Origin of the sequence: Halobacillus seohaensis, assembly GCF_042663045.1 — a bacterium.
In the GTDB taxonomy this organism is placed as follows: Bacteria; Bacillota; Bacilli; order Bacillales; family Halobacillaceae; genus Halobacillus_A; species Halobacillus_A seohaensis.
The window spans coordinates 56842-112081 of the sequence record NZ_JBHSZV010000062.1; the positions used below are offsets into that span (position 1 = coordinate 56842).

General features: G+C 38.0%; 71 protein-coding genes, 3 pseudogenes and 3 riboswitches (2 of these 77 running past the window's edge). Of the genes and pseudogenes, 18 read left to right on the forward strand and 56 right to left on the reverse strand.

All coding sequences use genetic code 11. From position 1 onward, the window contains the following. The 6 genes from ACFQIC_RS19530 to ACFQIC_RS19555 all read right to left on the reverse strand — a co-directional run. Nucleotides 1–392: the 5' portion of a hypothetical protein gene (locus ACFQIC_RS19530; protein ID WP_204708410.1), read on the reverse strand. The gene continues 547 nt to the left of window position 1, outside the view; only the first 392 of its 939 coding nucleotides appear in the window; its start codon is at nt 390–392; its stop codon lies beyond the left edge, outside the window. Between the two features lie 388 nt (nt 393–780). Further along, entirely contained in the window at nt 781–1008 is a 228-nt protein-coding gene (locus tag ACFQIC_RS19535; protein ID WP_204708409.1) for a helix-turn-helix domain-containing protein, read from the reverse strand. 790 nt (nt 1009–1798) lie between these two features. Continuing rightward, entirely contained in the window at nt 1799–2182 is a 384-nt protein-coding gene (locus tag ACFQIC_RS19540) for a hypothetical protein (protein ID WP_204708408.1), read from the reverse strand. Next, complete coding sequence (locus tag ACFQIC_RS19545; protein WP_204708407.1) at nt 2183–2458, reverse strand: hypothetical protein; 276 nt, start codon at nt 2456–2458, stop codon at nt 2183–2185. It abuts the gene before it with no gap. Further along, nucleotides 2458–2805 (reverse strand): hypothetical protein, encoded by a 348-nt coding sequence (locus tag ACFQIC_RS19550; protein ID WP_204708406.1) that lies wholly within the window; start codon nt 2803–2805, stop codon nt 2458–2460. Before ACFQIC_RS19550 ends, ACFQIC_RS19545 begins: the two co-directional genes overlap by 1 nt. Next, nucleotides 2805–3011 carry a hypothetical protein gene (locus ACFQIC_RS19555; protein ID WP_204708405.1) on the reverse strand — a complete coding sequence of 69 codons (207 nt, stop codon included), beginning with the start codon at nt 3009–3011 and terminating at the stop codon, nt 2805–2807. The genes ACFQIC_RS19550 and ACFQIC_RS19555 overlap by 1 nt, the downstream gene beginning before the upstream one ends. 149 nt (nt 3012–3160) lie before the next feature. Here ACFQIC_RS19555 and ACFQIC_RS19560 point away from each other — a divergent pair, with 149 nt between their 5' ends. Together ACFQIC_RS19560 and ACFQIC_RS19565 are read left to right on the forward strand one after the other, a co-directional pair. Continuing rightward, entirely contained in the window at nt 3161–3379 is a 219-nt protein-coding gene (locus ACFQIC_RS19560; RefSeq protein WP_204708404.1) for a helix-turn-helix domain-containing protein, read from the forward strand. A gap of 62 nt (nt 3380–3441) precedes the next feature. Continuing rightward, the gene (locus tag ACFQIC_RS19565) at nt 3442–3981 is read left to right on the forward strand and encodes a tyrosine-type recombinase/integrase (RefSeq protein WP_204708403.1); all 540 of its coding nucleotides are present in this window, start codon (nt 3442–3444) and stop codon (nt 3979–3981) included. Nucleotides 3982–4450: 469 nt separating this feature from the next. On the opposite strand, the gene ACFQIC_RS19570 is transcribed toward ACFQIC_RS19565, so the two are convergent. From ACFQIC_RS19570 to ACFQIC_RS19595, 6 genes are all read right to left on the reverse strand, one after another. After that, nucleotides 4451–4882, reverse strand: a complete 432-nt coding sequence (locus ACFQIC_RS19570; RefSeq protein WP_204708402.1) for an endonuclease domain-containing protein — start codon at nt 4880–4882, stop codon at nt 4451–4453. Nucleotides 4883–4922: 40 nt separating this feature from the next. Continuing rightward, nucleotides 4923–5564, reverse strand: coding sequence for a hypothetical protein (locus tag ACFQIC_RS19575; RefSeq protein ID WP_204708401.1), 642 nt, complete (start codon nt 5562–5564; stop codon nt 4923–4925). 268 nt (nt 5565–5832) lie between these two features. Next, on the reverse strand, nt 5833–6861 hold the full coding sequence (locus tag ACFQIC_RS19580; RefSeq protein ID WP_390217798.1) for a tyrosine-type recombinase/integrase: 1029 nt from the start codon (nt 6859–6861) through the stop codon (nt 5833–5835). 217 nt (nt 6862–7078) lie between these two features. Further along, complete coding sequence (locus ACFQIC_RS19585; RefSeq protein WP_204708400.1) at nt 7079–7441, reverse strand: HesB/IscA family protein; 363 nt, start codon at nt 7439–7441, stop codon at nt 7079–7081. 365 nt (nt 7442–7806) lie between these two features. After that, on the reverse strand, nt 7807–8043 hold the full coding sequence (locus ACFQIC_RS19590) for a YuzB family protein (protein WP_390217800.1): 237 nt from the start codon (nt 8041–8043) through the stop codon (nt 7807–7809). 85 nt (nt 8044–8128) lie between these two features. Then, nucleotides 8129–8470: a YuzD family protein gene (locus ACFQIC_RS19595; RefSeq protein ID WP_204708475.1), complete on the reverse strand. Its 342-nt coding sequence runs from the start codon at nt 8468–8470 to the stop codon at nt 8129–8131. Between the two features lie 167 nt (nt 8471–8637). Between ACFQIC_RS19595 and ACFQIC_RS19600 the strand changes: the two genes are divergently transcribed. Beyond that, nucleotides 8638–8859, forward strand: a complete 222-nt coding sequence (locus tag ACFQIC_RS19600) for a NifU family protein (protein WP_204708398.1) — start codon at nt 8638–8640, stop codon at nt 8857–8859. Nucleotides 8860–8951: 92 nt separating this feature from the next. Here the strand turns inward: ACFQIC_RS19600 and ACFQIC_RS19605 are convergent, their stop codons facing one another. After that, nucleotides 8952–9917 carry a 2-hydroxyacid dehydrogenase gene (locus ACFQIC_RS19605; RefSeq protein ID WP_204708397.1) on the reverse strand — a complete coding sequence of 322 codons (966 nt, stop codon included), beginning with the start codon at nt 9915–9917 and terminating at the stop codon, nt 8952–8954. Nucleotides 9918–10068: 151 nt separating this feature from the next. Here ACFQIC_RS19605 and ACFQIC_RS19610 point away from each other — a divergent pair, with 151 nt between their 5' ends. Continuing rightward, on the forward strand, nt 10069–10575 hold the full coding sequence (locus ACFQIC_RS19610; RefSeq protein WP_204708396.1) for a phosphatidylglycerophosphatase A family protein: 507 nt from the start codon (nt 10069–10071) through the stop codon (nt 10573–10575). A gap of 119 nt (nt 10576–10694) precedes the next feature. Next, nucleotides 10695–12269, forward strand: coding sequence for a hypothetical protein (locus tag ACFQIC_RS19615; RefSeq protein WP_204708395.1), 1575 nt, complete (start codon nt 10695–10697; stop codon nt 12267–12269). Between the two features lie 1085 nt (nt 12270–13354). Here the strand turns inward: ACFQIC_RS19615 and ACFQIC_RS19620 are convergent. From ACFQIC_RS19620 to ACFQIC_RS19630, 3 genes are all read right to left on the reverse strand, one after another. Continuing rightward, nucleotides 13355–13543 carry a hypothetical protein gene (locus ACFQIC_RS19620; RefSeq protein ID WP_204708394.1) on the reverse strand — a complete coding sequence of 63 codons (189 nt, stop codon included), beginning with the start codon at nt 13541–13543 and terminating at the stop codon, nt 13355–13357. Between the two features lie 341 nt (nt 13544–13884). Continuing rightward, a complete protein-coding gene (locus ACFQIC_RS19625; RefSeq protein ID WP_204708393.1) occupies nt 13885–14649 on the reverse strand; it encodes a TIGR01457 family HAD-type hydrolase in 765 nt (254 codons plus the stop codon). Further along, nucleotides 14636–15100, reverse strand: a complete 465-nt coding sequence (locus ACFQIC_RS19630) for a DUF86 domain-containing protein (protein ID WP_204708392.1) — start codon at nt 15098–15100, stop codon at nt 14636–14638. Before ACFQIC_RS19630 ends, ACFQIC_RS19625 begins: the two co-directional genes overlap by 14 nt. Before the next feature lie 105 nt (nt 15101–15205). On the opposite strand from ACFQIC_RS19630, the gene ACFQIC_RS19635 reads away from it, so the two are divergent. Next, on the forward strand, nt 15206–15472 hold the full coding sequence (locus ACFQIC_RS19635; RefSeq protein ID WP_204708391.1) for an SAV0927 family protein: 267 nt from the start codon (nt 15206–15208) through the stop codon (nt 15470–15472). 84 nt (nt 15473–15556) lie between these two features. On the opposite strand, the gene ACFQIC_RS19640 is transcribed toward ACFQIC_RS19635, so the two are convergent. Then, nucleotides 15557–15829 carry a YutD family protein gene (locus ACFQIC_RS19640; protein ID WP_390217802.1) on the reverse strand — a complete coding sequence of 91 codons (273 nt, stop codon included), beginning with the start codon at nt 15827–15829 and terminating at the stop codon, nt 15557–15559. Between the two features lie 135 nt (nt 15830–15964). On the opposite strand from ACFQIC_RS19640, the gene ACFQIC_RS19645 reads away from it, so the two are divergent. After that, a complete protein-coding gene (locus ACFQIC_RS19645) occupies nt 15965–16564 on the forward strand; it encodes a YhcN/YlaJ family sporulation lipoprotein (protein WP_204708389.1) in 600 nt (199 codons plus the stop codon). Nucleotides 16565–16601: 37 nt separating this feature from the next. Then, complete coding sequence (locus ACFQIC_RS19650) at nt 16602–17540, forward strand: M23 family metallopeptidase (protein WP_390217732.1); 939 nt, start codon at nt 16602–16604, stop codon at nt 17538–17540. Between the two features lie 48 nt (nt 17541–17588). Here the strand turns inward: ACFQIC_RS19650 and ACFQIC_RS19655 are convergent, their stop codons facing one another. From ACFQIC_RS19655 to ACFQIC_RS19700, 10 genes are all read right to left on the reverse strand, one after another. Then, complete coding sequence (locus ACFQIC_RS19655; protein ID WP_204708388.1) at nt 17589–17684, reverse strand: MetS family NSS transporter small subunit; 96 nt, start codon at nt 17682–17684, stop codon at nt 17589–17591. Further along, nucleotides 17684–19213 (reverse strand): sodium-dependent transporter, encoded by a 1530-nt coding sequence (locus ACFQIC_RS19660; protein WP_204708387.1) that lies wholly within the window; start codon nt 19211–19213, stop codon nt 17684–17686. The genes ACFQIC_RS19655 and ACFQIC_RS19660 overlap by 1 nt, the downstream gene beginning before the upstream one ends. 223 nt (nt 19214–19436) lie before the next feature. Further along, on the reverse strand, nt 19437–20996 hold the full coding sequence (locus ACFQIC_RS19665; RefSeq protein WP_204708386.1) for a Na+/H+ antiporter NhaC family protein: 1560 nt from the start codon (nt 20994–20996) through the stop codon (nt 19437–19439). A gap of 191 nt (nt 20997–21187) precedes the next feature. Next, nucleotides 21188–21369, reverse strand: a riboswitch (Lysine riboswitch). Between the two features lie 54 nt (nt 21370–21423). Further along, nucleotides 21424–22212 carry a sporulation protein YunB gene (yunB, locus tag ACFQIC_RS19670; protein ID WP_204708385.1) on the reverse strand — a complete coding sequence of 263 codons (789 nt, stop codon included), beginning with the start codon at nt 22210–22212 and terminating at the stop codon, nt 21424–21426. A 51-nt stretch (nt 22213–22263) separates the two neighbouring features. Next, entirely contained in the window at nt 22264–23349 is a 1086-nt protein-coding gene (locus tag ACFQIC_RS19675; protein ID WP_204708384.1) for an HD-GYP domain-containing protein, read from the reverse strand. Between the two features lie 122 nt (nt 23350–23471). Further along, entirely contained in the window at nt 23472–24863 is a 1392-nt protein-coding gene (locus ACFQIC_RS19680; RefSeq protein WP_204708383.1) for a bifunctional metallophosphatase/5'-nucleotidase, read from the reverse strand. 11 nt (nt 24864–24874) lie between these two features. Then, nucleotides 24875–25690: a sulfite exporter TauE/SafE family protein gene (locus tag ACFQIC_RS19685; protein WP_204708382.1), complete on the reverse strand. Its 816-nt coding sequence runs from the start codon at nt 25688–25690 to the stop codon at nt 24875–24877. 565 nt (nt 25691–26255) lie between these two features. Beyond that, nucleotides 26256–26873 (reverse strand): hypothetical protein, encoded by a 618-nt coding sequence (locus ACFQIC_RS19690; RefSeq protein WP_204708381.1) that lies wholly within the window; start codon nt 26871–26873, stop codon nt 26256–26258. Nucleotides 26874–27048: 175 nt separating this feature from the next. After that, nucleotides 27049–27186 (reverse strand): hypothetical protein, encoded by a 138-nt coding sequence (locus ACFQIC_RS19695; RefSeq protein ID WP_204708380.1) that lies wholly within the window; start codon nt 27184–27186, stop codon nt 27049–27051. A gap of 240 nt (nt 27187–27426) precedes the next feature. Further along, nucleotides 27427–27555, reverse strand: a complete 129-nt coding sequence (locus tag ACFQIC_RS19700; RefSeq protein ID WP_390217736.1) for a hypothetical protein — start codon at nt 27553–27555, stop codon at nt 27427–27429. Between the two features lie 114 nt (nt 27556–27669). On the opposite strand from ACFQIC_RS19700, the gene ACFQIC_RS19705 reads away from it, so the two are divergent. Next, entirely contained in the window at nt 27670–27885 is a 216-nt protein-coding gene (locus ACFQIC_RS19705) for a hypothetical protein (RefSeq protein WP_204708379.1), read from the forward strand. 40 nt (nt 27886–27925) lie between these two features. Here ACFQIC_RS19705 and ACFQIC_RS19710 read toward each other — a convergent pair whose 3' ends face one another. From ACFQIC_RS19710 to ACFQIC_RS19750, 9 genes and pseudogenes are all read right to left on the reverse strand, one after another. Further along, nucleotides 27926–28336, reverse strand: coding sequence for a hypothetical protein (locus ACFQIC_RS19710; protein WP_204708378.1), 411 nt, complete (start codon nt 28334–28336; stop codon nt 27926–27928). Nucleotides 28337–28524: 188 nt separating this feature from the next. Next, entirely contained in the window at nt 28525–29316 is a 792-nt protein-coding gene (locus tag ACFQIC_RS19715) for a hypothetical protein (RefSeq protein WP_204708377.1), read from the reverse strand. Next, nucleotides 29313–29594, reverse strand: a complete 282-nt coding sequence (locus ACFQIC_RS19720; protein ID WP_390217738.1) for a hypothetical protein — start codon at nt 29592–29594, stop codon at nt 29313–29315. Before ACFQIC_RS19720 ends, ACFQIC_RS19715 begins: the two co-directional genes overlap by 4 nt. Continuing rightward, the gene (locus tag ACFQIC_RS19725; RefSeq protein ID WP_204708375.1) at nt 29581–30849 is read right to left on the reverse strand and encodes a hypothetical protein; all 1269 of its coding nucleotides are present in this window, start codon (nt 30847–30849) and stop codon (nt 29581–29583) included. Before ACFQIC_RS19725 ends, ACFQIC_RS19720 begins: the two co-directional genes overlap by 14 nt. Nucleotides 30850–31117: 268 nt before the next feature. Beyond that, a complete protein-coding gene (locus ACFQIC_RS19730) occupies nt 31118–31633 on the reverse strand; it encodes a tyrosine-type recombinase/integrase (RefSeq protein WP_390217740.1) in 516 nt (171 codons plus the stop codon). 794 nt (nt 31634–32427) lie between these two features. Beyond that, nucleotides 32428–32598 carry a hypothetical protein gene (locus ACFQIC_RS19735; protein WP_204708374.1) on the reverse strand — a complete coding sequence of 57 codons (171 nt, stop codon included), beginning with the start codon at nt 32596–32598 and terminating at the stop codon, nt 32428–32430. An 89-nt stretch (nt 32599–32687) separates the two neighbouring features. Continuing rightward, complete coding sequence (locus ACFQIC_RS19740; protein ID WP_204708373.1) at nt 32688–33224, reverse strand: hypothetical protein; 537 nt, start codon at nt 33222–33224, stop codon at nt 32688–32690. Then, a pseudogene (locus ACFQIC_RS19745) lies at nt 33221–33426 on the reverse strand (XtrA/YqaO family protein). Before ACFQIC_RS19745 ends, ACFQIC_RS19740 begins: the two are co-directional and overlap by 4 nt. A gap of 287 nt (nt 33427–33713) precedes the next feature. Further along, the gene (locus tag ACFQIC_RS19750; RefSeq protein ID WP_204708372.1) at nt 33714–33935 is read right to left on the reverse strand and encodes a hypothetical protein; all 222 of its coding nucleotides are present in this window, start codon (nt 33933–33935) and stop codon (nt 33714–33716) included. Nucleotides 33936–34149: 214 nt separating this feature from the next. Between ACFQIC_RS19750 and ACFQIC_RS19755 the strand changes: the two are divergent. Continuing rightward, a pseudogene (locus ACFQIC_RS19755) lies at nt 34150–34227 on the forward strand (16S rRNA (guanine(527)-N(7))-methyltransferase RsmG); the annotation flags it as partial. 32 nt (nt 34228–34259) lie between these two features. Here the strand turns inward: ACFQIC_RS19755 and ACFQIC_RS19760 are convergent. Then, nucleotides 34260–34427 (reverse strand): annotated as a pseudogene (locus ACFQIC_RS19760) (RsmG family class I SAM-dependent methyltransferase); the annotation flags it as partial. 38 nt (nt 34428–34465) lie between these two features. Between ACFQIC_RS19760 and ACFQIC_RS19765 the strand changes: the two are divergent. The 5 genes from ACFQIC_RS19765 to ACFQIC_RS19785 all read left to right on the forward strand — a co-directional run bounded on the left by ACFQIC_RS19765 (nt 34466) and on the right by ACFQIC_RS19785 (nt 35908). Next, nucleotides 34466–34594: a hypothetical protein gene (locus ACFQIC_RS19765; protein ID WP_390217743.1), complete on the forward strand. Its 129-nt coding sequence runs from the start codon at nt 34466–34468 to the stop codon at nt 34592–34594. 211 nt (nt 34595–34805) lie between these two features. Continuing rightward, nucleotides 34806–35255, forward strand: a complete 450-nt coding sequence (locus tag ACFQIC_RS19770; protein ID WP_204708371.1) for an ImmA/IrrE family metallo-endopeptidase — start codon at nt 34806–34808, stop codon at nt 35253–35255. Nucleotides 35256–35298: 43 nt separating this feature from the next. Further along, nucleotides 35299–35538, forward strand: a complete 240-nt coding sequence (locus tag ACFQIC_RS19775; RefSeq protein ID WP_204708370.1) for a hypothetical protein — start codon at nt 35299–35301, stop codon at nt 35536–35538. A 12-nt stretch (nt 35539–35550) separates the two neighbouring features. Further along, nucleotides 35551–35712 (forward strand): tyrosine-type recombinase/integrase, encoded by a 162-nt coding sequence (locus ACFQIC_RS19780; RefSeq protein WP_204708369.1) that lies wholly within the window; start codon nt 35551–35553, stop codon nt 35710–35712. Continuing rightward, the gene (locus ACFQIC_RS19785) at nt 35636–35908 is read left to right on the forward strand and encodes a tyrosine-type recombinase/integrase (RefSeq protein WP_204708368.1); all 273 of its coding nucleotides are present in this window, start codon (nt 35636–35638) and stop codon (nt 35906–35908) included. Before ACFQIC_RS19780 ends, ACFQIC_RS19785 begins: the two co-directional genes overlap by 77 nt. An 85-nt stretch (nt 35909–35993) precedes the next feature. Here the strand turns inward: ACFQIC_RS19785 and sufB are convergent, their stop codons facing one another. The 10 genes from sufB to ACFQIC_RS19835 form a co-directional block, all read right to left on the reverse strand. Beyond that, nucleotides 35994–37391 (reverse strand): Fe-S cluster assembly protein SufB, encoded by a 1398-nt coding sequence (sufB, locus tag ACFQIC_RS19790; protein ID WP_204708367.1) that lies wholly within the window; start codon nt 37389–37391, stop codon nt 35994–35996. A 33-nt stretch (nt 37392–37424) separates the two neighbouring features. Continuing rightward, nucleotides 37425–37865 (reverse strand): Fe-S cluster assembly sulfur transfer protein SufU, encoded by a 441-nt coding sequence (gene sufU, locus ACFQIC_RS19795; protein WP_204708366.1) that lies wholly within the window; start codon nt 37863–37865, stop codon nt 37425–37427. Next, nucleotides 37855–39075: a cysteine desulfurase gene (locus ACFQIC_RS19800; RefSeq protein ID WP_204708365.1), complete on the reverse strand. Its 1221-nt coding sequence runs from the start codon at nt 39073–39075 to the stop codon at nt 37855–37857. Before ACFQIC_RS19800 ends, sufU begins: the two co-directional genes overlap by 11 nt. Further along, nucleotides 39075–40382 (reverse strand): Fe-S cluster assembly protein SufD, encoded by a 1308-nt coding sequence (sufD, locus tag ACFQIC_RS19805; protein ID WP_204708364.1) that lies wholly within the window; start codon nt 40380–40382, stop codon nt 39075–39077. Before sufD ends, ACFQIC_RS19800 begins: the two co-directional genes overlap by 1 nt. Nucleotides 40383–40401: 19 nt before the next feature. Continuing rightward, nucleotides 40402–41187, reverse strand: coding sequence for a Fe-S cluster assembly ATPase SufC (gene sufC, locus ACFQIC_RS19810; protein WP_204708363.1), 786 nt, complete (start codon nt 41185–41187; stop codon nt 40402–40404). 249 nt (nt 41188–41436) lie between these two features. Then, nucleotides 41437–41607, reverse strand: coding sequence for a hypothetical protein (locus tag ACFQIC_RS19815; protein WP_204708479.1), 171 nt, complete (start codon nt 41605–41607; stop codon nt 41437–41439). 197 nt (nt 41608–41804) lie between these two features. Then, a complete protein-coding gene (locus tag ACFQIC_RS19820; protein ID WP_204708362.1) occupies nt 41805–42164 on the reverse strand; it encodes a carboxymuconolactone decarboxylase family protein in 360 nt (119 codons plus the stop codon). A gap of 74 nt (nt 42165–42238) precedes the next feature. Next, a complete protein-coding gene (locus ACFQIC_RS19825; RefSeq protein ID WP_204708361.1) occupies nt 42239–43087 on the reverse strand; it encodes a MetQ/NlpA family ABC transporter substrate-binding protein in 849 nt (282 codons plus the stop codon). Nucleotides 43088–43109: 22 nt separating this feature from the next. Then, nucleotides 43110–43778, reverse strand: a complete 669-nt coding sequence (locus tag ACFQIC_RS19830; RefSeq protein ID WP_204708360.1) for a methionine ABC transporter permease — start codon at nt 43776–43778, stop codon at nt 43110–43112. After that, nucleotides 43771–44796 carry a methionine ABC transporter ATP-binding protein gene (locus ACFQIC_RS19835; RefSeq protein ID WP_204708359.1) on the reverse strand — a complete coding sequence of 342 codons (1026 nt, stop codon included), beginning with the start codon at nt 44794–44796 and terminating at the stop codon, nt 43771–43773. The genes ACFQIC_RS19830 and ACFQIC_RS19835 overlap by 8 nt, the downstream gene beginning before the upstream one ends. Before the next feature lie 68 nt (nt 44797–44864). Continuing rightward, nucleotides 44865–44976: riboswitch (SAM riboswitch) on the reverse strand. Between the two features lie 147 nt (nt 44977–45123). Then, nucleotides 45124–45227: riboswitch (SAM riboswitch) on the reverse strand. A gap of 48 nt (nt 45228–45275) precedes the next feature. Between ACFQIC_RS19835 and ACFQIC_RS19840 the strand changes: the two genes are divergently transcribed. Further along, a complete protein-coding gene (locus tag ACFQIC_RS19840; protein WP_390217748.1) occupies nt 45276–45722 on the forward strand; it encodes a TlpA family protein disulfide reductase in 447 nt (148 codons plus the stop codon). On the opposite strand, the gene ACFQIC_RS19845 is transcribed toward ACFQIC_RS19840, so the two are convergent. From ACFQIC_RS19845 to ACFQIC_RS19885, 9 genes are all read right to left on the reverse strand, one after another. Continuing rightward, on the reverse strand, nt 45715–46032 hold the full coding sequence (locus ACFQIC_RS19845) for a hypothetical protein (RefSeq protein ID WP_204708357.1): 318 nt from the start codon (nt 46030–46032) through the stop codon (nt 45715–45717). The genes ACFQIC_RS19840 and ACFQIC_RS19845 overlap by 8 nt on opposite strands. Before the next feature lie 103 nt (nt 46033–46135). Beyond that, nucleotides 46136–46447 carry a thioredoxin family protein gene (locus ACFQIC_RS19850; RefSeq protein ID WP_390217750.1) on the reverse strand — a complete coding sequence of 104 codons (312 nt, stop codon included), beginning with the start codon at nt 46445–46447 and terminating at the stop codon, nt 46136–46138. A gap of 17 nt (nt 46448–46464) precedes the next feature. Continuing rightward, complete coding sequence (locus tag ACFQIC_RS19855; protein WP_390217752.1) at nt 46465–46809, reverse strand: topoisomerase; 345 nt, start codon at nt 46807–46809, stop codon at nt 46465–46467. Between the two features lie 128 nt (nt 46810–46937). Next, nucleotides 46938–47321, reverse strand: a complete 384-nt coding sequence (gene gcvH, locus ACFQIC_RS19860; RefSeq protein WP_204708355.1) for a glycine cleavage system protein GcvH — start codon at nt 47319–47321, stop codon at nt 46938–46940. Between the two features lie 80 nt (nt 47322–47401). Next, the gene (locus ACFQIC_RS19865; protein ID WP_204708354.1) at nt 47402–47761 is read right to left on the reverse strand and encodes an arsenate reductase family protein; all 360 of its coding nucleotides are present in this window, start codon (nt 47759–47761) and stop codon (nt 47402–47404) included. Between the two features lie 138 nt (nt 47762–47899). Next, on the reverse strand, nt 47900–49681 hold the full coding sequence (locus ACFQIC_RS19870; RefSeq protein ID WP_204708353.1) for an acyl-CoA dehydrogenase family protein: 1782 nt from the start codon (nt 49679–49681) through the stop codon (nt 47900–47902). An 18-nt stretch (nt 49682–49699) separates the two neighbouring features. Continuing rightward, the gene (locus ACFQIC_RS19875) at nt 49700–50875 is read right to left on the reverse strand and encodes an acetyl-CoA C-acetyltransferase (RefSeq protein ID WP_204708352.1); all 1176 of its coding nucleotides are present in this window, start codon (nt 50873–50875) and stop codon (nt 49700–49702) included. 22 nt (nt 50876–50897) lie between these two features. Beyond that, the gene (locus tag ACFQIC_RS19880; protein ID WP_204708351.1) at nt 50898–53297 is read right to left on the reverse strand and encodes a 3-hydroxyacyl-CoA dehydrogenase/enoyl-CoA hydratase family protein; all 2400 of its coding nucleotides are present in this window, start codon (nt 53295–53297) and stop codon (nt 50898–50900) included. A 192-nt stretch (nt 53298–53489) separates the two neighbouring features. Then, nucleotides 53490–54407 (reverse strand): proline dehydrogenase family protein, encoded by a 918-nt coding sequence (locus ACFQIC_RS19885; RefSeq protein WP_204708350.1) that lies wholly within the window; start codon nt 54405–54407, stop codon nt 53490–53492. Nucleotides 54408–54642: 235 nt separating this feature from the next. Here ACFQIC_RS19885 and ACFQIC_RS19890 point away from each other — a divergent pair, with 235 nt between their 5' ends. Together ACFQIC_RS19890 and ACFQIC_RS19895 are read left to right on the forward strand one after the other, a co-directional pair. Further along, a complete protein-coding gene (locus ACFQIC_RS19890; protein ID WP_204708349.1) occupies nt 54643–54909 on the forward strand; it encodes a hypothetical protein in 267 nt (88 codons plus the stop codon). Nucleotides 54910–54921: 12 nt separating this feature from the next. Further along, nucleotides 54922–55240 carry the 5' portion of a spore coat protein gene (locus ACFQIC_RS19895; protein WP_204708348.1) on the forward strand. Its footprint extends 23 nt past the window's final position, so 319 of the gene's 342 nt are visible here — the first part of the coding sequence; the start codon lies at nt 54922–54924; its stop codon lies off the right edge, out of view.

Sequence of the window (55240 nt, forward strand, 5' to 3'; positions counted from 1 at the left end):
TTCTTCTTACGGATAATGTGCTTACCGCTTTGTAGGCGATTAGTTTCCCAGGCGACGTATGTGCCGATGAACATTAGACGCGCCGTGTCCTGTGCGGATAGTGACGGGAATCTCTCCTCCATCATGCGAGCCTGCTCGAAAAAGGCGAATACGAATTTTCCGTTCTCTATTTGGTGCTCCGTTAAGGTATCGACCGATTTTAGCGCCCTTACTTGATCGTCTGTTGTTTTCGATACCACTTCTACCATGTGATCGACGTCAGTTCCGTTTGCGCTTGTCGCTTTACCGTCCTCGAAAGTTACGTTTTCCTTAACCGCCATAATACCTCGCTTAACTTTCGGGTTAAGGTCTTGCCACATTTGCTGTTCTTCTAATCTTTTTGCGTTTCCCATTCCCATCCACTCCTCGTAATAAAATATTACACTGCTTTGACGTCCGTTTTTTCATCGAATACACTGCTTTGACGTCCTTATTACTTTTGGCTATTTCCCTCCTAAAACCCCGTCATATCGCCGTTTAACTCCTATTTTCTAGGTTTTTGGTTATTCCTCAATATCTCTTCAGTCATCATCTTTTAGCACATCTGCGTAAATACAACTACAAATAAGGGCTAGTGATTTAAGTTTCATTCGCCTTGAATACAAACCATTCAAGTCGCCACCAACTCCTACTACGCATAGTTCTTTCGTAAAGGAGATAACGTGATTAAGGATAGATAGCAATGAGGGCGGTTTTCCCGAGTTGCCCGGGCGCTCTATGCCCGGAATATATTGAACTTAACTACTCCGCTTGTAATCGTTTCTCTATTTCCGTTAGCATCCGTAGCTCCGCGTCTTTAATCGGTAAAGCGTCTCGGATAGCCTGCGCCTTGCTTTCCGGAATATCTCGATAGCCCGCCTCGATTAGTGAGATGAACGACGGATGTACTCCGACCTCTTTAGCTAGTTTTCCTTGCGGCCAGCCGCACGCCTTACGTGCCATTCGGATAGTTTCGCCAGTTAATTTCATAAGTGCGTTCCCCTTTCGTATTAATATTTGCTTACTATGTCGCCAATTTAAAAACGCCCGCCGCCGATTGAGCGCGAGCTATGTAAAAAAGTTCCTTCCCCTTATAGCCGCCATACAGGGGGTAAAATGTGACGTTTTTATTTAAAAAAGTTCCTTCCCCTTATAGCCGCCATACAGGGGCAAATGTCCACGTTTTCACTCTCCCCTTATTACGCTTTTTATAAGGCAAAATATCACGTTTTCGTAAAAAGTTTTCCTCATTCTTTAGTACCCAACGTTTTAGGGGTAATTGCAGGGTACATGAAATAATTTCTCTAACCTACTAGTGAGTTCCAAGGCGAATTGTCACGTTGGCCGGGCGGTCTTTGCCCGATATGTTTTGAACTTAATTAGTAAATCCGTAACTTGCGGTATAATCGGAATCACTCAACCGCGCGGGCGATTCAATTACCTTTTACGCAGGAAATATTTTACGCCCCTTCACCCAAGAAGAGGGGCTAAGATTTTGCGGAGTAAAAGTAATTGAAGAGCATTGAATAGAGAGAGTTTACGAATGGTTTGTATAAGTAAACCTCATTTACAGATTTGATTCCTACTGTGTTATAGTCACGCCAACTTACGACTGTGCCAGCAAACGCAAAAAATCGTTTTTATTTATTCGTGATATATAGTAAGATATAAAAAAGAGGCTCAGGCGTTGTCGCGCCCGAACCTCTCTTACTTTCCGACTTATTGCAGTAAGTCGCACATAATACTCCCTATGGACCTGACGTTGCCGCGTCGGGTCTTTTTATAGCTTAATACCATCCGCCATAACCTCTTCAATGGACATCGTAGCGTTCAAACTTTGTTTTAATTGATCGCCTTTCTCCGATCTCTTACGATAATCCTCGACCACTTGGCCGTAATTTTTTTGGAGCAGGCAATACATCGGCTGCAAGCGTACCAACTCGTCTTTAACTATTCGGCGGCGGTTAAGTATCGTTTTAATTCGTTTAGACATTTCGTACCCATCAGCCGTTGAGTAATCGTCATCGCGCCTCTCTAACTCGTGATATTCGCGTGCCAACGCTTTGTCTAGTTCCGACTGAGCCGCGTTTAATTGCTCAAAACGAGTTACAACTTTTTCGTGGATTTTAGTGAACTCTTCAAAGTAAAATTGCGCATCAGACATTTAAACTACCTCCATATGTTCGTATAGTTGGTCCGCTACAGAGCCGCCGAACAGCTCGGATATCTCCGTCAGGTAAATCTCGTCGGCTTTTATCGTAAATAACCTTGAAGTCTCCGGATATAACTCGAAGAAGTGGTTGGTTGATAGTAGACGCTCAGCAAATACATTCCCGGCGACAAACAACCTTGTGGAAATATTTCCCGCCTTCTCTCGTTTAAATACGACTTGAAACTCGATGGTTTCGGCTGGACTTGGCGTTAAGTATACGAAGCTCATTAAACCGTCCCTCCTTCGGAATTATCGTGCGCCTGTTCGTTTAATTGAATAGCTGCGCGGATCCACGAAACTACGTCCGTTCCTTCACGGATGAGGTCGGTGATTCTCGACTGGACCGATTCATTCCCGAAGTTATAACCGATGCTGATTAGCGCGTGGTTGTCCGAGAAAACTTCGACTGTATCGCCTGTACGAGAGTTATACTGAAACACGTCAAATCCGTCATTGTCCGCAGCAAGTACGAGCCCATCGCCTATTACCCGTCCTTTACCGGAGATGATTTGCGGCTTACCTTCGTCTCCTTTGATGTGATAATTAACGTTTACTTCGATTGATTCGCTTCTCATTATTTCATCCCCTTTTCGGATTCTATTTTTGGATTACAAAACGCTTGGGCTAGTTCCATAGCCCTTTCGCCGGATTCTCCGTCTTCTTTCCCGGAATACGTGCTTAACGCCATTACGATGGTCGCCGCCTGTGCATAAGACATATGGGCGCTGATCCTATGTGCCTCCGGATTGATGCGTACATCCATTTCCTTTGTCCAAGTCATGTGATAACCTCCTTTGATTACGTTTACCGTAACCTTAACTATATAATAATTCCGTTTAACGTAATTGTCAACAGAAACATTACATTAAACGTAATAAATTTTTATATATGGTAAAATATAAATAAGTACTTATAGAGGGGACGGCGACCATGGAGAAGATTATAGAAATAAAATTAAGGTCTCTATTGAAGGAAAAACAAATGGGGCAAAAAGAACTGGCAAATAAAACAAATTTAACCGAACGTACTATAAGTGAGTTAGCAAACGGTAAAACCAGACGACTACCTAAAGAAGCATTAGAAAAAATAGCCAGTGTATTAGAATTGGAGAGCATAAACGAATTACTTACTTTAAAAGATAAAGAATAATCGCTTTACAAATTACGTTAAACGTAATAATATAGTTATATAAACTATTCGGAGGCGATAATATGACGGTTCAACCGATTAAATTAAAATCCGATCGAGACAAGATGAAAAAGGCTCTTCACGGTAGAAATCAACTTCTATTTACGTTGGGTATCTCATTCGGTTTGAGAGTAAGCGATTTATTAACGATTAGAGTTGGAGACGTAAGAGGTAAGCACCTATTAAAGTTAAGAGAAGGAAAAACCGGCAAGACGAAAGAAATCCGAATCAACTCGCACCTACAAAAGCAGCTCTCGAAAGTTAAAGGCTTCGACGATGATTACCTTTTCGCATCACGTAAAGGCGATAACAAGCCGATTACCAGGACTCAGTCGTACAGAATTTTAAACGAAGCCGCTGAACGCGCAGGCATTAAAGAACGCATCGGATCCGTCGGATGCCATAGCCTTCGCAAATCGCACGGCTGGATGTTATACGAACAAGGCCTCGATATCACGCGTATTATGAGAGCGTTAAACCATTCGAGCCAGGACGTTACATTATCGTATATAGGCGTTGAACAGGACGAAATAGACGAAGCAATCGAAGCCATCGTGGTTTAATCCGCGGTGGTTTTTTCGTGCTTAGGCGAAGGAAATCCGAAGGTGACACGAACCCTCGAGGTTGCGAAAAATATTCCGCTATTTTTTACCCCTGAGGTCGTTTCATAATTCGCTCATTGTTCAGGCACGCGGCGGGCCAGTTCTCGATCGCAGGTACCCCCCGCCGTATGCATATACCGCATAAGTATACGTAATAACGCATATTCAACGCAACAAATGTACGTTCTGATACGTTCAACCACGAATTAAATCGTTTATATGACGGCATTCATTGTCCGTTTCGGATGATTACGGAGATACTTCCGTTTATGCATCGCCTCAACCCGCATTCCTACGTTGCCAAACCGTAATGATCCGTGCATACAGACGTGTATATTTCCGGGGGTGTGTTCGCCTGAGCCCTCGAGGTTCACCGGTGCGCGTGCGGTGGGTGCCTGCGCCTGGTTTATTCGCCACCTGTCACGTACAGTTACGTACCCTCATCGGACAGCTCATCGCTTATTCTCCGGACCACACTCGGCAAATTACGGTGTATTCTCGACCCACTAAAGCGCAGCACCGTCCATCCTTTACTACGTAAATAACGGTCCTTTTTGCGATCGTGGGCCTTCTGAGCTGGCGTAGAGTGGTACGCCTTGCCGTCGGCTTCTATCGCGATCATCCGACCTGGGAACGCAAGGTCGATGCGGTATCTCCTGCCTGCCGGCCATTGCGTACGCGGTTGCAAGCCATACGAAACTAAGCCGTTGTATAAACGACGCTCAATAGGCGACTCACACTTATTATATTCGATAAGCTCAACCGATTGAACCTCTTCCTCTGCCGGCTTGTAGCGAAGCACACATACGCCAGTGAACGCCAGCAAGCCGAAGAACACGCCGTACTCTATATACTCTTTCATTCATAGCACCGTCCTTTTAACGGTACTATTATCGCCAACTTTATACGTACATATCCTCGGCCATCTGACGCCAGTATATACCTCGACTGACCTTACGCCAAGATGCGTATAGATACCCGGATAAACTGCGTACTTTCCCCGTCTTAAATCGACGCACACAAGCAAGGAATGCATCAATATACTCCGGATGATCTTCCGCCCTGATCGATTTATTTATACTTGCCTTCGCCCTATATAACGTACCGATGACCTCGTATAATTCTTTTACGTTAAAGAACGGAGAGAGTTTATCGTAAAGCTCAGCGGGAATGGATCCGCGCAAGGCAGCCGTCTCTAGTATGTGCTCTTGATCTTCACGCTTATGTAATGTTTCCTCCGGTGAATTATCGGGCTTATCGCTTGCTGTACGTGCCTTCTCCGTAACCTCACGCTCTGACAAACGGGCGGTCATAACGTCAGTCGTAAAGGGTAATATACGCACAATATTAGCGCCTGAGCCGCCGGACTTCTTACGGGTTGTATTGATACGCTCGATGATTCCGAAGCCTTCTAACGTGCTCATAACACGCCTAACCGTACGGTCTGTTTTACCAATACCCTCCGCAATCGTTGCCGTCTTTAAGTGAGACGCGCCACTATACTTAACTGAATAACGTGCTATGAATCGGAGTACCTGGCGCATGGTTACGGTTAGTTCCTCCGCGTTGGCTTGTTCGTGCTGCTTAACGTGTTTATTTAGTTCCTGCGTACTATCGAACGTTGTGTATTCCGATAAATAAATAGTCATCGTTTACCCTCCGATTGAGGACGTAACCACACGAACGTATGTTCCAATTAAAGGGCAGACTTATCCAATATTGACAACCCTCTATTTTTTGCGATATACTGAACTTGGTGTAGGGCGTATATCACTTCGGTGGTTGCGTTCTCTTTTTTTGTGTACAATTTGTTTACAATCGTTTTCTTCCGAACCTCATAACTGGCGAATAGTTATCGTGACTCTCACGCATCTCTCGAAGGTCCATCTGTATATACCTCCGCATGGTCCGAATGTCAGCCCAACCACCTATTTTTTGAAGTGTAAAAGGATCGCAACCATTTAAAATCATACTCTTCGCCCATGTATGCCGGTAAATGTGCGCAGTAACTTTAGGCTTGTCTACGCCAGCTTTATCAGCGTAATACTTGAGGCGCTTATTAAAATGATTCGCGCCTAACGGCTCTCCGTAGCTCGATAAGAATATCCGATCGGTCTTGAAGTGTTCTTGATTCTCTCCGATTAATTGAAGTAGTAACTTTGATACGTGCGTTGACATCGGTACAATCCGTTGGTGTCTGTTCTTGCTCTTTTCGGAAGCTATCGTAATGAACCGCGTTTTAAAGTCAATGTCCGTTGCTCGCAATGAAAGTAATTCCTGTATTCTACAGCCGCAATCACTTAATAAGTTCATCCCCACAAAATCACGGAACCCCACGTAATCTCTTTTATTCGGCTGAGCTAGGATCGCCTTCAACTCATCATCCGTAAACGCGTCGGCCATATCAATATCCTGACGAATAGGTTTGACGTTGGCTACCGGGTTTACCTCGATCAGCCCTTCGCGGTCAAGGAAGTTAAGTAATGACCGGATTGTGCGAATATTTATATTTATCGTTGTATCCGATAACCCTACGCCCTGCTTTTCCGAGTCTATAAAGGCGTGGCCGTCGTACTTCTTTTTGTCGTATTTCATGTAGTTAATGTAATTACGAAACACTTCCGGCGTTAAATCGCTTATATAGTCAACCTCGTAATTTTCGACTAGCCAATCCGTAAAGTATCTCCACATTTTCACGTAATCCCTTAACGTCCGATCTCTTAATCCTTCTGCACGTTTACCGGAGATAACGAAGTCCACCGCCTCTTGTAGCGTTAGTTTCGGATACTCTCTTTTCTCCGAGGTGACACTTGTAACCCTTCGCCTCTTTTTTAGCACAATAAAAAACGACCTCCCTAACGAAAAATGAATTTCGCTAAAGAGGCCGTTAATAACCGTCATCCACAACCCTAAGACAGGCAATTGCGGATTGTTTTTATTCAATTGAACGATTGTTATTCGCCGATTTTATAATACAATCCGTCACCCCTTCCGCATATGTTACCGGATAGGTTATCGGATTATTTACGTGGAAGAAAACGATGTAAACCGCGTCACATTAACAGTTCGGGTCAGGTGTACCCGCATTCGTCGCCGTTTTGAAAGAAGATCCACAGCCACAGGAAACGATTGCATTCGGGTTATCGATCGTAAAACCTCCACCCATCATATTTTGCTTAAAGTCTATTTTAGTTCCTTCGACTATCGGAATATCTTGTGTTCGGATAGCTACAGGAATTCCTTCATATTGCTCTATGGTATCAAGTTCTTCATTAAATTCTTCTTCAAAACCCATTGAATACGACAACCCACTACAGCCTCCACCTTTTATACCAAAACGAAGGAATACCTCATTTGATTCCTCATCTTTCATCATTTCATTTATCTGGTGATTCGCTGCTTCTGTGATATTAAGAATCATCTATGGACTCTCCTTTCTTATCGTTATTTTCAGTATACTAACTACGACACATTTTATCAAACAAAGTATTTTAAAAACAAATACTCATTTCCATTTATGATCACCCATTCACTGTTGATTTATTAAGCAAAGATTTTTAGTAGGAACGCCTTCAGGTGATGAATCGTTTATCAACAATGTACGAGCTCCCTTCAAACAGAGGAGTTAGCAACTTTAGGGGATCAAAAGAGAGAATGGAGTGCATTTTTTAATTCTCCTGAGTCCTTGATGTACATTATAGAGCTTGAAATCATAAAGTAGGAATCAAAAAAAGCCTTTGCAACTTTCATCGCAAAGGCTTTATCTATAAGCTTGACACGGTATTATTAAAACAGGGGATTCTCTTCTAGGTGTTGATATATATTGGATACCAGTTCTTCCGCAGTGTCAGCCATAACACGCTCACCATTAACTAAAGCAAACAACCCTTGAGAGCATATGCCACAATGGCTGAGACAACCATATTCTACAACATCTAGATCCGGATCTTTCTCCAATTCTTCCATTGCTTCATCAGATCCGCTAATTAAATTATTAACACAAAACTCGATCATTGAATTCATCATCAGTCTCACCTCTTTGACCTAGATGAAACCCCAGTACAACCCTATCTTATCACATTTAACAAAAAAATAATATTGCAAATTCTTAAACATTAGAGTCTTCTTTTAGTTCTATCCCCTCGTTCTCCAATGCTTTATATATAGCTTTTAATCTAGGGTTGCCTTCTCCGGCAATTTCTTCATTAACTAACACTAGAGGATAAAAAAGTTCATCATTCATTATTTGATTAATGTATTCCTGATCCTTTTCGTTATCAATTGTATCATATATATCTACATACCGAAAACTCAGAAATTCAACATGATACTTTCTTGAAATAGCGGCCTGTAGCCACTCATATGTTTCCTTTGAACCGGGTGCATTCACGCAACTGGCACACCGTACTTCTGCTCCATAAACTGTTAACAACACATGCTTTTCTGGCATTGTGATTCCCCCCATTTGCTTTAATACATCTAATAATAACATTTTACAAAACCTCTTATAGAAGGTAGAATGAAAATGGTTCTCAATTTATTATCTTAATGAGACAAGAATAGATTTTTTTATGATTTCGTTTTATAATAAGAAGTAACGAAAGGGGAAGATTGAACATGGAAGCTCAAGTTCAAGAAGTACTTAATAAACTTCGCCCATTTTTACTGCGTGACGGAGGCGACGTGGAATTAGTAGACGTAGATGAAGGTATTGTCCGCTTACGTTTGATGGGTGCATGCGGAAACTGCCCTAGTTCTACAATCACTCTCAAAGCAGGAATTGAACGTGCCTTAGCTCAAGAAATACCTGGAATTTATGAAGTAGAGCAAGTTTTTTAGTTAAATGAATGGCATAACAAGAGGGGGATTTCCCCACTAAATTATAATCCGTACACAAATTGTGTACGGATTATTTTGTCATCTTTTTCGTCTTAATTAATTGGAGTAATAGCAGAGTCTCCATGCAATACACGAGATAAATTATCTAGGCTTAGCTGGATCATTTTTTGTCTGGTTTCTATACTTGCTGATCCAATATGAGGTAAACAAATCACTTGTTCTAAGGATAGTAAAGGGTGGGAAGAAGAAATCGGCTCCTTTTCAAAAACATCTAGACCAGCACCTTTAATTTCTTTAGATATTAATGCTTCATACAAAGCATGCTCATCTACAGTGGCTCCCCGAGACACGTTTATAAAAGTGGCACTTTTTTTCATTTTTTTAAAAGATTCTTCATTAAATAAATGTTTCGTCTCTTTAGTCAATGGTACAAGGCACATTATGAAATCAGATGATCTAAGAAGGTCATCTAAGTTTTCATATTGAATAGATAATTCTTTTTCAACATCCTTTTTTCTTGATCGATTATGGTAACTCACTTCCATATCGAACCCTTGCGCTCGCTTAGCTACTGCTTCTCCTATTCTTCCCATTCCAACAATCCCAAGTTTCTTATGATGGATATCTGAACCCGCAAGCAAGAAAGGCGACCACTGCCCCCACTCTCCTTCTTTAATAAAATCTGCAGCTTCAACTATACGCCTTGCTGTCGCCATTAAAAGACCAAACGCTAAATCAGCCGTAGTATCTGTAAGTACATCAGGAGTGTTCGTTACGATCACCTTATGTTTTTTCGCATTTTCTACATCAATATTATCAAACCCAACAGCCATATTCGCTACTATTCTTAAATGAGCTGCGTCAATTAATAATTCTTCATCAACCTGATCAGTAAGCATCGTAAGTAATCCATTTGCCTGTTTGGCTTCTTTTTTCAACAAATTGCGGTCTACAGGTTCAAATTCACTCTCCCACATCCTGATATTCAACTGTTCTCTAAATGGGGCAACTACTTCCTCTGGTAGTTTCCTCGTTATAAATACATATGGTTTTTCCATACTAATCACCTCTTCATCAATTATAATAGAAATGAAACCGCATATCATTTTTTTCGGTAACTTATACCATCTTCTGATATAATATAGCTATCGTTATTTTTATTATCTCACTAAACAAGAACTAAGCATCTATGTACTGGAGGTCATTAATTTGAAAGATGAAAACAGAAAAATATCTTCATTGGAAAAAACAGCCAGAGATTGGCTTACCGATCGAGGGGTGACCATTGATGATATGGCAGACCTTGTTTATTATTTACAGTCCAATTATCACACAGATTTAACCATGGATGAGTGTCGTTATAACGTTCATCAAGTTCTTAAAAAAAGAGAAGTGCACAACGCCATTATAACTGGAATCCAGCTTGATAAGCTAGCTGAGAAAAATATGCTTGAGGAACCATTACAATCAACCATTGAAGTTGATGAGGGATTATATGGAGTCGATGAAATTATTGCCTTATCTATTGTGAACGTCTATGGTTCTATCGGTTTCACCAATTATGGGTACATTGATAAACAAAAGCCAGGTATCCTCAAGAAGTTAAATGATAAATCCTCTGGAGATTGTCATACGTTTTTAGATGATATTGTAGGAGCGATTGCTGCAGCTGCATCAAGTCGACTTGCTCATAGTGCCGAAGGTGATGAATACTAAAATGTAAAAAAAGTCACGCAGTTCTTGCGTGGCTTTTTTTACATTAATGAAACTTTTTTCTCGTTAAACCGTATAAAATCACATAGAATTTATAAATATTTGGAAAGGTTAGGTAATTTATGGACCGACTAATCAAAAAGTTTATATGGATTCTTCCTACTGTAGTCATTCTCATAGGAATAAGTGTTTTATTTTATGAAAATCATCAAAAAGTTACAGAACCCCCAAACGAAAATTGGAGTCGTGAGGTAGAACTAGGTTTGACCTCGTCAACATTAGAACCGATAGTTAACGAGAGAGAGAATGGCCATCTTGATGTTTCTTATTTAATGGAAACTGGTGTTAAACAAATTTCTTTAAATGAATCCTTAGAAATCACGAACGAAAATACATACGACATCCCCTATGATAAGTGGACGCAATTTTTCCTAAAGGGAGATCACCTTATCTATTCAGATTATTATGCTATGTATGATGGAAAAACAGATGAAAAAATATCCGAAATCTCTAAATTTATTCCTCTACAAGATCAAATATTGTATCAAAATGAAGTAGAAATTATGCGTTTAAACCCCGAGACCCAAGAGCCTTCTATACTTTTAACATTAGAGAACGATCAATCAGAAGTAGATGTTTTCGAAAACCAAGAGAAAACTTATTTACTTAGCCAAAATAATCAGGGTAAAAACACTCAGCTTACTTTTTATGATATTACATCAAATGAAGCCCTGGAAATTGGTAGTAGTGAATTTAACATTAAAGATTCGGAAGTAATTGAAGATATTAATTTTTCTGTTCAATCCCAAAATTACTCACTCGTTTTAACGACCTATCAGAAGCAAAGTATGTCAGGCTCTCCAACTAATCATTATTATTATGCTAGCGCTTCATTAAATGAAGATCCGAACTTTAATCAGCTTTCAGTAAATGATCCTAAGGGGACTGGAAACCTAACAGAAATTAGTGACATTCACCTTAAGCCACATGATGATCGTCAGACTAAAATGATATTTAAGGCATTCGGAAGTTCAGAAACACTATATCGATCGACTAGTGAATCGAACATTTCTAACATTTATGAATTAACATTCAGTGGCAGTAATATATTAGATGTTTCCAGACTAAGCAATACTCCCAACTTATCGACCTCTCCAAGTATAGTAAATGAAAATACAATTACTTGGATTGATATAAAAGGAGAAACTAACCGCCTCCTGCTTGCATCTTCTAATAAAAAAGTAATTGAACAAGCGAATAAAATGTCTATAGATTATTTCCTCAACACGTTAGGAAAAACACTCGGTATGCTATCCTACAGCTTTTTTGCTTTCATCGTAGGATTTCTATGGTTCATTTGGCCACTTGTTTTCATTTTAATTGTAATGCTAAAACGAGGGAGAGAACTTGACAGAGATCGATCATGGATATTCTTTGCAGGAGTAGCAATCTATATAGCAGCCGCATTCCAATTCAAAGACCGTATTTTCACACCGGAATTAATGGCACGAGCACCGGGATATTTAAGTTTTTTATTTAGTCCGTATATCTTTATCTTTGCATTTGCATTGCTTACATATGGAATTTTATCCATAAGCGAAAAAAAACTCGATTGGTCTATTACCCTTAAGCTAACTTACTTTGTGATCATCCATTTGTTATTTATCACTATATTTTTTGGACCTTACTTATTATAATAAAATACCGCTGTGAAACATAAGCAGTTCCGATACCGTGGAGAAAATCTAAAATAACAGATGAAATAACATACACTATGCTTAGCACCATAAATAACAAGAAGATCCGTTTGCCGTATGGAGTTTGGGAGGGCAGGGAAATGACGCATACCCGTCAAACTAACCTCAACATTTTCGTCATCCCTTTTATAAACGTCATCCTTCCTTGAAAGAAGAAATTTCTAGGGAAGGATGATTTTATGAATCAAAAGAAACACACTTGCCCGGGATTATGAAAGGCAAACAGCTAAAGAAACCGGCTTTTTGAATCGTTCCAGTACATTCAAGCCTGAAATTCTTGAGTCTCTGTACACTGTTAAAAGAAACAGCTTACATCGTTTATGGAGCGCTATATCCTTTCAATTCAAGACCTCGATCTTCAAACAAGCTCTGCATGAACGTTTCAATGTCAACGCTGTTTCCTTTTTAAACAAGTGTATCAATTAGCTAGTAGACAGTCAGGAATTTCATCTTTTTTAGAACAAAATCCATTATTTTCACGCATTAGGATTTATGGATTCGATCCTTTCGTATCCCGAATGATCATGCCAACTATCCGGAAATTCATGGTTTTGGATTTGGAGTAAAGGGGCAGTTGGAATAAAAAGATGGCAGTTCCTTTTTATCGGAGCATGGGGGATGGAACACTTTTCATGAAAATCTGGGGTGCTGTGTGAATATTGCCATTGAAATGATCTACTTGTGCCATGAAATTGATCCACATCTGCCATTAATAGATCCTGTACTATTGATCTGTACTATAAATTCAGAAACGGTCTTCACAAGGAGAAGTGGTGATGGATAGGCATACACACCAGGTAAGCTCCTACCCTTCATATAAACACGCTATCACACTCGATTTTTAACAACTTATCTAATGACTCAAATAGATCTGTGTGATGGCCATATTCTCTAGTCTGCATCAGGCTTCAATTGGCGTTATATCAGATATCTCATGCTTTAACAGGGGCAGTAGAACAGCACGATTTCGATAGCAACATAGGGAAAGGGGCGACTCCTTCCCCACCGCCCCTTTCTCCACACAATCATCTCGGAGTCAAGTCTTCCAGATAACTGCCCATTAGCACAATAAGCGATAGCAACAGTGCAGCTATAGCCCCAAATTGTATAATAACAAGAAGGTCCGTTTGCCGTATGAAGTTTGGCAAGGAACGGAAAATAGAGGATGAGCATGCTCTTATATCAATGGCTACGTGCCAACTTCTAAGATTCATTGATGTTCCTTCCCTCTTCTTCATGGCAAGGGGGTCGGGGAAATGACGTGACTCCTGTGGGATTAGAGTATATGGTGAGACCCCGTAGGATGAAGTCCAAGGAGGCTCACCGTACGCCCACGGAAAGCAAGTTATTTCCCCGACCACCTTCTCCTCCTACCGATGACGGAACTGCCACACAATCTAGAAATCGAGTTCCAAGTGTGATTATCCAATAACCATTGATATATAAGGGGAAAATAAGAGACCAAATCATATGCGATTTGGTCTGCTAATTCGTATGCTATTTCATATCTTTCTCCACCGAAACAGAACTACTTATGTGAAACAGCGGTAATTTTTTATAAAACCCATTCAAATAAATTTTCCACTTTAAAAGTCGGCTGTTTTTCAAAGTTCTTAATACTTTCAAAAGAACTTACACCTGTTTCCACCATAAGTGTGTCCAAACCAGATTGAATGCCTGCCATAATATCAGTTTGGTAATTATCTCCTACCATCAATACCTCTTCCTTTTCCACACCTAACTTTTGGATAGCTTGTTCCATTATTATTGGTTCAGGTTTTCCTATGAAAGTAGGAGTAACCCCTGTACTAACGGAGACAACAGAAGTAAGCGCCCCATTTCCAGGTAGCATTCCGCGTTCTGTAGGTATGGCTACATCCTTATTTGTACTAATCAGTTTTGCTCCATTTCTAACCTGTAAACACGCTTCAGCCAATTTTTCGTAAGATAGGTTTCGATCAATTCCTATCACCACATAGTCGGCCTGAGTATTCACTATCTCTAATCCTTCTTGCTCTAACGCAAAATAAAGACCCTCTTCACCAATAATGAATACTTTGGCACCTGGACTTAAAAAATGAATATACTTAGCAGTAGCCATGCTAGAAGTGAAGACTTGACTTTTACTAGCAATTATATCCATGTTGTTTAATTTGTTAGCAACTTGTATAGGCTTAGTAGATGAGTTATTAGTTACGAATAAGTAAGGTACAGAGCACTCGTTTAAACGTTGCACGAAACTTGATGCTCCTGGGACTTTGTCTTTTCCCCGATACATTGTACCATCTAAATCAATTAAATAAGCTTTATAACTTTTCATTGTCATCCTTACTCTCTGCTTTCAGAAAAGCCGACACTGGACCTAGCTCTTCTTCTAAATATTTTCGTACTCGGTTGGGGAATTGAGATAATGAATAATTTTTACTTTTCCAAACCCTTAGAATATAATCGTGGTCAACTTCCATATATTCTTGAACAACAGATTTACGAAGTCTGATAATATCTTTGTAATCCTCAAGTTCCTCATCTGGAAGTACTTTTTCATCCGTTAAAATATCAATGATATCTTCATAACTCCCTGGGTCACGCATAATAAAACCATCAATCATTTGATTGCCAACATCAATCATGGCTTCAACGGTTAGATGACTCAACCGCTCTAACAATAGATAATCAGCAAACGTCTGATAACCGTGTTTTTTTTGCTCTTCAATTAATCTTTCCATATATCTTAGTATATCTTCCATTTTATGTCGATCTACAAAATACATAAGGCAAACCTCCTTCTAAAGTAAATAAAGATGTAAATTTACTGACAAGACTTTGTTCTGATATGATGTATATTAAATTCAAGAATTTGTAAAGGAGATTTCAATATGAGTAAACTAAAAGTATTAAGCGATAGTGAGGAACAAACAAACACTCGATTTATAAGCTTCACGGTTGGAAGTAGACGATATGAATTTGCATTTATGAAAGCAAATTATTTTGATCAAGATACCTTAGTGATCGACCTTATGGGAAATCGTAACTATTTACTTAATCACGACACTCTCGAGAGGAAAGGTCACATTGAACATGTATTCCATATGAACGAAATGGAAGCAGATCAATTAAGGGATTGCTTTCAAAGCTTCCTTTAGGCTACAGAAGCTTCCCATGAACTTAAAGAACCTCAAAGAAAATTACAATAAACCGACGTGCATTGCTTTTTGCACGTCGGTTTATCATTTCACACGTTTTAATACAAAATAAGCACAACCAAAATTACAATATTCGTATAAATAATCCTCTAGTGTACTAATCTTAGTATCAAATGTTGCCTTCGAATTTTGATCGTCATAGAAGCCCTTTAACCTTAGTTGACTATAACCCCAGTCTCCTACAATGAAGTCGTATTTACTTAAAATATCGCTAAAGCGTCCTTCCAACTCTTCCTCGTCAAAGGCTTCTCTATAATCTTCAATAAGTTCATAATTTTTACCAAATAATTCAACCACTACAATCACCTCTAACCTTGTCATAAGTTTACCACATTTCCATTGGTGTTAGAAAATACATCGATAAAATTTGTATCATTATTAAAATTCCGTCCAAGCTAAAGATATAGTATGAACTAAAGAAGGAAGTTGATTATGAAGAAAACTGTTTACACATCCATTTTAACATTAAGTTTATCAGCATTGTTCATAAGTGGCTGTAGTCCAGCACAAGAAGATGAGAACACTTTACAAGAAACAGAACAAGATAAAGACCACACAATCGAAGGCAACGCAATGGATAATTATAATAAGGAAGAGCCAGCTGACGGACAAGTAGGCTATGTACGTTTTCAGAAAGGCCAGTTAGATCAAGAAACAGAACAAAATCATAAAATAAAAGTCAACCGCGAGGACATGGCTGATATGATTACTCGAATGATCCTTCGTTATGAGGACTTTGAAGACGTAGCCACATTAGTCACAGACGATGAAATACTCGTCGCATATGATCCACCAGAAGATAAAGACCGTAATAACGCAGCTGATATGGTAAAGAAAACAGCATACTCACTTGTACCGAGCTTTTACAAAGTCTACGTGTCGGATAACCCATCAGCATTTGGTGATATTCAAAGCTTGAGTAACTCCACCGTATATGATGAACAATATAGTGAAGGCATTGAAAGTATAATCAATAAGTTAAAAGAGTCTCCGCAGGGAAATACAACGAGTGAAACCGTTGAAGAAAGTTAATTCGTTGCCCTCTACCAAATATACAAGGAAGGTGAAGATGTTGAAATTAGGATTGAGTATGATCATTATTTTATTGTCCATTTCTGCTTTCCCTTCCCTTACTAGTTCCGCTTCCTCTGAGAAGGATGATGTCACACGAATGTCGTTATATAAAAAAACAGCGGTAGTTACAGGCATTCCTTGGACTTACTTAGCTGCTATTGACCAATACGAACGGCAAATTCATGACGAAATTCCAAAAGGTAGAGTCACCGCTTTTCGCCCTGACCCTTTATTTTGGAATGGAATTGATGCAGACCCATCTTTCTTTCCTGAAGGTTGGGGCGATAACGGGGATGGTAATAAAAAAGTAGATATGACAAGTGATGAAGATATCCTGTGGAGTCTTGGTAAATACATTCAGTCTTATGGAACGACTGAAGATGATATCCGAATTGCCTTATGGAATTATTATAAGCGCGATTTAACTGTTCAAACGATTATGAATACAGCTAAAGTATTTAACAAATTCCAAACGGTTTCGCTTAAAGATAGAGACTTCCCCGTACCTCTTACAGCAAACTTTAGCTACAATAACACTTGGGGAGATGCTAGAGGATTTGGAGGACGCCGGATCCACGAAGGAACGGATATCTTCGCAAATTATGGTGTCCCTGTACAGTCTACAACTTACGGTGTGATTGAAATGAAAGGGTGGAATAAGTTTGGAGGCTGGCGCATAGGAATTCGAGACATTTATAACATTTACCACTACTATGCTCATTTAAGCGGATTCGAGGATTCTAAACAGGTTGGAGATGTCGTTCAACCGGGAGATGTAATAGGAAGCGTAGGATCAACGGGATACGGTCCTCCTGGGACTTCAGGTAAATTCCCTCCACACCTTCATTATGGAATGTACCAAGATAACGGAAAAAATGAATGGTCATTTGATCCTTACCCTTATTTAAAACGATGGCAAAAACAAGCTGGATAATAATTAACAAAAAATCCGTAGCGTCAATAAGACGCTACGGATTTTCTGTTATGAACTTTTCGATTTTCTGACAGCGTGTATAATACTTAATGCCAGGCCACCCCAAACAATTCCGATCGTGATAATAAACATGACAATGGCCATTAGCTTAGACCCTCCTTATCATCTTTCTCTTCATCATATTCTAATTCATTATTCGGCCATTTGCGCATAGACATAAGTGACCCAATTAGGATAGCGCCGATGGCAACCACCCAACCGAAGTTAAATAAGAAGTCAATTGGATATCCCTCGTATGCAGCAGAAATCTCTGCACGTAAGTTTTGAAGCATCATGTAACCAAGAACTAACGGTGTAATGACCCCTAAACAAAAGCGCCACCAAAAACCTAGTGCAATATCTGATACGCTATTCGCATGGCTTTGATATCCCTTTAGTCCTTTTGCAAACCAGGTAAGCGCTACTACTTCAAACAAACCAGCTAACGCTACACCAAAGTTATTAATAAAGTGGTCCACTGTATCAAGTAAGGACAAACCTCCTTGAGTAGCATAAAACAGAGATAAAATAGCGGCTAGTCCTCCACCAAACACAACAGCTTTCACACGTGAAAGATTGAATTTCTCAGACACAGCTGCCACATAAGTTTCTGTAATGGATATAAGTGAAGATAAACCAGCTAATACTAATGATGCAAAGAACAAGAATCCAAATAATCCAGGTAGCCCAGGAATTTGGTTAACGATCTCAGGAAACACCATAAAGGCTAGCCCAATTCCACCTACACCTTTTTCTGCAGCAAGTTCACCTACAGTTGTATCATATTGGAAAGCCATAAAACCTATGGCTGCAAACACACCAATACCTGCTAATATTTCAAAAGACGAGTTAGCAAAGCCTGTGATAAAGGCATTGTTTGTGATATCCGACTTCTTCGGTAAATAAGAAGCATAAGTAATCATAATAGCAAATGCAATAGATAAACTGAAGAATATTTGTCCATAGGCTGCTACCCATACTTGTGGATCTCCTATTTGAGACCAATCAGGAGTAAAGAATGAAGATAATCCATCACTAGCTCCTTCAAGTGTTACAGCACGTATTACAATAATTAGAAATAGTATAACTAGCGAAGGAATAAAGATTTTGTTTGCAACCTCGATACCCTTTTTTATTCCTTTAGAAAGTACACCTAGTGTGATGACCCATACTATTAATAGCGGTAGTAATATCTTTGGTACGATTCCACCAAAATCTCCCGGATCAACTAGTGTAAGAAAATCTCCTACAAAGAACGATGTAGGGTCGTCCCCCCATGTTAAGTTAATAGAATAAAATGAATACATAATTGCCCAAGCGATAATAACCGAGTAGTAAGTAGAAATAACAAAAGCTACAGTTACTTGCCACCAACCAATCCACTCAAAACCTTTGCTTACTCTTCCAAATGATTTAGGAGCAGAACCCCTATACTTATGACCGATCGTGTATTCCAATATCAAAAGTGGAATACCTGCAGTTAATAATGCAAATAAATAAGGAACAATAAATGCCCCTCCGCCACTTTCATAGGCCGTAGCGGGAAAACGCCAGATATTACCTAATCCGATAGCTGATCCCATGGCCGCAAGTAAAAAACCAACCCGCGTACCCCATTGTGCACGTTTTTCCATCTGTTAATTACCTCCTCTTTTTTAAGTTCATTCTTTCCCTTTAAAGTATGATAAAGATAAGGTAAGAATGTTACAAATATTTGTCTTTTTCTGATTATGGATGCTTAAATTATAACCATACGATTGTAGGTTGTCAAAATAATATTATAAAATTACTAATTTTCCAAATATACCAATAAAAAAACAAAGAAGTACATTTGATGCACTTCTTTGTTCATCATTTTTACTCATTAAGTTGTTTCGATCGATTCGAAAAGTGAATCAATATACCTATTATAATGACAACTACTAAAGTAACTATAAGTGGCATAATTACTTGACCAGTAAAGCCTAATATCAAGTAACCTACAGATGCCGCTAAAGCTGCAATCATTGCATAAGGTAACTGTGTAAGCACGTGATCGATGTGATTTGCTCCAGCTCCAGTAGAGGATAATATGGTTGTATCTGAAATTGGTGAGCAATGATCACCAAAAACAGAACCTGCTAGTACCGCGGATAATGCTGGCAACACAAGTGTTACATCGGTAACGGCGGCAATCTCTCCTGCAATTGGCAGCATAATACCAAATGTTCCCCATGATGTACCTGTAGAGAGTGCCATAAATCCAGAAACAATAAAGAGGAGAAATGGCAAGTAAGCTGAACTAATCGATGACTGGTTAACAAGCTCTGCCAAGTATTCCCCAGTTCCCAATTGACCAATAACATCCCCTATCATCCACGCAAAAATCAAAATGTAAATGGCAGGGAGCATCGCTTTTATACCTTCAAATGTCACATGTCCCATTCCTGATTTTGGAGCTGATTGTTTAATATACATAGCCGCTGCTAATAATACGGAAACAAGTCCACCAATAAACAGCGAGATATTCACATTAGTATTTTCAAAAATACTTAGAATGCCAACAACGCCTTCTGTGTTTCTAATTCCTGTTACAACCATCGAGAATACCGTTCCTATGATGAGTGCAACTATTGGAAGTACTAGGTGATAGATATGACCTCGATTATGTTCTTGAAATTGATCATTTAAATCGCCTGGAACATCGCCTTTCTTAGGATCAATTAGTTCTCCACTGTCCATTGCCCTTTGTTCATGATGGCGCATAGAACCTATATCAAGTTTCATAAAGATCGTTAAAAAGACTAGGAACAAAGCCGCGAAAACATAAAAATTTGCAGGGATCATTCTAACAAATGCTTCTAGCGCCTGATAATTTGCAATTTCATTAGCAGCTAAAATACTTCCGATTACCCCAATAATATAAGCACCCCAACTCGAAATGGGTGAGATTACAGTGATCGGCGCTGAGGTTGAGTCTATATAATAAGCCAGTTTAGCACGAGAAATCTTATGGCGGTCGGTTACTGGTCTTGAAACTTGGCCGACAGCTAAAGCATTAAAATAGTCGTCAATAAAAATAATAATACCTAATAATGCTGGAACAAGCTTTGCCCCTCGGCGAGTTTGGATTTTATCTACAGCCCACTTACCAAAAGCACGACTGCCTCCTGAAGCTGTCATAAAAGCGGTCGTCACTCCTAACAAAAGCAAGAAAGTCAGCAAATATAGATTTCCTGTGTTAAAAACTCCATCACTAATAAAGATCGAATAAAAATTCATCCAAATTAGTTCTAAACCTTCCACGATATTAAATCCTGTTAGCATAAATGCACCAACAATAATCCCTATGCCTAGGGACAAAATTACTTTCCTTGTAACAATAACAAGAATCAACATCAATAATGCTGGAATTAGTGAAAAAATAGTTCCTTCCATAATGTGGTTCCCCTCCGTAAATCTAATGATGATAACGGGGTGTGGAATCTACTTTAAGAAAATGAGGGATTTAGAAAAGCGAAGCGCCTGAACACGCGCCGGAGCTAGACTTATATAGTTAAAAGCATACAAAAAAGCAATGATAGAAAATAACCTACCATTGCTTTGTAGCAATTTGATTATCCTCCATTTCGATCAGTAGCGCCCCATGCACCCAAAAGCATGCATGACAGTATATTTCTTTTTCAGACATATACCAGAAGATAAGAAGTGACAACTCCTATCTTCTTCGGCAGGGAATCCCCTTTCTCCAGTGATCCTAGTTGTCACACTCCCACTGGGTACTCATGAAGCCTGCACCTCTACCTCACCGATCTGATAAGGTCACGCATATTAAATTCTTACACATTCTAACAGGTGATTTCTTTTATTGCAAGGGGGTCATTGGAATTGAGAATGGTGTTGACTTATTTCCCCCTTCGACTTCTCCTCCTCCATCTCCGTTGTAGAATTCCGGTACTTCTCCAGGGATGACGGAAGCATCTATGAGAATATCGTTAACTACAGTCGTGGTTTCTGTGGAAAACGGAATAACTACTCGCAAATTCACCTCAAAAGTAAGAGATAATTGAAAGTGGGCTGAGTTGATACCATATTCTGTTATCTCATTTTTAAATTGTGATTGAACATCACCAATAACTCTTAACTGGACGGGAACCTTTGGCCCTAGGTTAGCAAGAATCGTATTATTTGTCGCTAAACCAATCGGTACCTCAAGCAATGTTGCTGGTTCCTCTCCTAGTTCTTCTCTCGACATATTCGGATTAATCTCTGGGTCTAAGGTGGTATCTTCCATTGGTAATTCACCTAGTTCCATACGTCTTAAAAAATTTTGTACTCTGTAAGTTGTATTTCTAAGGGCTCTGTTTACAACTACTGAATTCCACCCCATATACACAATATCACCATCATTATCTTTTTCAATTCTTACTAAGTCTTCAAAATTTAGATCTTCTGATATTTGTTTATTAACTGCTTCATTAATAGCATCTCTTGCCAATTGTTGTGCTTTCGTTTCTGCTATTCCTTCTAATGCCGGAGTAATACCTCTATCAATTAACCATAAACAAAGACTTGTAACAACAAGAAAAAATACAAATGTTAATAATATTCTTTTAGCAACTGAAGGTGGTGGACTCGTTTTATTTTTCCCCATTAAACAACCCCTCCTGACCTATCTATATGATAAGTAAAAGGGGTTTATTTACTAAGTTACAGAAGTTGTGAGACAGTCTGTTATGGTTAAGGATAACTCTTTTGACAAATCAACCTCTTGAGTATCCTGCGACTGATAATGATCGATTCTCACGATAGGCCGATCACTTAAATTTTCATTTTGTGCTGATACAATTCCTTTACGACCATCACTAAGTTCTACTCCTAATCCATTAGGATAGACGGTCACACACTTTCTGAATGCAGCTACCATATTTCTATCGAATAGGGTACCTGCTCCAGAATATAGCACTTCTAGCCCTTCATGTGGTAACATGGCGCTCCTATACGATCTGTTACTCGTTACTGCATCAAAGACATCAGCGATCGCTAAAATCTTTCCATACAAATGAATATCTTTCTCTGTAATTCCTCTTGGGTATCCTGAGCCGTCTAAACGCTCATGATGTTGATAAGCACAGTGAGCCGCAACGAGCGGAACAGAAGAAACAGAACGCAATAGTTGAAATCCAGCTTCAGCATGAGTTTTGATTAAAGTGAACTCTTCAGCTGTTAGTGATGATGTTTTTAATAAAATATTCCGTGGAATCGTCATTTTTCCAATATCATGAAGAATGGCGCCTAAACCTATTTCTTCTACTTTACGATTCGGTAAATCCAATTCATTAGCTAAAGCAATGGCGTACATTGCTACATTTAGAGAATGTGTAAAAACATAATCATCATATACAAAGATATCTGATAAAAGCGACATCGTATCATGATTACCTCTTAACTCCGACACAATCGTGCTTACTGTTTGATTCATTTCCAAGGATATTCTTTCAAATAATATTTTCTGATCATTATTATTACTTTTTTGCAAATCAAGAAAAGATCTTTTAATCGTATGTATTGCCTTGGAACGGGTTTCTTCATTAATAGGATAGTTGACTTGAATATCTGAAGTTAAAGGGTCATCTACATAAACATATGTAATTTGATAATCGAACAACCTTCTTATCAAACTTTTAGTAAAAGTAACTCCCTGTCGTAAAAGAACTTTTCCATTCTCATTATAAATAGATTTTCCAAGTGTATCTCCTTGTTGTAAATGAGCTGTATATACGACTTTCATAAAAACCTCTTTTCCAGTAAGAATTATTTCACACTACATTATATATTATGACTCATAATAAAAGCTGCCTTAGGCAGCTTTTAAATCTAATTATAGCAATTGTAGAAATTCCATGCAATTTTTCAATTTTTTTCAAGTAAAGCCTTCGCTAGCACATCTCGTAACAGCTCTGGCATATAATAAACCTTCTTTTTAGCATACGCAATTTCTGGAAATAATCTTCCGAATGTAAATGTATCAGCAGTAGCTAAGGAATAGGTCAAGTCTCGCTGGATGGGGGATCCGTTAAAAGAAACTGTTCGAACACGTTCTTCATCATCCTCCCCTATTACAGTTTCAATTTCCAGTCCACTAAAGATCATTTTACCAATTACTTCACCCCGGAAACCTAATCCTTTTAAGCGAATTTCAGTTAGCTTCTTCGTATGACCCACTCGAATAATTTCTAGCAGCTCATCACCCGTTATTTCAACCTTACATGGATTCATTGGATGAGGGCAAATTCGATGAATATCTTCATAAGTGACTTCACCTTGATTTAAATGATCCAGTAATACTCCAGCATTAAGCATACCTATATCAGCGTTCGCCCACTCTTTTAGTCCATTTGTTAACCTACTCATTAATGTAGTTTCTTTAAACCAAGCTATTTTCAAGGGTTCATCTAGAATTGTCACTGTTTCTTTAAGATGTTCTACAGCCTGCTCTCTCATAGACTCTAATTCTTCGGTGACAATCTCATTTTTCCTCATATTTTCTGTAGAAACAGCATACGCCTCTCTTTTGCTTAGACAACGTTTGGAATGATCCCACTCTAAATATACTTCTCCTAAATGAGTTCCGTGTTTGCCAACTGCTGTTAATACAGAGTCTCCATATTTTTCACCATTTTGAAATAAATGGTGGGTATGACCACCAATTATAATATCTATTGCTGGATAGTTTTTTGCGATCTCTTCATCATCATAGATACCCAAATGAGAAAGCAAAACAAAAATATCTACTTGCTGCTTTATCTCCTCATAGTAATGATCCAAAGTATCAATAGGCGAATCAATCTGCCAACCTAACATACGATAAAAAGTTTCAAAAGGTGCCGTTAAACCCATCACAGCTATTTTAGTTCCTTGTGGTGTCGTTTTAATTTGATAAGGCTGTAACCACTTAGGTTGAGGCTCCTTTAAAGAGCTGAGGTTTGCACAAACTACATCGAACTTTGCATCATCGTATAAATGAAACAAATCATCGTGAGATAAAGTTATCCCTTCATTATTACCCAAATTAGCAAAAGAGTAGCCTGCTTTATTTAATAATTCCACATTTCCTTTTCCCATTAATCCTTCCGTTATCGGATGGAAACGATCCGCATGGTCACCGTTATCTAACAACCAGTAAGTTTCTTTATTTAATTTATGCTTTTCTTTCCGTTTATTAAAATAACCTACAATTTGCGGCCAATTTTCAAAATGGCTATGCAAGTCACTAGTATAATAAAGAAAAATTTTTTCTTTCATTCTCATTCTCCTCATCCGATTCCTTCCCAAATCAAACGTACTCCAATTAATATAAGTAAAATTCTAAGGAACCATTCTATAGCATGGCTGTTGAGCTTTCGATTTACTACAGCTCCTAGCATTCCTCCAACATATGCCCCGGGGATAAATAATAAAGTATTACCCCAATCCACATGTCCCAAATAAATATGGGTGGCCGAACTAGTAATACTTGCAAAAAATATCATGAACATAGAAGTTGCGGTAGCAATGTGTGGAGGAAAATTAAATAAAAGGATCAAAGCAGGAACAATTAATGATCCACCACCGATCCCTAACAATCCAGAAAGCACACCTACTCCCAAGCCAAAACCTATACTAATAAAAAGCGGTAAGTGATAATGAAATGTTTGTCCATCTATTACTTTTTCTCTTCGAATTCCTCCCGTCCTATCCTTCTCATTCGAAGGATTCCTTGGTAAGAAAAACATGAGAGAAACAGTGACCATAAAAATTCCAAAGAGTAAGGCAAATCCATCTGTTTTAAAAAATTGATTAAGCCAGGACCCCAGTATCCCTCCAGGAATACTGCCCATCATTAAAATGAATCCTACTTTTAAGTCTACACGTTTATGTTTTAAATATGAAAGCGTAGAAGATAGTCCAGTGAAAATCATGACGACTAATGAGATACCTACTATTGATTGTGGGGTTACCCAATGAAAAGCATCCAGGCGATCTCCTAAGAAGAGTAACACTGGCACTAAAATCACACCGCCACCTAAACCAGCTACACTTCCAATAAAAGCGGCTATAAATCCAATAAGTATGGAAAGAACTATTAACATAATCAGCCTTCTATCTATATTAGAGATAATATTATAGTATCACGTTTTCTATGACGAAAACAAAACCCGCCCTCAATTTGAAGAATAAAAAACATACAGGCTGATATTGATATCAAGAAATGTATTGTCTGAAATGAGATTTGTTGATTGGACGGGAACCTTTGCTCTCTTACTAAATATCAACAAAAAAGCAGTCCAATTTAAATGCGAATTGGACTGCTAAAAACTTTGTTATTAATGTTTTGTACTATTAAACCGAAACCCGTTAGACTCAATCTGTACGGATTATATTTAATAAGATTATCCGATTGAACCTTCCATCTCGAATTTAATTAACTAAGGTTTGTGAAATTGCGTATTTTGTAATGTTTTTGTACGTTTAAAGCGTTTTTAATAATACTCAATTTCATACTTTATCGTATAGTTTATTTCTCTATCGGCACAATATCGGCACGTGCCGATGATGAGTTTCTTCCTATTATATGTGTTAAGGAAAAACCAGAAGACTTTCATTGATAAGTATAATAGCGTAAAAACAAGCAGCCGTCCTTGAAGGATAGCTGTTTTAATTTAAGGAGAACCATACTTCTCCATTATCCAACGAATCATATACGGCAAACAGTTGGGACGTGTCTTTATCAACTTCATAAACTAAAACATGTTCCTGGCTATCTCCCGTTCTTAGGGTTTCTACCTTGTCGTCCAAGTCAATATAACCTGCAACATCAAATTCTTTTTCACCATCTGTCAGGTTAAAGATACCCCCAAAGTCTTGAAGAGGTTCTGATCCTGCATCGTAAGCTGTGCTTTTCGTTTTGATTAGTAAATATTCCTTGCCTTCGTCTGGCTCTACATAAATGTCATCATCTTTCATGGCTTCTTCCGCCTTATTACCTCTTTCTAAACCGTATGCCGAAACGCCTAATTCTTGACCTTGATATCGCTTAATAATAACCGTATCCCCTAGTTTTGCCGGACTTCCGTTTGAAGCTCCATCTTCATCAACCGTAACTTCATCGGGTAGATGATCGTTATCTAAATCTTCAAAGGTTTCATCACTAAACATAAAGTAATCTGATCGCTCACGTACATCAATATATGACCCGTCTTCACTAGCACCTGTCTCACTGGAACACGCTGCCATCATTAATAGAAAAGACCCGAACAGCAATAACTTCTTCAAATCACCACTCCTTATTTATATTCCTATTACCACCTTTACATACAAGTATCGGTTACGTTTCAAGATTTTTCAATAAAAATAAAATATTAGGAACTCAATTGAGCGCCTTTATACCGCTTCACCCACTCCGGCTAATAGGTCAATGAATAATGGGACATTTGCACAAGTACATACCCTAAACTCGCTCAAAAGCGTCGATAATTCTCCCTTTAATTGCATCGTTAACAGCATTAGCGGGAACAGCTGCTGGGCTTGCGGTTTCAGCAAAGGCTTCGTTGTTATTCATGACGACGGAAATACCCACACGTTCCACAATGCAAGGTTTCTTCCGCTATCTCCCCAGCTCAAGGTACAAGTCTCTGCCTCCCCACCGCATTCAGGACAGGTTTCCCCATCGATACCATCCAGTACATTAGCCAACGCTTCTGTATGTTTAGCGATAGCTCTACTTTCTAGATAGGATGCTTGTATCTAAGTCCATCCTTTATCTTAGACTTGTCCGGCATGATCAACACTCTCCTTTCGCACAAAAAAGACACCCCTATTCGGAATGTCATAAGAATATTATTATAATTATAGGTATCGTAATCAGTAGAGTAAGTAAGCACCCACACCCCATCATGTTGTTACCTGCTTGTTGCATACCTTCTCCTAACCTTTCCATGCTATTCTTTTCTCCCATATCTATCTACTCCCTTCTATGCTAATTCATTCGACAGTATAGGAAAAAAGCCTTCCTAAAAAATAAAGGGATACCAATATTTGTGTCGAATACAGGAGTAAAGGAGGTGTAACTATGTCTAGGAGATATCAATCACCATTTAAAGGTAATCGCTATATTGGAAATACCAATAGTAATGAAGTCCATGATCTAGATGACGAAAAGGTTTCTTGTCAGATTGATAAGATTAAGACTGATCATGTTAAAACATTTATTCCTGACTCACATAGTCAAGCCAAGAGAGAAGGGTTTGACAATTGTGCACACTGTATTGGTAATTCTAAATACTAACTGGTTAATTGTTGAAGAGGAGTTACAGCTCCTCTTCTTTTTAAATGAGACCTTGGTTTTCTTTAAAAGGAATATTATTCATCCTATGCCATTCTTCACATTGTTCTGAAGTCACACTCCCCGTCTTAAGCTGCATTTGCCATACACCTGTATTTGCTCCATCAGAATAGAAATAAGGAAAGGGAGTGTATTCCAGTTCTCTAGCTAAGTCAACACTTTGATGTTCTAGTAACGCCATTGGCGGGTCAGTGTGTGCCTTCCAGTTACCGTATCCATTCTCGTATTCAACAATGCTACCGGCTTTACCATGACCACAACAACACCCAAGCGTAACAACACCTCTATCATTCAACGATTGAATTTCATCTGCAATACAAGCATCTACAGTTACTTCAGTATTACTCTGTTGGCTAATTACTTTCACACGTTTGTAATTACCGTATAAGCACATGGTTATCACCCCTCTTAAAAGTATGGTCATTAACATCAAAAAAGACCCCTATCTCTAAAGGGTAATAAGAAAGTCACCCAACCACTAACATAACTCTAGTGACTGGATGACTATGTAAATTTCCTATATTAATAGAATAACACCACTATAGCAAAATGTTCTGCCATCTTTCTGCCGCCATTTACTATCTATTCATTACCGTATTTATTAGTTATTCTTGTATTAATTTGTCCAAATTCTTCTTCGTTAATTAACTCACACTTTCTTAAATGAGACACAACTTCGTTTAACCTTTTCGTATATTCATCATGATCCGCTGGTGGAATATCTCCGGTCTCGTCTTCAACTTCATCGATCAAATAATCATACTTTTGCTTTATCATTGTGTAAAAGTTTGCTCCTTCTCGAAGCTTTTCCAACTCTTTTACAGTAATTGAGATTATTGGACGTTGTTCACTATACATGATTTTTTTTCTTTTTCCTTCACCATAACGCCAACCGTGACCGCCCATACCTATAATGGAAATGAATATTCCGAAGTTGGACCCTCTTGTAGGAAGGATTTCGGAAAGTTTTGCAACCATTGTCACATCAATTGCTGTAGTTTTCTTATTTTTGCATTCGCATACAAATTTAGTCCCCATTTTATCGTTAATAAATGGAGGATACCTATGCTTGTCACTGAGAGTACTTTCAATATCTGTTTCATTATCTCCTGGTCTTTTATTCTTATCTACGGTAGGGCTAGGGAATCTCTTAAATAGAAACATTGCGAAATCCTCTAAAACCCCTCCTTTTTTATGGTTGTATTTTCTGTCCCATGATTTACTTTCCTTAATTAGTCTAATATGTTCATCAAATTCCTTAATAGAATCATCATCATTTAAAGGTTTCCAGAAAAGGTTATCATGTTCCTGATCGTCCAAGTTATCAAGCAGTTTTTGCATTTCTGTTAATGACTCTATACTGATTCTACTCATAGCTTGTATATTCCTCTTTTGAAGCCAATTCTGGCATTTCTCCAATCGTAACTACAACCACATTCTTCACACAAAGAATCTTTATTACTGAAATAATACTCTTCAAGGGAATTAAACCAAATTGGATGAGAGTAGTCATCATTGTTGCAATCAACTCTTATTAAGACTTGGAGTTTCTTTTCTTTGAAGAGATCAATAAGTATATTCTCAGCAAATTCTAAGTCAGACTTAATCACTCTAGCCATTTGTACTTTTGTCAATACATCATTCGGCCTCAATGAAAGAAGCGTCTTCTCCATTCCCTGAATAGTATTCTGTCTTAGCTTGTATTTGTCCTCTATATTTGTTAAGTCTAGAGACAACAATTGTAACTACCTCCTCTTCAATAAAGGTATTTGTCCCTCTGATTAGGTATGCATCAATACCACTTTCTACTAAGAATTTGTACATCCGACCATTACTCTTGTAATTAACACCAAGCATATCGATATCACCATCTTGACGTGATCTCTTTGCAGCTTGAGCAGCTGATCCAACAAGTCCTTCTTGTGTTGATTCTACACTAATCACGTGAGTTAAGCCATCAGAGCGTTGTTGAAACACAGAAAACTCTTCTTCATTATCATTAGACCCATGGACCTCCAGAAGTTGAGCTTCAAATGATAGTTGGATATCTTGTATTAACCTAGTAAGGAGAGCAGGCTCTTTATCTGTATCAATATTTGCTTCTTTCAGTAATTTTTCAGAGAACCCTTCTATCTTTTTCTCTGCTTTAAATGCTTCACTATTTATTTCTTCATTCTTGTGATTTGTAGCATCTTCAGCGAATTCATACAGGGCTTGTGGAATCCAAATGGGCGATTTAATTTGCACGTTCCCTATGTATGTTTTGACTTTTTCAAAAATCATATTCGCAATTGGGCTCCAGTCATGTTTTTTTTCTTTTCTAACACCATTAACATTATGTAGGTTACTAGTGGGGTTAAAAATTACTTTGAAGTCTTTTGAACCATCCAAAAATACACAATGGGCAAAGAACATCTTTTTATATAACCTACTAGCCCCATCCTCCCTTGACCCAGTAATTATACAAGGAGCCACAAATGAAAAAGTATGGGTTCTTTTTTCATCATTTCTATGAATACCGGTTAACTTAATATCATCCAACTCAGGCATCACTTCTGGCAGTTCTTCTGAATCATTGTCAGGATCAACATCCCATAACTTAAGTTCTGTTAGCTCGTTTCTTGTTGAATACAACTCTTGTATTATTCTTGGAGTGAGGTGGTACTCTAGATGGTACACAAATGTGTGATTATTGCCATCTATTTGGTGTAGTGCTAACCATTCTTCTAGCTTTTCGGGCGGCATTAATGTACCAAACAAATCCCCCTGAGCTACTTCTTGGTGTAGCTCTTTTAACATATCTTCCCTTGAAGCTCTTTTTTGTAATCCTATATTTTCAAAAAGCACTTGATAATGTTTGTATTGGGTATATTTCTCTAGCATTTTATATATATTATCCCAATTCATGAAAATCCCTCCAGAATATTACACCGTTCTATTTTCTACCATTCTAACCCAAACGGACTCCTTTATAAAGATTAATTACCCATATCTTATATTGTGTATCATTCGGCAAAAGGCTGAAAGCATTGGAGCCTCTACTCTCAGCCAATACTATCATTTGAATGCGACAACCTGTAAAATATGGTTTCTTCATAAAAACAAAAAGTATATTAGCACATAGTGCCTTTTTTACTCTTTCTATTCGTATTACTTTTTTCCTGCTTATAACACATTATACTTTAAACTTCGTCATGGCTTTATCCATTGTATCCTGGTTAATACCTATATAGATAAGCGCTATTTTTTCAGAACTATGATTAAATAATTCTTGAAGCATGGCAGTCTTCTTTGTCTGGTGATAGAAATGATAACCAAATGTTTTCCTTAATGTATGTGTACCTATTTCCTGTAAGCCAAAATGATCTGCAACATTACGAAGAATCTTATAAGCCATGCTCCGTCCAATGGGTTGATTAACACCTTTTCTACTCTTAATCAAGTATTCTTCCGGATCCTTACTCTCGACAAACCACTTAATTTCGCGCCTTAATTGGGGTGTGATCCGTAATTTTTTAAACTTTCTTGTCTTTTGTTCCTTTAAATTAATATGAATACCTGTAACATCTTTCACCTGCAAACTTAGGATGTTGGATATTCTTAGTCCTGTATTAATACCAAGAACAAATAACATGTAATCTCTGGGGTTCTTATTCACAAGATAATCCTTCACCTGCTTAATCGAGGCCACTGAAAAAAGTCCGGTTAATTTTAAGAAAAGCAACCCCCTAAAAATTCCATCCCAACTTTGTCAAAGAAAGAGCGTCGCATTATTGAAAAGAGTTATATGGAGGATAAAGAGGAGCCTGACTACATTATCTACAGGGACCTTGGATATATACCGATTGAAGGCAAGAGCCTTCTTAGCCTTAGCCTACTTCCTTAATATCGAAGTCTTTAAAAGTAAGGAGGTGGAAGCGTGAATTATGTCCAGCCCATCAGGCCCCCCCGTTATGATTAAGCGAGGCCACTGAAAAGTTCTTTTCTATTAATAATGAACTTTTTGGAAAAACACTATCCCAAAGTCACATTGTTTTTTCCTGTCAAAGTGGAGGATTAAGTCCAATTTACCCCTAATTTATAAACCGAAAGCGTTTAACCGCGTTTTCAATCCACTTCATATGGTTGATTCTCTTTCTTTCTTCATCTAGGTTTTCTACAGCAGTACTTCCGTTGATGAATGGAACTGATTGTTAGGAGATGCAGGTGTGTCTTGAATGGTTGAGGTAACTTTAGGTGTACGAACGTTTGTATCTAGCAGAATGTAGGCTTTATACTTTAATAAGTTATCTTCTTACAGCTACTTTTGGTTTTCTTCTGATCGATATTCGGTAGCAAAAAACTTAACATTTTTTCATTCATCTTTAAACCTCGCCCCTTCCATCAAACTCTTCATGTATTTACTTTGCGCTACTGTGTCTGACTCCTGAACGCTTGTCTTTTCTATCTTTAGATACTTTCCACTGCATACGGTAATGCTGATGTCTAGCCATTTCGTTTCACCAACTTCCATAGGAGATACAATGGCCAAAGAAACACCAAGGCGATTAAGAAGAACATATAAAACGTTTCACTCTCTTGATCTTCATGGTCGGGCTCGTCCTTGATTGCACATAAAGTTACACCGATCACAATATAAATCAAAATGCCGATCATTGAATGCACTCCTTATAGGTAATAAAAAAAGGACACAAACCAAGAGCGTATTGCTCTCAATCTGTGTCCTCCAGTTAGCTGGTAGAACATCAACTTATTTTATAGTCACATTTAATTCTTTCCCAACAAACCTTACTATCCCTTACAGACTTGAAATACTCTTTGTCATTATAGTGATTCAGGAGAAGAAAGGTATTAGCTGATTTTAGTGATCCGCGAAAGAGCCGCATTCTCTCTATTTCATCAACTCTTATTATCTCACTATCCAATAGCACCTTTTCGATTTCACCTAAATATTCCCTATTCGTTTCTTTAATAAACCTCACATGATCCTCGCTTGATTCTTTCTCTTCTATGCTCTCAAAGTTCTTTAAAATATTTTCAATGTGATGTTTATTCAACAATAGTTGCCTACTTAAAGGTTTTCTCTCCTCTTCTATTCTTCTCGTTTTCTCATTATTTGCTTTTCCCCTCTCAATAACGATTGTTGTAATCACCGGAATAGCGATTGCAAAAAAAGTCATTACAACAGTAAGGTAATTAGCTGGCGATATACACTTCCAAAACCCCTCGCACTTTTCTAATTGGACGGGTTCATCTATTATAATTCTCGTTAGCAGATTCAAAACTCTTCCCCCTCATCAAACTTAACCCTCTTCACCTTCCCCTGGTGAGTTATCACCTTTGTCTCTCCATGCTCAGGTAAAGGGTTAATTTTGCCTTTCCGTTACAATATACGACACAGAACGGGGAATCACCTTCTGGTAGATCCATTTCTAATCTAAGTTTTCCATTATCAATTTCAGTCTGTACTTGATTCAATCGCATTGAGTAGTACCCCTATGTTAAAATAGTGTTAGGGAAATTAGTCGAGAGCCTTGCTCTTGGCCTTTTTTTATGTTTGAAGCTGTTATCGATAGCACATAATAATAAACAGGACTAGCTGTTTTCCATACTTGCTACATCTCCCCGCAGCTAGTTCTATTCCTCCAATCAAGTTTGTCCAATAAACCCTTCAAATAGTTTGAATACTTCCTAAAAAGTTCCCATATAATAGTCGCAGAGCTATAAGATTCCCCTTTGCGCTGGATAGCCCTTAATAGTTATCATTCATCTCACGTTACCGGAGCTTCGGCTTCGGTCTTTTTATTTGTCTTGATCTCAAAAAACTTCTTCCTTGCTTCAAACCAAGAACAACCATGTTGCCTTTGGATATCCTTCACATACTTAGCAAATAACTTCTGATTGCCAACATACTTAGCTGAATCTATTTCTTGGTACACCTCAATTGGAGAAAGGACAGTTTTCGGTATTTCGATTGGTTCATCATCAAACATAACTAACTATTCCATTTGGCGCCTCCTTCATATTCGTGACGTAATGGTAATTAACACCCCTCTATTTTTTGAATTTTATGGGAAATAATTCTATAATATTGCTAAGTATATCTTTGGAGGGGTTAAAATGAGTAAAGTTAATTTACATGAAGAGTTCACTATTTACAGCAAGCAGTTTTCAACTAAAGAATATAACAGGCCTAAGATAGAGAATCTTATAGAAAAACGCCGTCAAACTCCTAAAAAGTATCCGCGTAAAGCGGGAAATCCCAATAAATCACCGATCGAATAAGTAGGTCAGACCACCTTTTTCTTTATAGAAAAATGATAAAAAGCAACATCATTCAACCCAAGTTCGTGGGCTAAGTGATTCAAAAATCTGATTCGTTTCTTTAATGAATCGACAATTGTCACTTTAATTTGTGGAAAAGCAATTTTCAAAGGGATACTAGGAAATCCAGCTCCCGCTCTGACGTCACAAATGTGAAGCGGTAAGGTCTATGCTGGAAAGAGGAATCGGTAACGCTTCTGTGGATAATATTATAAAAGTTTGTAAGGGGCTAGGAATATCCACCGATGATTTAGAGAAGTTGGCTAATGGCCAAGAGTTAAATGAAGAACATGAGGGTAACCTGCCAGAATTTAAACACAAAGGATGAACGAGATTTACAGAATGAGCTGGAGTAAATTATTTACGACCTAAATGGCGAAAGTGCTTACGCAGCATTTGATGGTCAATCTGTTGAGGATATGGATGAAGAAGACCGTCAACTACTTGTCGCTTCATTAGAAAATTCCCTCAGACTAGCAAAACGTATGGCGAAGGAAAAGTTTACATCTAAGAAGTTCAAGAAATAGGAGGGATCATAAGTGGGTGTTAAGAAGAAGGTTGATAGTTTAATAAGAAAACATAATACTAATTGCCGGTTCCAGATTGCTGAAAAGATAGGGATTCAGGTCCAGTTTGAACCTTTAGGTGAAATTCTTGGGTATTACAGTAGACACTTTAGAATCCCATTTATACATATCAATGAAAATATCGGAGAAGATCAGATAGGATTTGTATGCGGTCATGAGCTTGGACATGCTACACTTCACCCGAAGTCTAATACCCCATTCCTTAAAAAACATACTTACTATTCTACTCACAAAATTGAACGAGAAGCGAACGGTTTTGCAGTTGAATTGCTAATTCCAGATGAAGACCTTGATGACTTTAAAGATCACAACATTACTATTTATGAAGCTGCTAATATGTACGGAATTCCCAAAGATCTCGTTCAACTGAAAACGGTGGAGAAGTTCGATAAAAAAATTTAATTTTTCAACCGAACATACATTCGCGATGAAGAGGTGAATTCAAATGGCTACATTCCGAAAACTGAAAAGTGGTAAATGGCAAGCTCGAGTTTCTCAAGACAATAGAGAGTTTTCAATAGGTACATTCAGAACAAAAAAGGAGGCAGAGATCGAGGCAGGGAAAGTTGAAAGAATATATTATGGACAAACTTTAAACGATAAGAATAAACGTTTTGATGAAGTTGTAACAGAATGGATACAAGAACATAAGAAAAACCAACTAAAAGATTCTACATACGTTTAATATGAATCAGTTTTGCCTAATCATATACTTCCCCATTTCGGACATCTAAAAGTTATTAACATAAAACGAACGCACATAAATAAATGGATGAACGATTATGCCGAAAGAGATTATTCTTTTGGGGCTCGCTTGCGATACTTATCGATTATTAAAAGTATATTTCATTACGGCTGATGTTGAATACAAAGGAACCCACGGATTCAGACACACCCATGCAGTTTTATTGTTAGAGGCCGGAGCATCGATTAAATATGTATCAGACCGACTTGAACATAAAACAATCAAAACAACAGCTGACACTTACCTAGATGTTACAGATAAAATTGAGGAAGATGAGCTACAAAAGTTCTCTGCTTATGTAAAAAAATAACGGAGTCGGCACAATATCGGCACGACCCCGTTAGAGATATATAATTATTCACTTAAACCCTTTGATATCACAGGGTTATTATTTATTATCCGATTGAACCTTCCATCTCGAATTTGATAAGACGGTTCATTTCAACAGCATATTCCATTGGTAGTTCTTTTGTAAATGGCTCGATAAAGCCCATTACAATCATTTCTGTTGCTTCTTCTTCAGAAAGACCACGACTCATCAAGTAGAAAAGCTGTTCTTCAGATACTTTAGAAACTTTCGCCTCGTGTTCTAATGAAATATTTTCGTTCATAATTTCATTATATGGGATCGTATCGGAAGTAGACTGATTATCCATAATCAATGTGTCACACTCAACGTTAGAACGGGCACCATGTGCTTTACGTCCGAATTGAACAATACCACGATACGTAACCTTACCACCATTCTTAGAGATAGACTTGGAAACGATGGTAGAAGATGTGTTTGGAGCTAAGTGGTGCATTTTCGCACCGGCATCTTGGTGTTGACCTTTTCCTGCTAGTGCAATAGATAGAGTCATTCCGCGAGCGCCTTCTCCTTTGAGAATAACGGATGGATACTTCATCGTTAACTTAGAACCTAAGTTACCGTCAACCCATTCCATCGTAGCGTTCTCATCAGCTACTGCACGTTTTGTAACAAGGTTATACACGTTGTTTGCCCAATTCTGAATCGTTGTATAACGGCAGTAGGCATTTTTCTTAATGAAGATCTCTACTACTGCACTGTGCAGAGAACTTGAAGAATACGTTGGTGCTGTACACCCTTCAACATAATGGACGGAAGCTCCTTCATCTACAATGATGAGAGTACGCTCAAACTGTCCCATATTTTCTGAGTTAATACGGAAATAGGCTTGTAGAGGCGTTTCAACTTTTACACCTTTTGGTACGTAAATGAAAGAGCCACCAGACCAAACCGCTGAGTTTAAGGCAGAGAACTTGTTATCAGATGCTGGAATCACTTTTGCAAAGTATTCCTTAAGCAACTCTTCATTTTCTATAAGAGCTGTATCTGTGTCTTTAAAGACGACACCTAAATCTTCAAGGTCCTTCTCCATGCTATGATAAACAACCTCAGATTCATACTGAGCAGAAACTCCTGATAAATACTTTTGCTCGGCTTCAGGAATGCCTAAGCGATCGAACGTATTCTTGATTTCTTCTGGTACTTCATCCCAATCACGTTCAGAACGTTCGGATGGTTTTACATAGTACGTAATGTCATCAAAATTTAGTTCGGATAGATCGCCGCCCCATTGAGGCATAGGCATTTTATAAAATTGTTCAAGTGATTTTAAACGGAAATCAAGCATCCACTTTGGTTCACTTTTATAATCAGAGATTTGTTTAACGACTTCTTTTGTTAAACCTTTCCCAGTACGGAAAATAGAAACATCTTTCTCATGGAATCCATATTGGTACTCTTCGACTTCTGGCGCTTTCTTAGCCATGGTTATAATACCTCCTTTTGGTATATCAAGCAATTATGCTTCCTCTTCGTCGACACCTTTTTCCATTGCCTTCCAAGCTAGTGTTGCACACTTTATTCGTGCAGGGAATTTAGATACACCTTGAAGAGATTCAATATCCCCTAAGTCAAGAGTATCATCTTCTACCTCATTACCCAACATCATGTTTGAAAAAATGCGTGACATTTTGAGCACTTCGTCAACGGATTTACCTTGAATAGCCTGTGTCATCATGGAAGCTGAAGACATACTAATGGAACATCCTTCTCCATCAAACTTTGCGTCCTCCACTACACCATCGTTCACTTGTAGCTGTAGCTCAATTCGATCACCACAAGTAGGATTATTCATATCAACAGTGAGGTGATCACCTTCAACTGATCCACGGTTACGAGGATTTTTATAATGATCCATGATAACTTGGCGGTAAAGCGTATCTAAATTATTAAAAGACATCGCCAAAATACTCCTTCGTTGTTTGTAATCCTTGAACAAGTCGATCAACATCTTCTTCTGTGTTATACAAGTAGAAACTTGCTCTTGCTGTTGCTGAAACGTCTAGCCATCTCATAAGAGGCTGTGCACAATGGTGACCAGCACGAACAGCAATACCTTCCGCATCTAATACTGTTGCTAGATCGTGAGGATGCACATCAGATATATTGAATGTGATCAGACCTGCTCTTTGTTCTGGTCCATATATTGTTAAACCGTCGATAGTTTTCATCTGTTGCTGTGCATATTGTGCGAGTTTATGTTCATGTGCCTCGATTTCATCAAGTCCAACTTCATTTAGAAAATCAATAGCAGCACCAAGACCAATAGCTCCAGCAATTATAGGAGTGCCTCCTTCAAATTTCCAAGGAAGCTCTTTCCACGTAGAGTCATATAAGTTTACAAAATCAATCATTTCTCCACCGAACTCTACGGGTTCCATCTCTTTGAGTAACGCTTTCTTACCATAAAGCACACCAACACCAGTTGGCCCACACATTTTGTGACCAGAAAAAGCAAAAAAGTCACAATCTAAATCTTGTACATCAATTTTCATGTGTGGCGCACTTTGTGCTCCGTCTACAAGCATTACAGCTTCATGTCTATGAGCAATAGCCGCAATTTCTTTTACAGGATTAATGGTACCCAAAACATTTGAAACGTGCATAACAGCGACTATTTTCGTTTGATTCGTAATAGTTGCTTCAGCATCCTCAAGGGATATCGTTCCATCTGACTGAAGTGGCATATACTTCAGAGTTGCTCCTGTTTCTTTCGCAATTTGCTGCCAAGGAATAATGTTACTATGATGTTCCATAGGTGTGATAACAATTTCATCACCACTCTTCAAGTTTGCACGGCCATAACTTGCAGCAACTGTATTAATAGCCGTTGTTGTTCCTCTAGTAAAAATAACTTCTTGAGAACTTTGGGCATTAATAAAGTTTCTTACTTTCTCACGTGCTCCCTCATATTCATCCGTAGCTTTTGTGCCTAGAGTATGCACACCTCTGTGAACATTAGAGTTATAGCCGCGATAGTATTCACTCAACTTATCAATAACCTGGTTTGGTTTCTGAGAAGTTGCTGATGAATCCAAGTATACAAGAGGATGTCCATTTACTTCTTGATGCAAAATCGGAAAAGCATCACGAACGGCTTTCACATCCATTAATATACTTTCCTTTCAATCAATTGTGTCAACTGTTGCTTCACAGCTTCAATTGGCAATTGATTAACAACAGGAGCTAAGAAACCATGAATGATTAGTCGTTCTGCTTCATGTTGTGAAATGCCTCGGCTCATCATGTAGAAGAGCTGCATTGGATCTACACGACCTACAGAAGCTGCGTGCCCAGCAGTGACATCATCTTCATCAATTAATAGAATTGGGTTTGCGTCACCACGAGCGTCTTTGCTTAACATGAGAACACGTGATTCTTGTTCTGCATTTGATTTAGCTGCGCCATGTTCAATCTTTCCAATTCCGTTAAAGATACCAGAAGATTTATCTTTCATTACACCGTGTTGCAAAATATAACCCTCTGAACCTTTGCCAAAGTGTGTAATATTGGCAGTGAAGTTCTGTTTTTGAGTACCTGTACCTATAGTCACTGTTTTCGCACTAGATGACGAATTATCACCAATAAGATGAGTAATATTCTCTGATACAGTGTCACCCTCGTTCATTTGACCGAGTGCCCATTCAATCGTAGCGTCACGTTCAGTAAGGCCTCTTCGGTTTGTATATACAGTAGTACCTGCTTCAAAGTTGTCCACTGCACCAAAAGAAACTTTAGATCCAGCCTTCGCAAAAACTTCTGTAACGTTATTCGCAGAAGTCTTAACGTCCTTATTATTTGAAGTATAGTTCTCAACATACGTTACTGAACTATTTTCTTCTGCTACTACTAACACATGATTAATTAATGAAGCCTCTGGATCTTCTTGCCAGAAAATTGTCTGCAAAGGCTCTTCGATATTTACATTCTTCGGAACGTATAAGAAGACACCACCATTCATTAACGCAGTGTGTAGAGCGGTTAAACGATGCTCATCCACCTGAACAGCTTCAGTCATATAATATTTTTCTACTAAGTCACTGTGATTTCGAATAGCAGAGTTAATGTCTGTTAAAATCACGCCCTGGTCCTGCAATTTCTGATCTAAACTCTTATAAGCCACGGTGTGATTTCTCTGTATAATTAAATTTTGCTGTTCTTTATCCTGATCGAGTAAAACAAGCAGCTCATCAGGTAATTCTTGAATAGATTGTATCTTTTCACCTGACACATTATGTTTGAATTCAGTGAAATTCCAATCTTTAATATTAGTTTTATCAGGCTTAGGCATCTCTAGAGATTCTGTTTTGTCCAGTGCGCTCAGACGAAGTTCCTTCATCCAATCTGGTTCATTTAAGCCTTGAGAGAATTGGGTAACATAATCTTTATCGTATGGTTGTGATACTTTTACAGTCATTATATCCCTCCTATCTTGATTACGCTTTTTGCTGTATAGTTTCGTCTTCGATGCCAAGCTCTTGCTTGACCCAGTCATAGCCTTCTTCTTCTAAACGTTGAGCTAGTTCTGGTCCACCAGACTTCACGATACGGCCTTGCATCATTACGTGTACTTTATCAGGTGTAATATAATTCAATAGACGTTGATAGTGAGTAATAGTTAGGCAACCAAAGTTTTCACCGCGCATTTCATTGATACCTTTTGCAACTACTTTAAGAGCATCAATGTCCAAACCAGAATCAATTTCATCTAGAATGGCAATGGCAGGTTTCACCATCATTAATTGTAGTATTTCATTACGCTTTTTCTCTCCACCAGAGAAGCCTTCGTTAAGATAACGCTGTGCCATGTTCTTATCCATGTTTAGCGTTTCCATGGTAGCATCCATTTCCTTAATGAACTTCATTAGAGAAATTTCATCGCCTTCTTCTCTATGTGCATTAATAGAAGAACGTAAGAAGTCAGAGTTTGTTACGCCACTGATCTCACTTGGGTATTGCATTGCTAAGAAAAGTCCAGCTTGAGCACGTTCGTCCACTTCCATATCAAGAACGTTCTCGCCATCAAGAATTATTTCACCTTGTGTTATTTCATATTTAGGATGTCCCATAACTGCAGAAGCTAGTGTTGATTTACCAGTTCCGTTAGGCCCCATAACCGCGTGGAATTCTCCACCGTTGATTGTTAGATTGACACCTTTTAAGATTTCTGAACCTTCAATTTCTACATGAAGATTTTTAATTTCAAGAGTTGATCCTGCCATAAATAATACCTCCAGTATCTAATTTATAAATTAATTGTTCTGGTTATTGTGGTTCAAAACCATTCTCAATTTATTCTCATTACAATCTTATATCATTTAGCATCTGATATCAACTCATTTCCATTAATTCGACAAGAGGAAGAGTTGATGCTAAAAGTATAACATTTCTAGTTTCTACCTTATTATAATAACAAAATCGTATACAAGAAAAAAATCAGGTTCCCTAAAAGGCTACCTGATTTTCTATAATCATTTATACAGTTGACGATCTACTTCTGCAACAAATTTCTGGCTCTGTTCGAATTCTTTCTGGCGTTTCTCCTCGACCTTCATCATTTGGTCGATATTTCCCGCATACTGTGCATAACTCAAATCATGCGTTTGGTGCATCGCCTTTTCCATTTCCGCAGTATAATTCAAACCCAGATTGTCACTAATAATAAATCAATCCCTTTCTCACTTTTTACATATATTAGTTTACCATAACCAAATCATCATTCTCAAAAACCATATAAAACTAAAATAAAGGGTTTGAAAACAAATATCCGAATGTAAGCGTTTGTAGCGGAATGACAAATCAAATTTATCTCTTTTGCTTCAATATTCTAATAATTATGTTAATCTTGTGTTAAATCATAATAGGATTCTTGAACTAGAGTAACCGCTTGGCTGAGAGCAGCTCCTCCACCAAATGCTGCGGACACACCACAAGCTTCCATTAATTCCTGCTCACTCGCACCTTGATCGACACAACCTTTAGTATGATAAACAATACAATATTCATCTTGAGCTACTATACTAATACTTAAAGCCATTAACTGTTTTTGTTTCTTTGAGAGTTCACCTTCTTGAAAACAGGCTTCCGAGAATTCACTAAACTTATGCGCTAATGTAGGCATTTTCTCTGTAAATACCCCTATTCCATGTTTGTATTCATGCAAATATGCTTCAGCAAGGTTAATATCCTGATTTTCCATTGTATGAAAACTCCTTTGAATTAAAAAATGCGTCATGGGTTAGTATTAACCTCATGACGCATTTCATTCAAACTTTATTCATTTACAGGAACTACCGCTCCCTCATATTCTTCTTCAATAAAGGATTGAATTTTCTCTGAACGTAGTACTTCTACAAGAGTATTTAGTGCTTCATTATCTTCATCTTCACTATTAGCTGCAATGACGTTTACATATGGTGATTCAGATCCCTCAATAATTAAAGCATCCTCACTTGGATTCAAGTCAGCTTCAATCGCATAGTTAGTATTAATAGCGACAAGAACATTGTCTTCACGCTTATAGTTTTCCGGAAGCATAGCTGCATCAATACCTGCTTCAAATTCTAAATTTTTTGGATTCTCAGTAATATCATCCACTGTAGCTTCAACTTTTTCTACATCTTCATCTAAAGTAATTAGACCCTCAGATTCAATTAGAGAAAGAATTCGGCCATGATCAGCAGTAGAATTACTCATAAGTACCGTCGTTCCATTTTCAATATCGTCTACACTCGCAATATCTTTTGAATAAATACCCATAGGCTCAATATGAATACCACCTAAGTTTACAAAATCAAAATCTTCGTTTTGAGCTTGTTGGTCTTTTAGATAAGGTATATGTTGAAAATAGTTGGCATCAAGCACACCCTCGTGTAAATCTTGGTTCGGCAAAATATAGTCCTGATATTGTTCGATATTTAAAGTGATTCCTTCTTCCTCAAGAAGTGGTTGAGCCTCCTGTAAAACTTCAGCGTGTGGTGTACTTGTCGCCCCAACAGTAATCTCTGATTGTTCTTGGTCCCCTTCACTATCACCAGAAGAACCTTCTTCTTCAGAAGATCCACAGGCTGCTAAAATTAAAACTAACGCTGTGAAAAATAAACTTGTCCATAATTTTCTCATTTTCATTTCCCCCTAAATATTTTTATCGTTTATCTAATTTACGTGAAGCAAAGTCTCCAATAAATTGAAAGATAAATACGATGATTACAATTAAAATTGTACAAAACGCAACAACATCAAAATCTCTTCGTTGGAAACCGTAGAAATAGGCAAAATCACCTAATCCCCCTGCTCCAATCACACCAGCTACTGCTGTATAACCAATTAATGCAATAGCTGTAACTGTTATTCCCGAAATCAAAGCAGGCATTGACTCTGGCAAAAGAACCTTAAAGATGATCGTCCGATATTTAGCACCCATCGACTTTGCAGCTTCAAGAACGCCCTTATCCACTTCTTTTAAGGCAATCTCTACTAATCGTGCGTAGAATGGAGCTCCACCAACAATTAAAGCAGGAAGCGCGGCCCCTGGCCCTCGGATTGTTCCCATTAAAAAGTCTGTAAAAGGAAATAATAGCAGAATTAAAATAATAAAAGGGATAGCCCGAAACACGTTTACAAGTGAAGCAGTCAACCAATTCAGGATCTTATTTTGCCACATTCCTCCAGGTCCAGATAAATATAAAACCAACCCTAACATTAGGCCTAGAACAAAAGTTCCGAATACTGACACCGCAGTCATATACAGAGTTTCATAAGTAGCTTCTACCATATCTTCCATTTTTACGTTAGGAAACAACTTCTCAAACATCAGGACTCACCTCCACTTCTACAGAGGTTGTCTTGATATAAGCAATAGAACGGTCAACTTCGTCCTGGTCTCCTACCAGCTGGACAAGCATGGTGCCATAAGCACCTTTTTGAGTCTGAGTGATTTTACCATGTAAAATATTAACATCTATAGTAAATTCACGAGATAACTCACTGATAAGTGCTTGATTCGTATTCTCTCCTACGAAATGAAGTTGAATAACCTCACCAGCCTTATAGTTTTGATTAATAAGGTGAAGGGAGTCTTCTCGGTCAGGATCACCCATTACTTGGTCGACAAATCGTTTAGTCACTTTCTCTTTAGGATGTAAAAAGACATCAAGTACGTCTCCTGCCTCAACGATTCTTCCACTCTCCATTACTGCTACGCGATGACAAATTTTGCGGATTACATGCATTTCATGAGTAATCAAGACAATTGTTAAACCTAATTTTTCATTGATATTTACTAACAAATCCAAAATAGAATCAGTCGTTTCTGGGTCTAGCGCAGACGTCGCTTCATCACATAACAATACTTTTGGATTATTTGCTAAGGCACGGGCGATACCTACACGTTGTTTTTGCCCTCCACTAAGTTGAGAGGGATAGGAGTTGCCACGTCCACTTAAGCCTACTAATTCAATAAGCTCATTTACTCGTTCAACTCTCTTACTTTTAGCTATGCCAGCAATTTCTAGCGGAAATGCAATATTATCAAATACCGTACGTGACCAAAGCAAGTTGAAGTGTTGGAAGATCATGCCAATCTCCTGTCTTGCAATCCTTAGCTTGTTTTTGCTTAGGCCTGTTAGATTTTGATCATTCATTTGAATGTTACCACTAGTGGGTTCCTCTAATCTGTTAAGCAAACGAATAAAAGTACTTTTTCCTGCACCACTATATCCGATCACTCCGAAGATTTCACCTTTATCTATTGAAAGATTTAACTTGTCAACAGCACGAACATCTTGGTCTTTCGTCTTAAAAACCTTAGACAAATCTTTGATCGAAATCATATCGTTCTCTCTCCTAACTAAAAGACGCTTTTCTGCATAAGAACAGAAAAGCGCTACACTTTCATGTTCTCTCATCTGTCAAAGTTTATACTTTGCAGGAATTGGCACCTTTTCAAGTGATATGCACTTGACGGTTGCCGGGCATCAACGGGCCAGTCCCTCCGCCTCTCAAGATAAGAGGATTAATTTTTCATTCATTTAACGCATTAAACAATTAAGCACAAAAAGGATTTTAGCACCCACTAAAAAAACTGTCAACTTAATTTTTCAAAAAATAACCATAAAAAAACTCTTCTCAAGAAAGAAGAGATATATTTCGGATTCCTCTTCTCATCGGTCAAAGCAACTGCTTTGCTGGAAGTAGCACCGTGTTATAATAACCGGTTGCTGGGCTTCAAAGGGCCAGTCCCCTCCGCCTCTCTGGATAAGTGAAGATGTCACTATTGAATTATTTTTTATGTTACCATTACAATGATAATATGTCAATTACAACTGAGGTGATTCATACTATGCAAAAAGCTCCTAATTTTGAACTTTTTCACATACAATCTGAAGAAAAATTCGAACTCAACAAAAACCTTGGGCAAGTTGTAGTATTAACTTTCTGGACTTCATGGTGTCCGGATTGTGGTACAGATCTTCCTAAGAAAGAGCAACTCTACCAAAACATCGACCCTAATAAAGTTGCAATGATAACGATTAATGTAAGTGGTCGGGAAAGACACGATGTTGCTGGTATAGAATTTGCGAATAAATTCCTTACTCAGCCCACCTTAGTAGATCAAGGAGTATCTACCTATCAACTCTACGAAGCACAGGGTGTACCGACAACTGTCATCATAAATCAAGAAGGTTATATTACTCATCAATTTGGAGATCAGTCTTCTTTTTATGATATAGTTCGAGCTTTAGGTACACTCATTTAGCTAATAAAAATAATGATTCAATATATAATGTATCTCGAAGTTTCCCTTTCAAAATCAGTGATGAAGAAGGGAGAGTCCTCAATTTCAACTCTCCTTCTAACAATCGCTCTAATATTTCAGAAGTTGTTTTTATATAAACCTGGCAATGGAAGTCAAATTCGTAATCTAATCGTATAGTATAGGAATCGATTGTTAATGGTATAATTTGCTCTTCATTCTGTATAAATAAAACAATAGGCCTTTCCTTCCATATAGAAAGTATATCCCTTCTCCTATTGACAACATCTATCCAGTTCCTTACCATTTCCATAAAAAAACCTCCTTTTTGCCTTATATAACATTTCGGCAAAAAGGAGATTCAACCTTCATAAATGTAGCATTAATTTAGCGTCATTTCCCGGGAAACAACGCTATTATTTTACATATTTTGTGACTTCCTCATACATGTAAGGTACAGATTTAAAAGCATAAATTTTATTAACTATTTTTCCATTCTCCGTAATTAAAAGACAAGGAACACTTTTCACTTCATAATCTTGCATTAATTCAGGGTGTAAAGAAGCATTCAATTCATAGAACAAGTGTCTTTGAAAAGTAGCTTCAATCGTATCTAACATCTTTCTCGCTAAATGACACGTTCCACAAAACGGTGTAAATATATACGTAAGGGTAATCCCTGCGTTATTAAGTTCAGACGAGACATCTTTCTCTTCTAACACACGCACGATCTGCCTCCTAGGTTCTAAATTAAATAAATAGGTTTCACTTCGAAATGATGACTTAATAAAGCTCTTGCTAATTCAGGTTCTGGTGTAGCAGCCACTTCCCGAAACGTTTTATCTATATAGATGTGTTCCGCATGAGGCAACTCAGCTGTTAACTGTTTTCGCAGCTTATTGCCTGAATCATCTTCATCAACTAAAATAAAGACAGGTCGATGATCTAGATTATAATCAAGAATAAGTTCTTCCATACGTTCAATACCTAACGTACCATGTGTACATATAATGTCCACAGGTTTCTTCAAAACTTTATTGATTTGCTTTTTATCAGTAATACCTTCCACAATTAATACTCGTTCTTCCATCATCACAGTCACCTACTATATAGAAACAGACCATGCTAAGAAGCACGGCCTGCACATAATTAATATACAGCTATGATCTTACAAGCCACGTACCTATTGTAAACATATGTATACATGACTCTTTTGACTTACTCTTCGTCTATCATTTCTTTATATTCTTCCGCAGACATAAGTTCGTCCATTTCAGAAGAATCATTAGGTTCGACAACAACCATCCAAGCTTTCTCATAAGGTGATTCATTAACAAATTCAGGGCTGTCTTCTAGCTCCTCATTAATTTCAACAACTTTTCCACTTATCGGAGCATACAATTCAGAAACAGTTTTTACAGATTCAACACTTCCAAAAGGCTCATCCGCTTCAATTTCTTCGCCTTCTTCAGGCAACTCTACGAACACAATATCACCTAATTCAGATTGCGCAAAATCTGTAATACCTACGCGAACTTTTTCGCCTTCTTTTTTAACCCATTCATGCTCTTCAGAATAAAGTAAGTCTTTTGGTAAACTCATGATAACCCCTCCAGATTAAAATTAATATAAACAACAATTATAAACATAAAAGCTTTCTGCTTTTATTTCCAATGTTCTGCTCAATCATTCCAGACTTCATCAAATTGTTCTTCTTTAAAACCTACAGTAACTTGAGTGCCATCTGTAACAATTGGACGCTTAATTAGCATACCATCTGAAGCAAGCCACTTCACCATTTCTTGCTCTGAGGCATCTTGTAACTTCTCTTTCATATTTAACTCTCTATATTTTTTCCCACTCGTGTTAAAAAATTTACGAGCTGGTAATTCACTAGTTTGAATAAGAGTTAAGAGTTCTGCTTCACTAGGAGTTTCTTCAACAATATGTACGATGTTGTAAGGTACACTTTTTTCATCTAACCATTTCTTCGCCTTTTTACATGTCCCACACTTAGGGTACCAATAGAAGGTTAATGACATACCTAACATTCCCCCTCATTCTATATTAATTCCTATTTTACCATATTATGATCAATATTATCATTCGATATTCGATAAGATTTTTTAGTTATGTTAAAAACCAGCTGCATCTATTAGATTACAGCTGGTTTTCAATAGTTATACTGTATATTTTTGAGTGGTGATCAATGTCTGAGCGATTTCACGTTTCTTTGCTATAACGTTAGTAGGAGTATGACGAGTCAGCTTACGCAATGCACCAAGCATCATGCGAAGTGTATCACCAGTCTCAGCAGCTATTAACGTCTCCTTTGCATGGCCTTCTATACGATTAAAAGCTTCTTGAACATAGACTTGAGTGTAAAGAAGTTTTTGTTTATGCTTCTCTTCTCCGTCTTTGATAATAGCTTTATCCGTTCTTAATATAGCAGATTCCATATTATAGATTTCTCCAGTGATATCAGCAATATTGACAAGTATTTCTTGTTCATTTTCTAATTTCTCACCAAACTTCTGAGCAGCTAATCCAGCAGCCAGTAATGCGATCTTTTTAGAGTTTTTCAAAATATACTTCTCTTGTTCAAGTACCTCATCCCCTGGCTCTTCAGGCATTAGAGTCATAATTTCCTCTTGAAGAGCCTGTGCCTTTTGTAAAAGTGGAAGTTCACCCTTCATTGCTTTCTTAAGCAAGGTACCTGGAACAATCATTCGATTAATTTCATTGGTTCCCTCAAAAATTCTGTTAATCCTTGAGTCACGATAGATTCTCTCTACTTCATACTCTTGCATAAATCCATATCCACCATGAATTTGTACTGCTTCATCTACAGCGAAATCTAAAAGTTCTGACCCAAAAACTTTATTTAAAGAACATTCAATAGCATATTCTGCGATTACTTTAGCAACAGCTTTACCATCTTTTAGCTCTTCTTCAGATAATTTGCCCATGCTTTGTTCAAACAAACCTACTGTGCGATAAACGGAACTTTCATTAGCATAAGTGTTCGTTGCCACTGTAGCTAATTTTTCTTGAATTAATGGAAAACTGGAAATAGGTGTTTTAAATTGTTTACGCTCATTGGCATATTTAACAGCTAATTCTATCGCACGCTTTGAACCACCAACACCACCAATTGCCAGCTTATAACGACCAACATTTAAAATATTAAAAGCAATAACATGCCCTTTTCCGATATCCCCTAATACATTCTCAACTGGTACTTCTGCATCTTCTAACACTAGAGTACGTGTAGAGGAACTCTTAATTCCCATTTTCTTCTCTTCAGGCCCAGTGGATACACCATCAAGTTCTCTTTCTACAATAAAAGCCGTGAATTTATCGCCATCAATCTTAGCGTAGACAACAAATACATCAGCAAAAGCTGAATTCGTTATCCACTGTTTCTCACCATTTAATACATAATGCGTGCCTGCCTCATTTAATTTAGCCGTAGTCTTCGCACCTAAAGCATCAGATCCTGAACCCGGTTCCGTTAATGCGTAAGCTGCAATTTTTTCACCCGTAGCAAACATAGGCAAGTACTTTTGTTTTTGTTGTTCATTTCCAAAAAACACAATGGGAAGGGAGCCAATTCCTACATGAGCACCGTGAGTTATAGAAAATCCACCCGCACGAGAGAACTTTTCGGTAATTAATGAAGAGCTGATTTTGTCTAGCTGCAACCCACCATATTCTTCAGGAATGTCTGCACCAAGAAGCCCCAGTTCCCCAGCTTTCTTTAGTAAATCTACGGAATGTTCAAATTCATGATTTTCTAACTTATCAATTTTCGGAACAACTTCTCCCAATACGAAATCTTCTGTTGTTTTTGCAATCATATGATGTTCATCTGTAAAATCTTCAGGTGTAATCACATCTTCAGCAGATAAATCCTCAACTAGAAATCCTCCACCTTTAATCATTTCTTTTAATTCACTCATCATCGGTTCCTCCTCATATTATATAAGCTCAAATACTCCAGCTGCACCCATTCCACCACCAATACACATGGTAACTACACCGAATTGCTCATTTCTTCTTTTCATTTCATGAATCAAACTTAATGTTAGTTTCGTTCCTGTACATCCTAATGGATGCCCTAAAGCTATTGCTCCCCCGTTTACATTTACTTTGTTTATATCTAACCCTAACTCTCGAATAACTTTAAGTGACTGAGAAGCAAATGCTTCATTCAGTTCAAAAAGACCGATATCAGAAAGTTGCAGGCCAGCTTGTTTTAATGCTTTGGGAACGGCTTCAATCGGTCCTACTCCCATAACTTCGGGCTCTACGCCAGCTACAGCAAAGGAACGGAACTTTACAATCGGTGTCAAACCTTCAGCCTCAGCTTTATCTCGATCCATAACTAGTACAGAAGCTGCTCCATCACTCATTTGCGAGGAGTTTCCGGCTGTGACTGATCCTGTTACTGAAAAAGCCGGCTTTAATTTTCCTAGAATATCTGCTGTTGTACCCGGACGTACACCTTCGTCCATCTCAAATGTTTTCTTTTGTTCTTTGACTTTATTGTCTTTGCCCAAGGTGCGTTCTGTTACTTCTACTGGGACAATTTCATCTTGAAACTTTCCTTCCTTAATAGCTTTCTCTGCACGTTCATGACTTTGAGCAGCAAAAGCATCCTGATCTTCTCGAGAAACATTAAAACGTTTGGCTACCTCTTCAGCAGTATGACCCATGGACATATAATACTCTGGTGCTTGTTCGACGAGCTGGACGTTTGGCTTAATTACATGACCTCCCATAGGGATTAAACTCATTGATTCTGCTCCCCCAGCAATCGCAGTATCACTATGTCCAAGCATGATTTTCTCTGCTGCATAAGCAATGCTTTGTAAACCTGACGAGCAATATCGATTAATTGTGATTGCCGGTACTTTATGATCCAACCCTGCTAATCCAGCAATATTTCGTGCCATGTTCATTCCTTGCTCGGCTTCTGGCATAGCACAGCCTATAATGACATCATCGATATTCCCTTCATAATTACCCGCTCTTTTTAATGTTTCATTTATAGTTAGCGCAGCTAGATCATCCGGTCGAGTTTGTGCAAGCGACCCTTTCTTTGCACGTCCTACAGGTGTTCTAGCTCCAGCTACAATGACTGCTTCCTTCACGGTATCTCCCCCTTTTGATATTTTAGTTACGTAGTGGTTTGCCTTTCATCAACATGTGTTGCATCCGTTGTTGTGATTTCGCTTCACCTATAAGGCTTAGGAATGCTTCACGCTCTAAGTCTAGTAAGTATTGTTCGTCAACTAATGTTCCTTCTTGTACGCGACCACCAGCTAAAACAAATGCTAGTTTTTCTGCAATCTTCAAGTCGTGTTCACTTGCATATCCACTCAGTACGAGTGACTTAGCACCTAAAAGCATGGTAGCGTATCCCTGCTCGCCCACAACGGGAATCTTCGTGCGCTTAGGAGCCTGATAACCAGATTTTGCTAATCCCAGCACTTTTTGTTTTGCATCGTGAAGTAAGTGATCACTATTTACACTAATTGCGTCTTGACTATCTAAGAAGCCATTCTCTTTCGCTTCTTCGCCTGATGTTGAGACTTGTGCCATCGCTATTTTCTCAAAAACACTGTTGGCAACTTTTTGAAGATCAAAGTCTACTCCTTGCGGGATATTGCGTAAATGTTTAATGTAAAGTTCTTTATTCCCGCCACCGCCTGGAATTAGACCGACACCTGGTTCAACTAACCCCATATAAGTTTCAGCAGATGCTTGAACGGCAGATGCTGGTAGGCAAACCTCTGCTCCACCGCCAAGTGTCATTCCAAACGGAGCGGCAACAACAGGTTTATCAGAATACTTTAATTTCATCATCGCCTCTTGGAAATGTTTAACAACCATTTCAATCTCAAAGAAGTTAAAATCTTGGGCCTCCATAAGCATCATTCCAAGGTTCGCCCCTACACAGAAGTTTTTCCCTTGGTTTCCAATAACGAGCCCCTCGAAGTTTTCATCTACTTCATCAATCGCATGGTTAATCATTTGAATGATGTCCATTCCAATGGCATTACTTTGCGAATGAAATTCTAACCCTGCTACACCGTCACCAAGATCAATTAAACTTGCCCCAGCATTTTTCTTCAACACTTCATTTGATTGTTTCAACCTTTTTAGATTGATTGATTTTGGATTAAAAGTTTGTGGTTCATAACTAGCTTTATCATAGTAGTAAACGGTTCCATTCTCCTGTTTATAGAAACTTTCTTGACCATCGTTTAACATGATCTCAATCCAAGATGGAATGGATTCTTCTTCTTCTTTCATTCTCTCAACAGAACTTCTAACTCCAATGGCATCCCACATCTCAAATGGTCCTAGTTCCCAACCAAATCCCCAACGCATAGCTTCATCAATTGATGGAACATCATCTGCTATCTCACCATGTAATTCTGCTGAATAGATGAGTACTGGTTTAACTACAGACCATACAAAGTCTCCAGCACGATCTCCCTTAGCTGATACAAGCGCTTTCAATTTTCGTTTGGATCCTTTTTCTTGAGCAGCCATTTCGGTACCTTTGGTTTTTAGCTTTTGACGTTCTTCGTATTCAAGCGTTTCAGGGTTTAATTGAAGAATTTCGCTTCCTTTTTCACCCTTTTGTTTCAAAAAGAATCCTTGGCCACTCTTAGAGCCTAACCATCCTTTTTCCAACATGGATTTCATAAAGTCTGGCATCTCAAATACTTTCTTTTCTTCTCCACTTACCTGATCATAAACATTATTAGCTACATGATGAAAAGTATCTAACCCAACAACATCTAGCGTTCTAAATGTAGCACTTTTAGGTCTGCCAATAAGCGGTCCTGTTACCGAATCAACTTCACCAACACTATAACCGCCTTTGAGCATCTCTCGAACAGTTACAAGTAATCCATAGGTTCCAATCCGGTTTGCTATAAAGTTAGGAGTGTCTTTCGCTTCCACTACTCCTTTACCAAGTACATCTTCACCAAACTGTTTCATAAACTGAAGAACACTTGGATCTGTATCCCTTGTAGGTATAACTTCTAATAATTTCAGATAACGTGGTGGATTAAAAAAGTGAGTACCTAGAAAGTGTTTACGAAAGTCATCACTGCATTCCTCTGACATAGCTTCAATTGATATGCCTGAAGTATTTGAAGTAATTAAACTTCCTTCTTTTCGATGTTGATCTACTTGAGCAAATATTTTCTTTTTCACTTCCAGATTTTCCACCACAACTTCAATAACCCAATCTACTTCGTTCAGCCTCTCCATATCATCTGTGAAATTTCCAACTTGGATTAAATCCAAGTTTGTTTGACTCGTCAACGGTGAAGGTTTTTGTTTCTTTAATGATGCTTTATTAGAAGCAGCAATACGGTTTCTTACTGCCGGATTTTCTAATGTTAATCCTTTATTTTTTTCTGCATCTGTAAGTTCACGAGGTACTATGTCAAGCATCACTGTTGGTATGCCGACATTCGCCAGGTGAGCAGCAATTCCAGCACCCATAACACCAGAGCCTAAGACTGCAGCACGCTTAATTTTTCGATTCATTATTAATCCCCCTATCACTTTTGAATGAACACTCATTCATTTTACATTTAAAAAAATATCCCCAGTACAAAATCTGGTATCTATAACTACTATAAGATATATTCAGACATTTCGCAATCGTTTTCAAAAAATAAAATTCCAGAAAAATTTTGAATCCAAAAGTCAAAGTCAAAGGAAACCCTCTGACTTTTATTATTTTCCAACAACGCCCTTAAGAACAAAAGCTACGTTAGCCGGTCGTTCAGCTAAACGACGCATGAAATAACCATACCAATCGTTTCCATATGGAACATATACTCTCATCTTATAACCTTCTTTAACTAACTCTTCTTGTCTTTCTACTCGAATTCCATAAAGCATTTGAAATTCAAATTTATCATGAGGAATATTGTTTTCTTTAACAACTTGAAGAGTATATTCAATCATAGCATCATCATGTGTGGCTATAGCAGCATAATTTCCATTTAATAAATGCATTTTAATAATTTTTTTGTAATTTTCATCTACATCCTTTTTATCTGGAAAAGCTACTTTAGGGGATTCTTTATATGCCCCTTTTACAAGGCGAAGATTGGGATTATAGCTATTCAAGTCTTCAATGTCTTCTGCCGCTCGGTATAAGTAGGACTGGATTACGGTACCAATATTTTCATAATCAGATCTTAATTCTTTAAATAATTTCAATGTCGTTTCGCATCTTTCATAGTCCTCCATGTCAATTGTAATAAAAACACCGCTTTGTTCCGCTGCATCTAAAATTCGTCTCATATTTTCTAAAGCAACATCATATGAAATATCCAAGCCCATAGAAGTTAATTTCAATGATAGCTGAGAGTCCAAGTTATGTTCAGCAATCGCCTTAACTGCTTCAATGCAGTCATCCGCTGCCTGTTGAGCCTCTTGCTTGCTATCAATAAACTCTCCAAGATGATCAATTGTTACGCTCAGCTTTTGGTGATTTAACTTCTGAATAGTATTCACAGCATTTGGAATAGTTTCACCTGCAACAAACCGTCCTGCACCAAAACGCAATCCATATTTTCTAGCCAGCTTTGTGAAAAATTTATTTTTTGACAAGAATAAAAAGAAGTTACGTAACAATCGTTCCATAAATTCGCCCCCTACATCCAAGGTTCAATGAGAAATATTCTTCAAAATCAAACCATCTGAATGAAATTATATAAAAACTAAATATTTAGAAACTCGCACAATTATATTTTATCATCTGATCAGAAAAAATGGGTATGTTTTCTCATGAATATATTAAAAATTGAACAAATATTTCTTTCATATTCAAACATCTAACGGAAATACTAAAAACGACTTTAAAAAGGAGGAACTTCTAATGCAGCAAAATCAAGGTATATCAACTAACATGAAACAATCTCAACCAATGGAACAAGTACCAGAAATCGTAAGCACAAAGGACCAATTGTATATAACCGATATGCTTTCTTGGAATTTGAACGCTTGCAAAAAAGCACATTTTTCTGCAGAACAGTGTACAACTCCAGAGTTAAAGCAAGCTCTAGAGGATGCAGGACAAATGCATCAAAGACATTACAATAGAATACTTGAACACCTAAATACCAATAAGCAAATGATGAACTAAGGAGGAAAAAACATGCCACAGAACCAACAACAGCAAAACAAAATACAAAATCCTGAAACAAGTGTTCCAAAAACACCACAAATGAATGAACGAGATTTTATTAATGATCTATTAACGACTGAGAAGTATATGACTAGTGCCTATAATGTTGCTTTAAATGAAGCAAGTAATCAGACCCTTTACCAAGATTTAGCCACAATTTTTAAAGAAACTCAAGATTGTCAAAGAACTTTGTATAACTTAATGTTTAAAAATGGTTGGTATGCCGTTGAACAAGCTGATCAAACTAAGATCCAAAATTCTTATCAGCAGTTTTCCGGCTACAAATCAC

Coding starts and splice junctions, on each gene's coding strand:
- ACFQIC_RS19535 (WP_204708409.1), bottom strand. CDS start 1,008: ATGAAATTAACTGGCGAAACTATCCGAATGGCACGTAAGGCGTGCGGC.
- ACFQIC_RS19540 (WP_204708408.1), bottom strand. CDS start 2,182: ATGTCTGATGCGCAATTTTACTTTGAAGAGTTCACTAAAATCCACGAA.
- ACFQIC_RS19545 (WP_204708407.1), bottom strand. CDS start 2,458: ATGAGCTTCGTATACTTAACGCCAAGTCCAGCCGAAACCATCGAGTTT.
- ACFQIC_RS19550 (WP_204708406.1), bottom strand. CDS start 2,805: ATGAGAAGCGAATCAATCGAAGTAAACGTTAATTATCACATCAAAGGA.
- ACFQIC_RS19555 (WP_204708405.1), bottom strand. CDS start 3,011: ATGACTTGGACAAAGGAAATGGATGTACGCATCAATCCGGAGGCACAT.
- ACFQIC_RS19560 (WP_204708404.1), top strand. CDS start 3,161: ATGGAGAAGATTATAGAAATAAAATTAAGGTCTCTATTGAAGGAAAAA.
- ACFQIC_RS19565 (WP_204708403.1), top strand. CDS start 3,442: ATGACGGTTCAACCGATTAAATTAAAATCCGATCGAGACAAGATGAAA.
- ACFQIC_RS19570 (WP_204708402.1), bottom strand. CDS start 4,882: ATGAAAGAGTATATAGAGTACGGCGTGTTCTTCGGCTTGCTGGCGTTC.
- ACFQIC_RS19575 (WP_204708401.1), bottom strand. CDS start 5,564: ATGCGCCAGGTACTCCGATTCATAGCACGTTATTCAGTTAAGTATAGT.
- ACFQIC_RS19585 (WP_204708400.1), bottom strand. CDS start 7,441: ATGATTCTTAATATCACAGAAGCAGCGAATCACCAGATAAATGAAATG.
- ACFQIC_RS19590 (WP_390217800.1), bottom strand. CDS start 8,043: ATGAATTCAATGATCGAGTTTTGTGTTAATAATTTAATTAGCGGATCT.
- ACFQIC_RS19595 (WP_204708475.1), bottom strand. CDS start 8,470: ATGCCAGAAAAGCATGTGTTGTTAACAGTTTATGGAGCAGAAGTACGG.
- ACFQIC_RS19600 (WP_204708398.1), top strand. CDS start 8,638: ATGGAAGCTCAAGTTCAAGAAGTACTTAATAAACTTCGCCCATTTTTA.
- ACFQIC_RS19605 (WP_204708397.1), bottom strand. CDS start 9,917: ATGGAAAAACCATATGTATTTATAACGAGGAAACTACCAGAGGAAGTA.
- ACFQIC_RS19615 (WP_204708395.1), top strand. CDS start 10,695: ATGGACCGACTAATCAAAAAGTTTATATGGATTCTTCCTACTGTAGTC.
- ACFQIC_RS19620 (WP_204708394.1), bottom strand. CDS start 13,543: ATGAATCTTAGAAGTTGGCACGTAGCCATTGATATAAGAGCATGCTCA.
- ACFQIC_RS19625 (WP_204708393.1), bottom strand. CDS start 14,649: ATGAAAAGTTATAAAGCTTATTTAATTGATTTAGATGGTACAATGTAT.
- ACFQIC_RS19630 (WP_204708392.1), bottom strand. CDS start 15,100: ATGTATTTTGTAGATCGACATAAAATGGAAGATATACTAAGATATATG.
- ACFQIC_RS19635 (WP_204708391.1), top strand. CDS start 15,206: ATGAGTAAACTAAAAGTATTAAGCGATAGTGAGGAACAAACAAACACT.
- ACFQIC_RS19645 (WP_204708389.1), top strand. CDS start 15,965: ATGAAGAAAACTGTTTACACATCCATTTTAACATTAAGTTTATCAGCA.
- ACFQIC_RS19650 (WP_390217732.1), top strand. CDS start 16,602: ATGTTGAAATTAGGATTGAGTATGATCATTATTTTATTGTCCATTTCT.
- ACFQIC_RS19655 (WP_204708388.1), bottom strand. CDS start 17,684: ATGGCCATTGTCATGTTTATTATCACGATCGGAATTGTTTGGGGTGGC.
- ACFQIC_RS19660 (WP_204708387.1), bottom strand. CDS start 19,213: ATGGAAAAACGTGCACAATGGGGTACGCGGGTTGGTTTTTTACTTGCG.
- ACFQIC_RS19665 (WP_204708386.1), bottom strand. CDS start 20,996: ATGGAAGGAACTATTTTTTCACTAATTCCAGCATTATTGATGTTGATT.
- yunB (WP_204708385.1), bottom strand. CDS start 22,212: ATGGGGAAAAATAAAACGAGTCCACCACCTTCAGTTGCTAAAAGAATA.
- ACFQIC_RS19675 (WP_204708384.1), bottom strand. CDS start 23,349: ATGAAAGTCGTATATACAGCTCATTTACAACAAGGAGATACACTTGGA.
- ACFQIC_RS19680 (WP_204708383.1), bottom strand. CDS start 24,863: ATGAAAGAAAAAATTTTTCTTTATTATACTAGTGACTTGCATAGCCAT.
- ACFQIC_RS19685 (WP_204708382.1), bottom strand. CDS start 25,690: ATGTTAATAGTTCTTTCCATACTTATTGGATTTATAGCCGCTTTTATT.
- ACFQIC_RS19700 (WP_390217736.1), bottom strand. CDS start 27,555: ATGGGAGAAAAGAATAGCATGGAAAGGTTAGGAGAAGGTATGCAACAA.
- ACFQIC_RS19705 (WP_204708379.1), top strand. CDS start 27,670: ATGTCTAGGAGATATCAATCACCATTTAAAGGTAATCGCTATATTGGA.
- ACFQIC_RS19710 (WP_204708378.1), bottom strand. CDS start 28,336: ATGTGCTTATACGGTAATTACAAACGTGTGAAAGTAATTAGCCAACAG.
- ACFQIC_RS19715 (WP_204708377.1), bottom strand. CDS start 29,316: ATGAGTAGAATCAGTATAGAGTCATTAACAGAAATGCAAAAACTGCTT.
- ACFQIC_RS19725 (WP_204708375.1), bottom strand. CDS start 30,849: ATGAATTGGGATAATATATATAAAATGCTAGAGAAATATACCCAATAC.
- ACFQIC_RS19735 (WP_204708374.1), bottom strand. CDS start 32,598: ATGATCGGCATTTTGATTTATATTGTGATCGGTGTAACTTTATGTGCA.
- ACFQIC_RS19750 (WP_204708372.1), bottom strand. CDS start 33,935: ATGTTTGATGATGAACCAATCGAAATACCGAAAACTGTCCTTTCTCCA.
- ACFQIC_RS19775 (WP_204708370.1), top strand. CDS start 35,299: ATGGCTACATTCCGAAAACTGAAAAGTGGTAAATGGCAAGCTCGAGTT.
- ACFQIC_RS19785 (WP_204708368.1), top strand. CDS start 35,636: ATGCCGAAAGAGATTATTCTTTTGGGGCTCGCTTGCGATACTTATCGA.
- sufB (WP_204708367.1), bottom strand. CDS start 37,391: ATGGCTAAGAAAGCGCCAGAAGTCGAAGAGTACCAATATGGATTCCAT.
- sufU (WP_204708366.1), bottom strand. CDS start 37,865: ATGTCTTTTAATAATTTAGATACGCTTTACCGCCAAGTTATCATGGAT.
- ACFQIC_RS19800 (WP_204708365.1), bottom strand. CDS start 39,075: ATGGATGTGAAAGCCGTTCGTGATGCTTTTCCGATTTTGCATCAAGAA.
- sufD (WP_204708364.1), bottom strand. CDS start 40,382: ATGACTGTAAAAGTATCACAACCATACGATAAAGATTATGTTACCCAA.
- sufC (WP_204708363.1), bottom strand. CDS start 41,187: ATGGCAGGATCAACTCTTGAAATTAAAAATCTTCATGTAGAAATTGAA.
- ACFQIC_RS19820 (WP_204708362.1), bottom strand. CDS start 42,164: ATGGAAAATCAGGATATTAACCTTGCTGAAGCATATTTGCATGAATAC.
- ACFQIC_RS19825 (WP_204708361.1), bottom strand. CDS start 43,087: ATGAGAAAATTATGGACAAGTTTATTTTTCACAGCGTTAGTTTTAATT.
- ACFQIC_RS19830 (WP_204708360.1), bottom strand. CDS start 43,778: ATGTTTGAGAAGTTGTTTCCTAACGTAAAAATGGAAGATATGGTAGAA.
- ACFQIC_RS19835 (WP_204708359.1), bottom strand. CDS start 44,796: ATGATTTCGATCAAAGATTTGTCTAAGGTTTTTAAGACGAAAGACCAA.
- ACFQIC_RS19840 (WP_390217748.1), top strand. CDS start 45,276: ATGTCAATTACAACTGAGGTGATTCATACTATGCAAAAAGCTCCTAAT.
- ACFQIC_RS19845 (WP_204708357.1), bottom strand. CDS start 46,032: ATGGAAATGGTAAGGAACTGGATAGATGTTGTCAATAGGAGAAGGGAT.
- ACFQIC_RS19855 (WP_390217752.1), bottom strand. CDS start 46,809: ATGGAAGAACGAGTATTAATTGTGGAAGGTATTACTGATAAAAAGCAA.
- gcvH (WP_204708355.1), bottom strand. CDS start 47,321: ATGAGTTTACCAAAAGACTTACTTTATTCTGAAGAGCATGAATGGGTT.
- ACFQIC_RS19865 (WP_204708354.1), bottom strand. CDS start 47,761: ATGTCATTAACCTTCTATTGGTACCCTAAGTGTGGGACATGTAAAAAG.
- ACFQIC_RS19870 (WP_204708353.1), bottom strand. CDS start 49,681: ATGAGTGAATTAAAAGAAATGATTAAAGGTGGAGGATTTCTAGTTGAG.
- ACFQIC_RS19880 (WP_204708351.1), bottom strand. CDS start 53,297: ATGAATCGAAAAATTAAGCGTGCTGCAGTCTTAGGCTCTGGTGTTATG.
- ACFQIC_RS19885 (WP_204708350.1), bottom strand. CDS start 54,407: ATGGAACGATTGTTACGTAACTTCTTTTTATTCTTGTCAAAAAATAAA.
- ACFQIC_RS19890 (WP_204708349.1), top strand. CDS start 54,643: ATGCAGCAAAATCAAGGTATATCAACTAACATGAAACAATCTCAACCA.